45 protein-coding genes (2 of these 45 cut by a window edge) are annotated in these 57,671 nt (G+C 43.4%); 15 read left to right on the forward strand and 30 right to left on the reverse strand.

What is annotated here, in order from left to right:
* The 17 genes from M3196_RS17950 to M3196_RS18030 all read right to left on the reverse strand — a co-directional run.
* Positions 1 to 1,897 carry the 5' portion of an extracellular solute-binding protein gene (locus M3196_RS17950; RefSeq protein WP_251323717.1) on the reverse strand. The gene continues 1,049 nt to the left of window position 1, outside the view, so 1,897 of the gene's 2,946 nt are visible here — the first part of the coding sequence; the start codon lies at positions 1,895 to 1,897; its stop codon lies off the left edge, out of view.
* Between the two features lie 30 nt (positions 1,898 to 1,927).
* Positions 1,928 to 3,301 (reverse strand): ABC transporter substrate-binding protein, encoded by a 1,374-nt coding sequence (locus M3196_RS17955; RefSeq protein ID WP_251323718.1) that lies wholly within the window; start codon positions 3,299 to 3,301, stop codon positions 1,928 to 1,930.
* 24 nt (positions 3,302 to 3,325) lie between these two features.
* A complete protein-coding gene (locus tag M3196_RS17960; RefSeq protein ID WP_251323719.1) occupies positions 3,326 to 5,710 on the reverse strand; it encodes a beta-galactosidase in 2,385 nt (794 codons plus the stop codon).
* Positions 5,711 to 5,721: 11 nt separating this feature from the next.
* Positions 5,722 to 6,696, reverse strand: coding sequence for a LacI family DNA-binding transcriptional regulator (locus M3196_RS17965; RefSeq protein WP_251323720.1), 975 nt, complete (start codon positions 6,694 to 6,696; stop codon positions 5,722 to 5,724).
* 206 nt (positions 6,697 to 6,902) lie between these two features.
* Positions 6,903 to 7,805 carry a sugar phosphate isomerase/epimerase family protein gene (locus M3196_RS17970; protein ID WP_251323721.1) on the reverse strand — a complete coding sequence of 301 codons (903 nt, stop codon included), beginning with the start codon at positions 7,803 to 7,805 and terminating at the stop codon, positions 6,903 to 6,905.
* 4 nt (positions 7,806 to 7,809) lie between these two features.
* On the reverse strand, positions 7,810 to 8,976 hold the full coding sequence (locus M3196_RS17975) for an ROK family protein (protein WP_251323722.1): 1,167 nt from the start codon (positions 8,974 to 8,976) through the stop codon (positions 7,810 to 7,812).
* 26 nt (positions 8,977 to 9,002) lie between these two features.
* Positions 9,003 to 9,989, reverse strand: coding sequence for a hypothetical protein (locus M3196_RS17980; RefSeq protein ID WP_251323723.1), 987 nt, complete (start codon positions 9,987 to 9,989; stop codon positions 9,003 to 9,005).
* 191 nt (positions 9,990 to 10,180) lie between these two features.
* Positions 10,181 to 11,257: a Gfo/Idh/MocA family protein gene (locus M3196_RS17985; RefSeq protein ID WP_251323724.1), complete on the reverse strand. Its 1,077-nt coding sequence runs from the start codon at positions 11,255 to 11,257 to the stop codon at positions 10,181 to 10,183.
* Between the two features lie 86 nt (positions 11,258 to 11,343).
* Positions 11,344 to 12,099 (reverse strand): sugar phosphate isomerase/epimerase family protein, encoded by a 756-nt coding sequence (locus M3196_RS17990; protein ID WP_251323725.1) that lies wholly within the window; start codon positions 12,097 to 12,099, stop codon positions 11,344 to 11,346.
* A 17-nt stretch (positions 12,100 to 12,116) separates the two neighbouring features.
* Positions 12,117 to 13,175: a Gfo/Idh/MocA family protein gene (locus tag M3196_RS17995; RefSeq protein ID WP_251323726.1), complete on the reverse strand. Its 1,059-nt coding sequence runs from the start codon at positions 13,173 to 13,175 to the stop codon at positions 12,117 to 12,119.
* Positions 13,172 to 13,999: a sugar phosphate isomerase/epimerase family protein gene (locus M3196_RS18000; RefSeq protein WP_251323727.1), complete on the reverse strand. Its 828-nt coding sequence runs from the start codon at positions 13,997 to 13,999 to the stop codon at positions 13,172 to 13,174. The genes M3196_RS17995 and M3196_RS18000 overlap by 4 nt, the downstream gene beginning before the upstream one ends.
* Positions 14,000 to 14,205: 206 nt before the next feature.
* Complete coding sequence (locus M3196_RS18005) at positions 14,206 to 15,072, reverse strand: ROK family protein (RefSeq protein ID WP_276531431.1); 867 nt, start codon at positions 15,070 to 15,072, stop codon at positions 14,206 to 14,208.
* Between the two features lie 291 nt (positions 15,073 to 15,363).
* A complete protein-coding gene (locus M3196_RS18010) occupies positions 15,364 to 16,425 on the reverse strand; it encodes a BtaManbiosPhlase (RefSeq protein ID WP_251323728.1) in 1,062 nt (353 codons plus the stop codon).
* A gap of 13 nt (positions 16,426 to 16,438) precedes the next feature.
* The gene (locus M3196_RS18015; RefSeq protein WP_425311029.1) at positions 16,439 to 17,362 is read right to left on the reverse strand and encodes an MTP-1 family protein; all 924 of its coding nucleotides are present in this window, start codon (positions 17,360 to 17,362) and stop codon (positions 16,439 to 16,441) included.
* Between the two features lie 17 nt (positions 17,363 to 17,379).
* On the reverse strand, positions 17,380 to 18,207 hold the full coding sequence (locus M3196_RS18020) for a carbohydrate ABC transporter permease (protein ID WP_251323730.1): 828 nt from the start codon (positions 18,205 to 18,207) through the stop codon (positions 17,380 to 17,382).
* Positions 18,194 to 19,066 carry a carbohydrate ABC transporter permease gene (locus M3196_RS18025; RefSeq protein ID WP_251323731.1) on the reverse strand — a complete coding sequence of 291 codons (873 nt, stop codon included), beginning with the start codon at positions 19,064 to 19,066 and terminating at the stop codon, positions 18,194 to 18,196. Before M3196_RS18025 ends, M3196_RS18020 begins: the two co-directional genes overlap by 14 nt.
* Complete coding sequence (locus M3196_RS18030) at positions 19,063 to 20,382, reverse strand: ABC transporter substrate-binding protein (RefSeq protein ID WP_251323732.1); 1,320 nt, start codon at positions 20,380 to 20,382, stop codon at positions 19,063 to 19,065. The genes M3196_RS18025 and M3196_RS18030 overlap by 4 nt, the downstream gene beginning before the upstream one ends.
* 343 nt (positions 20,383 to 20,725) lie before the next feature.
* Here M3196_RS18030 and M3196_RS18035 point away from each other — a divergent pair, with 343 nt between their 5' ends.
* Positions 20,726 to 21,739 carry a substrate-binding domain-containing protein gene (locus tag M3196_RS18035; RefSeq protein WP_251323733.1) on the forward strand — a complete coding sequence of 338 codons (1,014 nt, stop codon included), beginning with the start codon at positions 20,726 to 20,728 and terminating at the stop codon, positions 21,737 to 21,739.
* A gap of 275 nt (positions 21,740 to 22,014) precedes the next feature.
* A complete protein-coding gene (locus tag M3196_RS18040; RefSeq protein ID WP_251323734.1) occupies positions 22,015 to 22,983 on the forward strand; it encodes a nuclease-related domain-containing protein in 969 nt (322 codons plus the stop codon).
* Between the two features lie 205 nt (positions 22,984 to 23,188).
* Here the strand turns inward: M3196_RS18040 and manA are convergent, their stop codons facing one another.
* On the reverse strand, positions 23,189 to 24,148 hold the full coding sequence (gene manA, locus M3196_RS18045) for a mannose-6-phosphate isomerase, class I (RefSeq protein WP_251323735.1): 960 nt from the start codon (positions 24,146 to 24,148) through the stop codon (positions 23,189 to 23,191).
* Positions 24,149 to 24,403: 255 nt separating this feature from the next.
* Between manA and M3196_RS18050 the strand changes: the two genes are divergently transcribed.
* From M3196_RS18050 to M3196_RS18070, 5 genes are all read left to right on the forward strand, one after another.
* Positions 24,404 to 25,156 carry a Cof-type HAD-IIB family hydrolase gene (locus M3196_RS18050; protein WP_251323736.1) on the forward strand — a complete coding sequence of 251 codons (753 nt, stop codon included), beginning with the start codon at positions 24,404 to 24,406 and terminating at the stop codon, positions 25,154 to 25,156.
* Between the two features lie 407 nt (positions 25,157 to 25,563).
* Positions 25,564 to 26,268 (forward strand): 5-oxoprolinase subunit PxpB, encoded by a 705-nt coding sequence (gene pxpB / locus M3196_RS18055; RefSeq protein ID WP_251323737.1) that lies wholly within the window; start codon positions 25,564 to 25,566, stop codon positions 26,266 to 26,268.
* Entirely contained in the window at positions 26,261 to 27,274 is a 1,014-nt protein-coding gene (locus M3196_RS18060; protein ID WP_276531432.1) for a biotin-dependent carboxyltransferase family protein, read from the forward strand. The genes pxpB and M3196_RS18060 overlap by 8 nt, the downstream gene beginning before the upstream one ends.
* Positions 27,275 to 27,289: 15 nt before the next feature.
* Positions 27,290 to 28,480 carry an NRAMP family divalent metal transporter gene (locus M3196_RS18065; RefSeq protein WP_251323738.1) on the forward strand — a complete coding sequence of 397 codons (1,191 nt, stop codon included), beginning with the start codon at positions 27,290 to 27,292 and terminating at the stop codon, positions 28,478 to 28,480.
* A gap of 18 nt (positions 28,481 to 28,498) precedes the next feature.
* Positions 28,499 to 29,290 (forward strand): putative hydro-lyase, encoded by a 792-nt coding sequence (locus tag M3196_RS18070; RefSeq protein WP_251323739.1) that lies wholly within the window; start codon positions 28,499 to 28,501, stop codon positions 29,288 to 29,290.
* A 233-nt stretch (positions 29,291 to 29,523) separates the two neighbouring features.
* Here the strand turns inward: M3196_RS18070 and M3196_RS18075 are convergent, their stop codons facing one another.
* From M3196_RS18075 to M3196_RS18085, 3 genes are all read right to left on the reverse strand, one after another.
* Positions 29,524 to 30,327, reverse strand: coding sequence for a YihY/virulence factor BrkB family protein (locus tag M3196_RS18075; protein WP_251323740.1), 804 nt, complete (start codon positions 30,325 to 30,327; stop codon positions 29,524 to 29,526).
* Positions 30,328 to 30,513: 186 nt separating this feature from the next.
* A complete protein-coding gene (gene ltrA, locus M3196_RS18080) occupies positions 30,514 to 31,770 on the reverse strand; it encodes a group II intron reverse transcriptase/maturase (RefSeq protein WP_251323741.1) in 1,257 nt (418 codons plus the stop codon).
* Positions 31,771 to 32,364: 594 nt separating this feature from the next.
* Entirely contained in the window at positions 32,365 to 34,491 is a 2,127-nt protein-coding gene (locus M3196_RS18085) for an immune inhibitor A domain-containing protein (RefSeq protein WP_251323742.1), read from the reverse strand.
* 436 nt (positions 34,492 to 34,927) lie between these two features.
* Here M3196_RS18085 and M3196_RS18090 point away from each other — a divergent pair, with 436 nt between their 5' ends.
* Positions 34,928 to 36,355: a DHA2 family efflux MFS transporter permease subunit gene (locus M3196_RS18090; RefSeq protein WP_251323743.1), complete on the forward strand. Its 1,428-nt coding sequence runs from the start codon at positions 34,928 to 34,930 to the stop codon at positions 36,353 to 36,355.
* A gap of 78 nt (positions 36,356 to 36,433) precedes the next feature.
* Here M3196_RS18090 and M3196_RS18095 read toward each other — a convergent pair whose 3' ends face one another.
* The 5 genes from M3196_RS18095 to M3196_RS18115 form a co-directional block, all read right to left on the reverse strand.
* Positions 36,434 to 37,807, reverse strand: coding sequence for a GntP family permease (locus tag M3196_RS18095; protein WP_251323744.1), 1,374 nt, complete (start codon positions 37,805 to 37,807; stop codon positions 36,434 to 36,436).
* A 93-nt stretch (positions 37,808 to 37,900) separates the two neighbouring features.
* Positions 37,901 to 38,920: a 4-hydroxythreonine-4-phosphate dehydrogenase PdxA gene (gene pdxA, locus M3196_RS18100; RefSeq protein ID WP_251323745.1), complete on the reverse strand. Its 1,020-nt coding sequence runs from the start codon at positions 38,918 to 38,920 to the stop codon at positions 37,901 to 37,903.
* A gap of 275 nt (positions 38,921 to 39,195) precedes the next feature.
* Positions 39,196 to 40,503 carry a four-carbon acid sugar kinase family protein gene (locus M3196_RS18105; RefSeq protein ID WP_251323746.1) on the reverse strand — a complete coding sequence of 436 codons (1,308 nt, stop codon included), beginning with the start codon at positions 40,501 to 40,503 and terminating at the stop codon, positions 39,196 to 39,198.
* Positions 40,500 to 41,273: a DeoR/GlpR family DNA-binding transcription regulator gene (locus M3196_RS18110; protein WP_251323747.1), complete on the reverse strand. Its 774-nt coding sequence runs from the start codon at positions 41,271 to 41,273 to the stop codon at positions 40,500 to 40,502. The genes M3196_RS18105 and M3196_RS18110 overlap by 4 nt, the downstream gene beginning before the upstream one ends.
* 323 nt (positions 41,274 to 41,596) lie before the next feature.
* Entirely contained in the window at positions 41,597 to 42,364 is a 768-nt protein-coding gene (locus M3196_RS18115; RefSeq protein ID WP_251323748.1) for a LamB/YcsF family protein, read from the reverse strand.
* A gap of 107 nt (positions 42,365 to 42,471) precedes the next feature.
* Between M3196_RS18115 and M3196_RS18120 the strand changes: the two genes are divergently transcribed.
* A complete protein-coding gene (locus M3196_RS18120) occupies positions 42,472 to 42,672 on the forward strand; it encodes a hypothetical protein (protein WP_251323749.1) in 201 nt (66 codons plus the stop codon).
* Between the two features lie 167 nt (positions 42,673 to 42,839).
* On the opposite strand, the gene M3196_RS18125 is transcribed toward M3196_RS18120, so the two are convergent.
* From M3196_RS18125 to M3196_RS18140, 4 genes are all read right to left on the reverse strand, one after another.
* On the reverse strand, positions 42,840 to 43,982 hold the full coding sequence (locus tag M3196_RS18125; RefSeq protein WP_251323750.1) for a glycerate kinase: 1,143 nt from the start codon (positions 43,980 to 43,982) through the stop codon (positions 42,840 to 42,842).
* A 208-nt stretch (positions 43,983 to 44,190) separates the two neighbouring features.
* Positions 44,191 to 45,864, reverse strand: coding sequence for an alpha-amylase family glycosyl hydrolase (locus M3196_RS18130; protein ID WP_251323751.1), 1,674 nt, complete (start codon positions 45,862 to 45,864; stop codon positions 44,191 to 44,193).
* Entirely contained in the window at positions 45,865 to 48,525 is a 2,661-nt protein-coding gene (locus M3196_RS18135) for a glycoside hydrolase family 38 C-terminal domain-containing protein (RefSeq protein WP_251323752.1), read from the reverse strand.
* Positions 48,526 to 48,888: 363 nt separating this feature from the next.
* Positions 48,889 to 50,850 (reverse strand): fructose-specific PTS transporter subunit EIIC, encoded by a 1,962-nt coding sequence (locus tag M3196_RS18140; protein ID WP_251323753.1) that lies wholly within the window; start codon positions 50,848 to 50,850, stop codon positions 48,889 to 48,891.
* A gap of 166 nt (positions 50,851 to 51,016) precedes the next feature.
* Here M3196_RS18140 and M3196_RS18145 point away from each other — a divergent pair, with 166 nt between their 5' ends.
* The 6 genes from M3196_RS18145 to M3196_RS18170 form a co-directional block, all read left to right on the forward strand.
* The gene (locus M3196_RS18145) at positions 51,017 to 51,763 is read left to right on the forward strand and encodes a MurR/RpiR family transcriptional regulator (protein WP_251323754.1); all 747 of its coding nucleotides are present in this window, start codon (positions 51,017 to 51,019) and stop codon (positions 51,761 to 51,763) included.
* 321 nt (positions 51,764 to 52,084) lie between these two features.
* Positions 52,085 to 52,810 carry a CDP-diacylglycerol--serine O-phosphatidyltransferase gene (pssA, locus tag M3196_RS18150; RefSeq protein ID WP_251323755.1) on the forward strand — a complete coding sequence of 242 codons (726 nt, stop codon included), beginning with the start codon at positions 52,085 to 52,087 and terminating at the stop codon, positions 52,808 to 52,810.
* Positions 52,811 to 52,937: 127 nt separating this feature from the next.
* Positions 52,938 to 54,149 (forward strand): M20 metallopeptidase family protein, encoded by a 1,212-nt coding sequence (locus M3196_RS18155; protein WP_251323756.1) that lies wholly within the window; start codon positions 52,938 to 52,940, stop codon positions 54,147 to 54,149.
* 168 nt (positions 54,150 to 54,317) lie between these two features.
* Positions 54,318 to 55,733: a sensor histidine kinase gene (locus M3196_RS18160; RefSeq protein WP_251323757.1), complete on the forward strand. Its 1,416-nt coding sequence runs from the start codon at positions 54,318 to 54,320 to the stop codon at positions 55,731 to 55,733.
* A complete protein-coding gene (locus tag M3196_RS18165) occupies positions 55,730 to 56,308 on the forward strand; it encodes an ANTAR domain-containing response regulator (protein WP_251323758.1) in 579 nt (192 codons plus the stop codon). The genes M3196_RS18160 and M3196_RS18165 overlap by 4 nt, the downstream gene beginning before the upstream one ends.
* A gap of 128 nt (positions 56,309 to 56,436) precedes the next feature.
* Positions 56,437 to 57,671: the 5' portion of an NAD-dependent succinate-semialdehyde dehydrogenase gene (locus tag M3196_RS18170; RefSeq protein WP_251323759.1), read on the forward strand. Its footprint extends 229 nt past the window's final position; only the first 1,235 of its 1,464 coding nucleotides appear in the window; its start codon is at positions 56,437 to 56,439; the stop codon falls past the right edge of the window.

The following is a 57,671-nucleotide window of genomic DNA, read 5'->3' on the forward strand; positions in this document are numbered from 1 at the left end:
GCAAATCAACAGCTGCACCGCGAATGGATAGTTCATAAGGAAGCCATGAACTTATTCCGAGTGCAATATCCGGCTGTTTATTGGACGCGTTTGCCAAGATCAGCTTCTGTTCTTCCGGCATGATCGAGAACTTCACTTTAATACCCGTTTCAGGCGTAAAATTCTGATCCGATAAATTTTGTAAAAGCTCTACATATTGCCGCGGTCTGTTCACCCAGACTTCTAGCGTTTCTTCATCCGCTTCCTTCACCGAATAGTTTTCCGAGAAGAAGGATAAGAAGAATCGTTTGATCGAATCGATTAATTTCTCCCAGAATCCTGCTTCAGCATCAGGCAGTTCCTTTTCGCCGCCGTGCACATAAAAACGGTCTACGGTGAGCGGCTGTTCTGGCAATGTGACAAGCAGGTTCCCGAGCATCTGAGCTGCGGATGATGAGCCTTCAGACAGTTCGGTCAGCCTGCCCGGAATCTCATCTGGCTCTTTGCTTAAATTACGCAGCTTCTGAACAGCCATCTTAAGGGAGACCATATCTTTTGAAGCATTTTCAGAACCATCCAGACTTTTTAGATAGTCAAGCTCACGGTCAAGTTCTTCAGCCCAACCTGCTAGCTGTTTATCGATGCCTGGAATGAACTCGCTGATCTTCCAGTTTCGGGATCGGTCAGTTTGGTTGCCTGTCAGCTTTCGGATCTCAAGCGTAAGTTCTTCCATCTCCCTCATGACTTGGTTTGTCGTATGGATGACGGGTTCTACCGGTGAAGCGTCTGCTTCTAAACCGATCTCGTGCTCGCCTTTTGTTAAATAGAATAAATAGGCTTTGCCCTCTTTGTTTTCCAGTGTGACGTTCGCCATTTCTTTTTTAAAATCGAAGGTAATGGGGGCTACTTCAGAAAATGGAACCTCGCCATCGATCAGCAGCTTGCGGAATACAGGACCGCCCGTTTCTTTGTTCTGCAGGACCTTGAACGTAAGCTTGTAGTAGCCTTCTTTTTTCACGTTTACTTTCCAGTTCACCGCTTGTCCGCTCGTCGTCCAGGAATCACCGCCAAGCGTGTTCAAGAGCAAGTTCTTTGGATTGCTTGGTATCGCTGATGAATCGTTGGCTGCAAACGGTCTTATGTAGGAGCTGTTTTTCGTATAGTTCTTTTCCGCTTCACGTGTAAGCAATGCATCGACTTGCTTCTGGTTTTTGTTTTCGTTCAAGTACTCTTCATAGGTTGGCAGTTTGTGAGGAGAAGAAACGTACACGTTTCCAAGCAGCATCTCGCCACTAAGATTCGCCAGTTTGATCGTATTCTTTCCTTTTTTTAGCTCATACTTCAACGGCTTGGATTGAAGCTGGCTCGCATCTTCAGCCGTCAGCCTGTCCCATTTCGGTACACGCTTTTGCTTTGGAATCATGTCATTGCCAAAACGGTCTTTTTCAAATTTGTCTTTCGCATTTTTCCAGTTAGCCGGAAAGACGATCCTTCTGCTTTCGTAGAAAGGATACTCCCCGTTCACCTGGATTGCGCCCTCTATTGGAACAACCTCGCTGCTTAACGGATAATAATCAAATGAAAGTTCGTACAACCCAGCTTCTTCTACGTTAATCTCATAGGAAACGGATTTTTGGTTATGCCAATAGAAAACACGATCATCATACCCTTTGCTTTCAGGCACAGGCAGCAGGTCTTTTTCGTTTACGTTCAAAAATGTTGAAGGAGGTACGGACGCCTCAAAATCTGAAGCGTCCGTCAATCCTTCTTTCTCCCAAGTTTCCAGGACGGTATGATAGTTTTCCTCCACGACTTGCTCGGCAGGTTTATCATTACTGTTAGTCTCAGCAGATGTAAAACCATGTGGAAAGATGAAGAACAGCATAATAACCGACCAAACGAATCTCTTAAACTTCATACTATCAACCTCCCCTTAACTTCAGGCTTTCTACTTTTTACTTAAAGCCTCATTTGCTTCCTTGCTTTTTTGGTCTGCTAATTGATCAAGCTGTTTTGCATAGTCTTCTATTTTTAAGTTGCCTTTAATGATATTGTCCATCAGCAACGCTACTTTTGCGTTTGCTTCTTCTCCCGCCTTAACGCCTGTCGGAGCTTCCCATCTTGCGTCAACATAGCCCGGAACTGTTTTTACCGGTTCAACGATCGCTTTGTCAAGACTGTCATAAGCTGTTTTGATCCCAGGCACTTCACTCATTGCAAAATACTCGTCCAAAATTTCTTGATCAGCGTTAACTGGCAAAGTGTTCATCGGCTTTCCTTCTTTATCAGAGATCGCCATACGCTTCATCAAACCGTCTTTTCCAAATGACATCCATTTAGAGAAAAGATAGGCTTCTTCTGGGTGCTTGCTCGTTTTTGAGATACCAACAAAATCGTTCGTTACCCCAGTTCTTCCGCCAGGGAGTCCGATAAAGTCCCACTCAAAGCTTGCTTTTTCTACCAGATGAGCGGTTGACCAAGTTCCATCCCACTTCAGAGCTACTCCGCCATTCATCCATGCTTCTTCAGGATTCTCACCTTTAAAGTTCGCTTTTTGCTCGTCGGTTAACGATTCATAGGCATAGCTGTTTGTTGTAAGTTCTTTTGCCAGATTTACACCTGAAATGAATTCTTTGCTATCTAGAGAATATTGACCGTCTTGCAGGGTGTACCAGCCCATGTCGGGGTTTTCAGCAGCGGGATACCAATCAGGAATAGAGTTTGCATGATTAAGACCAGCAATCCCTTTGTTTACATTCGATACTTCTTTTACAGCCTTCGTAAATTCTTCTACTGTAAAGCCAAACTCTGGATAATCCAGGTTCGCTGCATTGAATAGATCCTTGTTCACAAGATAACCCAAGAAGTGCTGTGCGTAAGGAACCGCATACACTTTATCTTTGTAAGTCGCAGATTGGCGAACGGCTTCTGGAATGTTGGCGAAGTCTTTATCCTTCTCCGTCATTTTTGTAATATCCATCAGCCAATCGTTTGATAGAGCAAGCGGAACTTGCGGAAGTGCGAACACATCTGGCATCTTCCCCGCACTCGCTGCTGCAGATAATGTTCCGTTCCAGTCCGTTGTACTGACCGACTCATCAATTTTCACTTTAATGTTTGGATGTTCTTTTTCGAACGCTTTAATCATGAGACGCTCAAGGTTTTGTTCTTTTTCCGTACCTAATGTCCAGCTTGCAAACGTAATGGTCACATCTTCTTTCTTTTCTTCATTGGTGCTTGTACTCGCCTTTTCATCAGAACTGCAAGCAGCTATCGAGAAAACTAATGCTAAGATTGCCAATAGTGAGAAAACTTTTTTCATACGTATCACTCCCATTTCATAGATTTATAGTTTTGATGCATGAACGGCCACAGGGTTAAAATGAATGATTTCCGTTTCAAGTCTTGACTGAACCAGAACTTTAAACTGATTCTCAGCTGTTTTTTGGACCTTAACGCTTTCACTTTCAGCAGGGATCCATTGTGAAGAGTTGAAAACGAATTCTTCTTCAGGCTGCGTAAGTTTAATAGAAAGCTGAAGCTTGTCCCCTTCTTGCTCCACGTTAAATATTTCTCCTGTTCCATATGCGATGGAAAGGTCTTTTCTTAGCGGAACATCGATCGGAAGCATGAGACCTGCTCTTTGCGGGATGACCAATTCTTTGCCGCCAAACAGCTGCTCCCCTTTGTAGTGAATTGTCGTTTTCTTTTTGTATTCATCAAAGTTTTGAATAAACACAAAGCTGCCGGTTTCTGGATGAGTTCGGACGGTTATATCAAGCTCCTCTTCCAGTTGGAATCTGCTCTTGATCCTTGCCCTTTCCGCAAGGTGCACAATCGTATCGTTCTGATAGTTAAAGTTGTGATCCATGCCGATGCCAAACATGAGAAGCTTTCCTTTTCCAAGCTGTTTTTCAAAGGCGATCACGTTTCTGTCTTCATCCTCGGTAAGGGCAAATGCGCCATCTTTTATTTCATAGTGCTCCTGGTTGATGACGGGCACATTGTCCATGTCGCCGATCTGGGCGAAACCATGGCGTTTATGCCCTTTAACCGCAACGCCAATATAATCTTTTAACACGGTGCAAGGTACGTTTTTCATCGTTTTTACCGGAATGGTCGGGAACATGATCAGCTTTCCGCCATTTTCGAGATATGAAACGAGCTTTTGTTGGATTCTCTCATCCATCCACTCTGTCGTGAACATCCAGAGCGTCTGCAGTTTTTCAGGATCAAGCTCTTCATCATTCAATAGATTCACAGCGTCATAGATGATGTTGTTCACTCGTAACGCTTTTGCCAACCCGTTATACAGATAAGCATCACGTTCATGCTGAATTTGATCGGTCATGCTCTTCGTATGCTCATCATGAAACTCTGTCATGTAATAATCCGGATAAAAGGCAAAGTGAGTGTCGATTTCAGGCTTCGTCTCAAGAAGCGGTTGTTCATACACTTGAAGCATCTTCCCGATATGCTGGATGACACTATAATGAGGTGCCTTTTTACCTTCAACGGTTAAAGCGGCCTGCCAGTCATGGCGCTTTCCGAACAAACCGATATTTTCATAGTTTTCTCCGGCAGCGAACATGTAATAGTTAACTCCGTTCATCCCGTCGGCGACACATAATCTTGTCGTCAGATCGAACGTTGGCGGCTGGAGCCTTGGTTTATCGTGAATGCTTCCGCCCTGGAACTCAGCTGAGAACAAAGGCTGTTCGTTCCACTGGATGGCCCGTGTAAAAGCATTTGCGAGCACGATATCCGTATAGTTGTCGTACTCAATATTGCCGATATAATAATCACCGGCCATGAGGACATTTTCGATTTTCGCGGTCTCCAATAATTGTGAGATGCCGATCGGGTACATCGTACCTCGCTTCGTCAGGTCGATCGTATGGAACCCGTGGATGTTCACCACAAACGGTACGTCGATCCCTTTTTCCTCCGCAGACTGTTTTAGATGTTCGATGAATCTTCGGTAGTGCTCCCGTAAAAACAGGCCAAACTCATTTCGGAGCGCATGTGCGTAGATGGCTTCTGGCTTTTTGATCAAGATTTGCGAGAAGCGGTCGATTTCCCCGTAAGGAACGCGGAACGACTCTTCAAACTCCTGCTTTGTATACTTGTTTTTCAGATGTTCCGTAAACTCGTTTAACGTGGACTCGTTGTAATCCGGCTGATTCGTCACCCAGTGGAACATGCCCACTTCATTATCTAGCTGAAAAAGGATAACGGACCCGCCGTTTGTAACGAGGAACGGCTTAATCACTGAGCAAACATTCGTATACCAGTTCTCAAGTTTTTCTAAAAATACAGGATGGCTGTAGCTGACTACCCTTGTCGGATGAGTCTTTCCTGTGTTCGTCTTGGCAACAGCTTCCGGATAGGTATCGATGAACCAAGTCGGTACACCATGGTCAACAATTTCAGCCATAACGTAAGGACCTGGACGGACAAGACAGTACATCCCTTCTTCCTTAACCAGTTGAAGAAACGTTTCTAGATCTCTCTCAGGACGCGTTTCACCTGTCAAATCTGTTGAACCTTCTTCGTATTCATGAAAGATCCATGGTACATACGTGCTGATCATGTTGGCTCCCGCTTCCTTCACTTGGTGGATCCGCGTTCGCCAATCCTGCTTAGGAACCCGGAAGTAGTGGAGCTCACCACCGAACAGCAGCACTTCTTTGCCGTTCACGATCACTTTTTCATTTTTTATCTGAATCATAAATCACCTCTTCACCCGGAAGTCCGGCTCATTAGTTCCACTGACACGCTTTCATCAATGTCACATTCGTAATCAGGATCCATCATTTTAAACAAGGCATGTGCAGCGGTTTTGCCCCACTCTTTTCTCGGTACTTTTATCGTAGTTAGCGGCGGATTAAAGTATTGAGATACATAAATATCATCAAATCCAATGATCGCGATATCTTCAGGTACTTTAAGACCCGTTCCTTGAATGGCTCTGATCGCTCCCATCGCCATCTCATCATTGGCACAGACAATCGCTGATGGGAGGTCTTGGCCATGCTCATCTATGTATTGGCGCATCGCAGCAAATCCGCTTTGTTCGGTAAAATCAGCACGGAGTAGGTCTTGGTCTGAAAGGCGGATGTCATGCTTTTGAATCTCCTTTTTAAAACCTTTTAAGCGAGACTCGCCGTCATAAGATTCTACTGATCCTGTCATGTAACCGATCCTTTTGTGACCTTTTTTCAGAAGATGGTTCACCGCCATCGCTGATCCTTGCTCGTTTGGAAGAAGAACAGGTTTGATAAAAGTGGACTCCAATTCCCGGTCCAATACAATGCATGGAAGTTTTTCATCTGCAACTGATTTTAGGAATGAATCCTTCATATGGTAGTTAAGGATGATTGCTCCATCGACATATCTTTCTACCAGGAGCCGGTGCTTGTCATCAGACGCATAGACCATCAGCTCGTATCCGTTTTGAATAACCACGTCCTGAATACCTTCCATCATGTCGGTAAAAAAGGGGCCGGTAAATCCACTCAGAAACAAACCGATAATATTTGTTTTCTGCTCCTTCAGATTTTTGGCCAGACCGTTGGGGCGATAACCGATCTCCTTTGCAGCAGCGAGAACCTTCTGTTTCGTAACATCTGTGATCAAAGTGCTTCCATTAATGGAATAAGATGCCGTTGAAAGGCTGACACCAGCACGTTTCGCAACATCTTTTAATGTGACCAACTACCACCCTCCTCCGTCTGTAGAAACGTTTCAAAAAACAAGTAAAAAAATAGACTTACATCCTTTTTGAAACGTTTCAACTGAAAGGAAAAAAATAAAAACCTTTACAATGAATTGAAACGTTTCAATGGCAATATTATAATTTATATTGTAAACGGTTACAATAGTACTTTTTGAATATTTTGAAATATTATGAGATAATTTGTCTATATTTCTCTTATTTTCACTTGTGGTTCAGCAGAGAACCCTGGAATCTTTTCAAGATACTGTTTTGAGATAACTATTCCTTGCTTTGTTTTTGACAGATCTCCTCCCCAAACAGGATCTTCGTGTTCTACACTCATTGCACCCGTGTATCCCACTTCAGTCAGTTCAGAAATAAATTTCGTCCAGTTTAGGTCTCCCAAGCCGGGTAAACGGTATCTCCACCAGCTGAAATCTGATAAAACCCCCGCCCTCTTAAGTTGTTCATGATTGATTTCAGTATCTTTTGCATGAACATGAAAAATTTTGTGGCCGAATTCTTTAATGGGAAGATACGGGTCGATGAACTGCCAGAGGAGGTGAGAGGGATCATAAGCTAGACCAATATTTGGTGAATCCAGTCTTTCAAATAACTTCCTCCATAGATCTGGTGATATGGCGATATTCCCCATGAGCGGACAGTTCTCAAAGGCAATCTTAACGTTCTTTTCTTCAGCTAGTTTGATAACATCATGGAACAATGAAACGACCTTTTCCAAACTGTATTCAGGTTTTGACCGGATTGCATCATAGCCATCGTAATGATCACCTTTTGCGGATTCTGATATTCCAGTGGAAGTCACTACGACTGGAATACCGAGTTCACCCGCCATCCTCACACGGTTAAAGAGTTCATTTTTATGAAGAGCAGCCAGTTCTTCGTCTTCACTTAAAAAGTTTCTGCAATACGTTAACGCTGCGATTTCTATCTTTCTTTCTGAAACCACTTTTTCTAATGAATGAAATGGTACATTAGGTCCTACTTCTAAAGCTTGAAACGCATGATTAACCGACCAATCTACAATATCTTCTATGTCATTCATACCGTGATGAACCAATGAATTTGTTAAAAAACCGAGCTTCATATCCTCACCTTTTTTCTGTTAGATTTGCATGGAATATGGCATAAAGCAATGCTAAACTCGCAGCCCCGATCACACCGACCTGTTCTCCCATAGAAGAAGCCTCGATCTCAACTTGTCGTTTTTTATCAAGAAAAGAAAGCTCTCGGACCTCATTTCTGATTTCAGAGAGCAAGGGCAGTTCTGAATCAGCAAGCTTGCCTCCTACCATAATCTTATTTACATGGAGCATATTGATGAAAGAAGTAAGAACCGTTGCGATTTGTTTTCCTGCATCTCTTGCCCCTTTTAGCATGTTTTCGTTGCCATGCTTGCATCCCGTTATAAAATCATCGATAGAACTTACATTAAATTCTTTTTCAATCGCAGCTTCGGATGCATACCGTTCCAAACAGCCACGGCTTCCGCACCAGCAAGGAGTTCCATCTGGCTGGTAGATCATATGACCTAGTTCGCCCGCACCTGTCAGATCACTTCGAAACAGCTGGTCTCTCAAATACATGCCTGAACCGATTCCTTGTCCGAGATAAACACATAGGAAATCCGTTTCATTCTTGCAAGATCCAAATAGCTTTTCAGCAAGCGCCATCCCTCGAACATGATGATCAAGATAAACAGGAATATGGAAGCGGGAAGAAATAGCCGATACGAGATCAACGTTCTCCCACCCCATATGTTCTGCTTCTAAAATCCGGCCGTTATCAAAATCAACAAGTCCGACTGACCCTACTCCGATGCAGGATACCGGAACTTTTGAAGTCGACAGAAAGCCTTCAAGCTCTTTTATTAATACATCTAAAAAATCGTTCTGATCGATTTTTTCAGGAATGGGAAAACGATGAAACTGCAGCACCTTCCCCTTTAAAGTCATGATGCCGAATTCAACACGGTCACTGCGGATATGAACACCCGCAATACGCTTGGACTCTTCATTTAAATCAAGGACGATGGTTTTGCGCCCTGCCCTCTTTTCCCCGCCTTCCATACTGCCAATCTCTACAACGAGTTCTTCAGCCATCAATTCCCCGATTATGTTCGTGATGGTGGCTGGTGTCAGCTTGGTAAAAGCAGCGATCTCCTGACGGGAAGGCTTTTCCAGCCTAAGAATCGACTGCAGTACGAGTGAGCGGTTTAACTGTTTCGTTCGTAACGTATTTTGACCGATGAATGACATTCTTTTCCTGACTCCTTATTTACGTGCTAGATTTTTACTTTACATAGACGCAGTTCATGCGCACCGTCTTCTCTTGTATATTCATAATAGTACCATATAGAGCCTTCATGAATGATCGCATCTACGTAACGGACTGCTTTACCTGATGCCGTTTCGAGTACTGGGCCATCAACGTTGATCTTCGCGAATGTTCTTAGATCGAACGAAACAGCCAGTGCCATTTTTTCTTCATAATTCTGTTCTACGCCGACACTTCCATCCCATAGGACCGTGTATCCGTGCTGGGTTGGAATGATCGTAGTGAGGCGTGATTGATACTGGTCCCATCCTGAATCACTAACCGGGATCACCGTATCCACCCAATCAAAATGGATTCCGTCTTCACTGATCGCAAGACCTGTTGGTGCAACTGCAAGGCCCGTATTATGGACATCGCCTGTTTGGTGCATCTCTTCTTTAACAGCGGAATCCAGTCCTTTTGCATATACAAAATACATGTAATACTTGTTTTCATGCTTAACGATATAAGGATCTTTTACCCCTTCAACGCCAGGACGGTCGCTTGCAGTCAATACCTTCTTGCGGTTTTCAACCTGGAAGGATGATGGCGTCTCTGCTTCGACGACATCGATCCGCCAGCGGTTATCAGCAGGATCGACATAACTGATGTAAAGACGGTATAGTTCATCGCTAACTTTTACGAGTGCAGAACGTTCAATCGAACTGGAGTTTAATTCGCGTTTATGGACACTCCAAACATCAGTAAAGTTTTCTCCGTCTTTGCTGCTCGCAATTCTAACTTCAAATCCGCGCTCATCTTCACCGTGTCCGCGAGGGTTGCGAAGACGGTAATACAGATAAAACGTCTCATCTTTGTCATCATATAAAACAGTTGGTGCCCCTGCCCAATATCCTGTTTCGTTTCCAAGAGGTGATATGACTGTTTTTCCTTCTTCAGGGTTGAAAAGCGGTGCCAGATTTACGATTGTGTCCTGTGTTTTTGTTTGTTCCATTATAAAATCCTCCTTTATTATTTCAGTTTTACGGTACGTGTTCTTATATTTATTACACGTTCGCTCAGACTCATTGAGGTTTCGCTCAAAAATGCCGAGTTACGCTCAAACTACCTTTAGTTTCGCTCAAAATATCCCTTTTTCGCTCAAATTACCTACATGGCAACAAAGTTTACGCGAAAACAGCCTTTTTATTCGATCTCTGAAACAGAGACTCTTCTTCCTTCTTGGCTGGATAATACTGCCGCATCGATCACTCTTGCACTTTCAGCTGCATAAGCAAACGACAATTCATGAGGTTTGTTGTTTTTTACCGCTTCATAAAACTCTTGATATTGTTTGCCGCGGGCAAGTCCTTTGAATTTATGCCTCTCCTCGATCTCAAGTTCTTCCCGTTCACCCGACCAAGAACCGTCAGCATTCTTTTTTCTTAAAAAAATCCGGCCGTGCTGATCCATAGAAACAGCTGATTTCGTCCCCACAATTTCAAGGCCGTCACCATCCTGCGGCAGAAGCCGGGAATTGTTCAGCGTAATCATTGCTCCGTTTTCTAACCGAGCGATCACAACGGCCAGATCATCGTTCGTAACAGGGGCAGCAGATGATCCTTCTGACTGGCGCGCTTGGATGAATGTCGCAAGTTCAGCCTGTACGCTCTTAATTTCTCCGCAAGTTTTATGCAGAAAAAAATGAATGAGATCTACTTGATGAATGCCAAAATCTGCAACTGCTCCAGCGCCTGACGTTTCTTTTTTCATACGCCATTCCATTCCGACGTTCGGGTTTCCGATCCTTCCCCCGCCAAGCTTATGACGGTAAGAAAAGATGTCTCCAAGTTCCCCGGATGAGATGACCTCTTTGATCAGCTGAGCATATGGATGGTACCGGTATTGCATGCCCATGTAGTTGACGACACCTGCAGACGCTGCTTCTTCGGCCAGTTTTTTCGATTCATAAAAGTTGACTGAAAGAGGCTTCTCACATAGAACAGGCAGCTTTCTTTTGAATGCTTCTCTTGCGATTGTTCCGTGGGATAAGTTATCTGTACAGATTACAACAGCATCTACTTTGTCCAATAGTTCTTCAAGGCTTGAAGAAATTAACGATGAAGCAAGATTGTGCTGCTGGATCCATTGTCGGGCGTTGTCCGGTACGATATCGTAAACAGCAGTTAGTTCCCATTCGGGATTCGCCTGAATACCATGCAAATGATCACTCGCAACACCGATCGTTCTCCCGGTTCCAACAATTCCTATTCGTAAGCTCATTTTCGTGCACCTCCTAAGTAAGATCATTAAAAAATAATTAATTAATTCATTAAATTTATTAATTCAACTATAATGATACCACTTGGTTATCTCCCTATCAACCTTTGAATATAGTTGTAACTTGTTTGTAAACTATCGAACGGGTCTCCCGGACATTCATCCTGCTCCACGACGTACCATTCGATCCCGGATTTCTCTCCCCACTCTATGATCGGCTTGAAGTCGATTGTCCCTATACCAAGCGCTGCGTATGTCTCCTGTTCATCATTCGTCATGTCTTTCAAGTGGATAATGGGCATCCGGTTTTTATATGGGCGGATAAACGCCAGCGGATCCTTTCCAGCCTTTTTAATCCAATACACATCGATCTCTGCCAGAATTTTATTTTCTTTTTCTTTTGGATCCAGTATATATTCAAGTGCCGTCTGGCCGTTGATCATTGTGTTCAGTTCAAAATCATGGTTATGATAGCTAACACGGATATCCGGATGCTTTTCCGCTATGCTGTTAAGCAACTGTTTAACATGCTGATAGCTTTCGACGGTCCGCATCTCTTCAGAAAGGTAAGGAAAAACGATATCTTTCGTTTCGTAAAGCTGTGTTTCTTTTAATACGTTCTCAAGATCGTTTTCCATTCTGCCGATTGGTACGTGCATCCCGGCTGCTTGTAGATGTAACTCTTTTAATGTATGTGCCACTTCGGCAGGGTCATATTTTGGAGGCAGCGCTGATATTTGAACACCACTCCATCCCATCTTCTTGAGGTCTTTTAGTACGCTAAAGAGATCCTGTTCAATTTCATGACGTAGTGTATAAAGCTGTACGGCAAACTTTTCTATCATTCTTACACTCTCCTTTTTTATTGTGCTGCTTTCACTGTTTTCAATGGCAGTTTAACTTCTTTTCCGGTCCTTGCAGATTCATAGATGGCTAAAATGATTTCGAGTGGCTTCAATCCTTCCTCACCGTTGACCAGAGGCTCCCTTCCTTCTCGGATGGCGTTCATCATGTCCTCGATCTGCAGACGATGGGCATAACCAAAAACCGTTGTCGGGTCTGGTGTATCGAAATCGTTTGCCGCTAAGTTGGTGGATCGGCCTTCCTGTTCAGCGGACTTTAAAAATAAATGCGTCAGCCGGTCATGCTCGATAACGGCAGAGCCAGCGGTTCCAAAGATCTCAAGCCGTGAGGAGAGGCCCGGATACGCACTTGTTGTTCCGACGATCGTCCCGAGTGCACCGCTCTTAAATTTGACGGTTGCCACCGCAACGTCTTCCACTTCGATGCGTTCATGAGCGAGTGTCGCCGTATGCGCAAAAACGCTTTCGACCGGACCGACTAAGTATTGAAGCAGATCGATCGTATGAATAGACTGGTTCATTAACGCACCGCCCCCGTCCATCGCCCATGTACCGCGCCATGCCCCGCTGTCATAATAACCTTGCGTTCTGTACCAATTCACTGAACATTCTCCAAGCACCATATGACCAAACTGGCCGTCCTCTATCGCACGTTTTACTTTTACCGTTGACGCATCAAACCGGTGCTGTGAAATAACTGCGAGCTTTACCCCAGCTTCCCTGCAAGTTTCGATCATGGCTGTTGCTTTTTCATAAGTCACATCGATCGGTTTTTCAGCGATCACATGCTTGCCATGGCGAGCAGCTTCAATCGCAATGTTTGCCCGAAGGCCGCTTGGCGTCAAGATGTTTACGATATCGATATCTTCTCGTTTCAGAAGATCCAGATAGTCCGAATACCAATCAACGCCGTAAGCTTGGCCAACACTTTTTGCGCAATCTTCCACTACATCCGCAACAGCAACCAGTTTGGCTCCTTTAATGTTGTTGATTTCTTCTGCGTGCGTACGGCTGATCACACCGCAGCCAATAATGCCGAATCGAAATTCCGTTGTCATGATGAAACCTCCTTATTTATTTTTGCTAAAATGCGGTTTAAGTCTTTTGCCGCGTGTTGAAAAAGCTGTTTCTGGCTGTAGCCTGAAAATTCATCTTCTGCGGCCAGATGATGTTCGATCGATAAAAATCCTGAATAGTTATCTTCGGTTAATTTTGTTAAAAGGTCTTGGATCTCTCCGTCCCCCAGCCCGGGAGGAAGCACTTTTCCGTCTGAAAAACGGGCATCCTTTATATGCACATATTCGATGTACGGCTTGAGTAGAGGATACGCCTCTGTATAAGGCTTCACGCCGCATTGCACGAAGTTTGCCATATCAAAAACGGCTCGAAAGTATGGAGAAGAAATTGCTGTTATGAGATCCAAACAACATTCCGGGCTGTCACCATAGATACCCTTTTCGTTTTCATGAAGCAGGATAACATCATTTTCTTCTGCTTTTTTCACCATCGCCTTCGTCCGGTTGATTACTTCCTCCCTGTGTGTGAAGTGATCATCATTTTTCGGGATAAAAAACGAAAAAACCCGGATGTAAGCGGTATCAAAATTCTTAGCAAGCATGATGACTTTATCAAGGTCTTTCAGCTGTGTTGAGAAATCATCCAGGATGCTTATCTTTCCGATAGGTGACCCAATGGCGGATACGCGAAACCCTCTCTTGTCGAGTTCTTTCTTGATATGTGTGATTTCCTGTTCGGTTAGTTCGATTATATTTTTTCCCCAAACACTTCTGAGTTCAATGTGTCTGATTCCTTCAGACTCCAAAACATTGAGCTGTTCTGTAAGATCTGGTGATATCTCATCGCCAAATCCTGTTAATTTCATCAAATATCCCCTCCTTTTTTAGTGGCAGGTTTGGTGATGAAACGTTTCGATTTTAGGTAAAAAAAGATTACAGAAGATTTGATTAATTAATTTATTGAATTATTTATCATTATAGTTTCAATTTAAGAAGAGCACAACATAAGATTCATAGGTAAATAGTGCGTTTTTAAATAAAAAACTGACCCTTAATCGAGTCAGCTTGTCTGTTATAGTCTTTTCGCCAGCGCTAATGCCCCGCACAATCCGGCATTGTCACCAAGTTCAGGCGGAACGATATAGTCATCTATATTTACTAAAAGGTTTTCATGCTGGATATAACCGTTTAAAAAATTCACCACGTTTTCAATAATGATCGGAAACAGCTGTTTTTGCTGCATGACGCCACCGCCGAGGATCATCTTTTTAGGTGAGAGTACCAGGGTATAGTTAACTAGTGCTTGTGCGAGGTAATAAGCTTCTAGCTCCCACACTTGCTGGTTCGCTGACAACACAACTCCTTTTTGACCCCAGCGGTTTTCGATTGCTGGGCCTGAAGCCATTCCTTCGAGACAATCTCCATGAAACGGACAATTTCCTTTATACGTGTCGTCTTCATGACGTCGAACGAGAATGTGTCCCATCTCTGGATGAAGCATCCCGTGAAGAACCTTTCCTTCCGAAACGGCACCAACTCCGATGCCCGTTCCAACCGTCATGTAGATGCAGCTGTCGAGACCTTTTGCGGCTCCCCATTCCAGTTCCCCGAGAGCCGCCGCATTAACATCTGTATCAAAAGCCATCGGCACATCAAGTTGTTTTTTCAGTTCGCCTAGCAGATTAACATTTTTCCAATGCTTTTTCGGTGTGCTCGTGATAAATCCGTACGTGGAGCTTTCCTGGTTAAGATCGATTGGTCCAAATGAGCCCACGCCAAGTGCCTCAATCTGCTTATCTTTAAAATAATCTGTCACGAGTTGCAGCGTTTCTTCCGGTATTGTCGTTGGAAAGCTGATCTTCTCTATGATATCTCCGTTTTCGTTACCTATTCCGCATACAAATTTTGTACCGCCTGCTTCAATTGCACCTAAAATCATGGTAACCGCTCCTTTCGTTAGCTAGATTTTAACATGAAAATGGGAGTGTGTACTCTTTTGAATGACGTTTATTGGCGTTTCACGGTACGTGTTCTTTTATCTGTTACACGTTCGCGCAGGATGAAGTGAGTTTCGCCCAGTGAACCCTCTGTTTCGCTCAAAAACCTCTTCGTTTGGCTCAAAGAGTACGTGTTTTCGCTCAGACTGCCTCATGTTTCGCTCAATAGCGACTTTCAAGGTCTAAATTCAAATAAAAAGAAGCCAAAACCTCAAGTTTTGGCATTCATCTTCTTATAAATACGTCAACGAGTCCAAAATCTCCTGTAAACTCAGTTCTGCACATGCCATTGAAGTATCGGCTACGCCGTAATACATCTTAACGACGTCATCTTCAACAAGCACACCGCATGAGAACACAACATTTCCGAAGAACCCATCTACTTCATAATCTGCTTTTGGTTCTAGGATCGGCGTTTCCGAACGAGCGATCACTTTTGCCGGATTCTCCAAATCTAGCAATACCGCCCCCATGCAATAACGGTCTTCCTTTGATGCGCCGTGGTAGAGCTCGAGCCAGCCTTTTTCCGTCTTGATCGGAACCGCACCGCCACCGATTCTGCCGTTGTCCCACATACCATCACGCAATCCGATCAGGTGCTTATGATTGCCCCAGTGCAAGAGATTCGTAGATTCCGCGATCCATATTTCCGGAGCACCTGTACTTTTCGGAACCGGCCGGTGCAATGCATAATAAAAGCCGTTAATTTTTTCAGGAAAAATTAATACGTCCTTGTTCTCCGGGCAAAAAATCATTCCGTGGTGCTCCACTTCAACAAAATCCTTAGTAGAAACGAGTGACTCGCCGACACCAGCCGGAGATACGGCGCTGTAATAAATGTAGTACGTATCACCGATCTGGGTAACGCGAGGGTCCTCGATTCCGAACGTTTCAAGTTCATTTGATGGATAGATGAATGGCTTATCCTCAATCGTAAAGTTGCGTCCATCCGTGCTGCGAGCGAGTCGAATGTAGGAAAGCGAAGTTAAATATGAAAAGCTTTTACCGTTTTTCTTTTCGCAAATAACACGCGGATCTGCGAAATCGTATCGTTCGTCATCTAAATCAAACGAGTGGATCTCCAGTTCTCCCGTTTCAACATTATAAACCGGTGCTTTTACAACATTTGAGTCTTCACTAATCGGACGTTCAGCCACGCGCAAAAGCATGATGACTTCATCCTTATATTTAGCGATTCCAGCGTTAAAGGCTCCGATTACTTCAAAATCGTCACGGTGCGGTTTTACGTCACGAGGCGTAACGAGCGGGTTTTCTTCATATCGATACACATTCATGCTGCATGTCCCCTTATTTTTCAAATTGGTTAAACGGATCTTGAATCAAGATTCTGTGTGCTTCGGCGTCACTAATACCTGCATAAAATTCTGCTGTTCCGTCTTCTTTTCGAACGAGCCCGCCGCTAAACACCACATCTACTAAATCAGGTCGTTTAGATGCACCCGCTAAAAAATCGTCACGAATAGCAATAAGCTGAATTTCTGTATGTTCACCTGTTTCAGGATTCAATGAAAACACCATCGGATAGTAATGACGATTTCCTTCTTCATCAAAACTCGCGATGTGACCAAGTACACCGATGTGTCCGTTGTTCAGGATATGGAGCTCGTTTGCACCGCCCCATTCTCCTTCAGCAAACTGTCCTTCTAATAGCGGTGCCTCTTCAATCACATCAAGTGTTAATTCTTCTAATGAAGAAATCCGCGCGAATCCAATCTTTCCACGCCCGCCCTTTTCTCCTTGAGGACGAGTCAGAACAGCAACGCTTCCATCTTTTAATTCTGCGAGACGAAGATCTTTCATCCCGTCAGGCCCTTTAAATAACAGTTTTAAATTTTCAATACTAGAACCTTTGTAAAAAACTGTACGCCAGCCAAGTGCACCTTCATTTGTCGGATGGGGAAAAATCTCCACTCCTCCAAGCAACAGCTCACCACCAATCCTAGTTACGAACGGATCTTGCAGTTCAAAAATTGGTGCTCCTTCTCTCGGTGTCCAAACGCCATCACGGTTCACGAAAAAGTAAACTTCTGAATGCTCGGTGTCACGTGCTTCTACACGTCCTGCGATAATCAGCTCTCCTTCATCTTCAAAGGGAGCTGTAATGTTGTACACATCTCGGTCACTAACACCGGTAAACGTTAATTTTTCCGGGTTCACCGGCTGATCTTTCTCCAAATATATTTCCACTAATTCTGCACAAGTTTTTGTCATGATCATTCTCCTTCAACCTATTTAAGCGTAAACTGCATGCCTTCTTTAAATTGTTTCGAAAAGAACAGGAACAAGATGATGATCGGAACCGTTAATAAGACGGATGCTGCGTACATCGGACCCGGGTATCCGCCGTATGGTCCGAACATTTGAGATAGCAGGACATTCAGCGTCAGCATGCTATCACTTCTGACCACAATCATATCCCACAATAATTCCGTCCATCTTTCCATGAATAAGAATAGGAAAACAACGGTTGTAATCGACTTTGACATCGGCAGTACGATTTTATATAAAATTTGAAAGTTAGAAGCTCCGTCCAGTTTAGCGGCTTCAATAAACGTGTCCGGAATCGCCCGGAAAAAGTTCGTGTACATGAAAACTGCCCACAGACTCATCGCTTTTGGCAGGATCATCGCCGTGTATGTGTCATATAGCCCTGCGTTTTGGATGATCAAAAACGTTGGGATCAGCAAGATGATCGCCGGGAAAAACATTTGGAACAATACTGCGTTATTGATGAAGTCCCGTCCTCTAAAGTTCATTTTTGCAAGGGCAAAAGCGACCATTGCACCCGTTACCATCATGAGTGCGGTCGAAGCTGTTGAAACTATGACGCTGTTAAAGAAAGCTTTCAGCCACGGTCTTGCGATTCCCGCTTCTCCACCTGAGAAGAGCCATTCATAAGAACGCAGTGTTAATTCAGTCGGAACAACCTTTTTATCAACTTGCGTCCAGTCGGCAAATGAGTTCATAACCATATAGAGGTATGGAAAAACCATAACGATAAGCAATGCAAAAGCGATTAAATAACGGAAAGTTAATCCTTTTTTAGACCCAACCATTACGTTTCCCCCACATCTCTAGTAATTTTCTAATGATTAAAATGGAAGCGAACGTTACAACTGATGCGATGATCGCAACCGCTGACGCGTAGCCTGCACTCAAGTTCGTAAACGCTTGTTTAAAAATTTCCATCTGCCATGTGTTTGTAGCGTAGTTTGGTCCACCGCCTGTCAGCTGGTAAACCTCTGTGAAAATCCCGAATGACACACCGATTGATAGGATCAATACGGTAAACAACGCTGGATACAACAGCGGCAAAGTTATTTTCCAAAAGCGTTGTGACGGTGTTACTCCGTCGATGGCAGCCGCTTCATAAACATCTTTATTGATGCTTTCAAATCCCGCTGTCAGAATAAGTGCGTAATATCCGGTGAACTTCCAGGCGATAATCGCCGCAACCACGAGCAATGCAGATAACGGTGTGCTCAACCAGTCAATTTCGATTCCGAAATTTCGTAAAAACACGTTGAAAGCACTGTTATGTGACAGCAATCCTTTTACGATTAAAGATGAAACAACTCCTGATGCTAGATAAGGTAAAAAGAAACCAATCAAAAACAATCCTTTAAATTTCGGCAGCCCGTGAATAACAAGTGCAACAGCAAGTGACGAAACAATTACCATTGGTACGAAGGCTGCCATGAACTTAAACGTTACGAAGAATGCAGCTTGCACTCCAGGGTGCTTAACCGCTTCTATAAAATTATCAAAGCCTTTAAAGTAGTAGACTGGCGAGATCAGATTCCAGTCCGTAAATGAGAGGTACATCGACCAGATCAGCGGTACGGCGAAGAAAATAATCGCATATAAAAGGTAAGGACTGGCGAATAGCCAGCCCGTCCCGTTTGTTTTCTTCATTTCTTAAGTTCCTCCTTTATGGCCTTCTTCATTTCGTTCCAGCCTTTTTCAGGATCAACTTCTCCCTTCACGATAGGGTTCACAGCATAACGGCCAATATGTGTCTGAAGCTCGTTATATTTTGCGTTATCAATCGAAGGTATTGCGTTCGGAACAGCTTCCGCATATGGCTTCAGCTCTGGATTTTTATCAAAGAATGCTTTGAACGATTCATTTGTTGAAAGATCATCACGAGCAGGTGGCAATTTAGTCGTTTCAAGCCACTTCAAATCGTATTCAGGATTCGAATAAACAAAATTCATAAACTCCATCGCCGCTTTCCGCTCGTCTTCGGTTGCAGAAGCATAGATAACGATTCCTTTTGTATCAGCGAACGTATTGATGTTCTCTTGCTTAGCATCATCTGGAACAGGAGGTAGTGATAACCCAAAGTTTTCGTTGTATTTCATCTCAGGGAACTTTTCTTCCCAATAGCTGAACGTCCATGGACCAAGATCAGTAAAGATACCAAGACCATTTTCAAAAGGATCTGTAGACTGCTTGGTTAAAATCCCATCTTCTTTTCTTAAGTCATCCATAAATTGAAGAGCATTGATTCCCGCTTCGTCTTCGGCTACAAACTTCTTACCTTCAATAAAATTGTTTCCACCGGACGCCGCATCATAAAGCATGAAAAAGTCAAACCATCTATGATGTGCTGTTGGATCTGCAAGTGCAGGTTTAGCCCAAACATACTTTTCAGGGTATTTCGCTTTTAGCTTTTTCGCAGCATCAAGAACTTCACTATAAGTAGCCGGCATTTTATCCACGCCAACTTCTTTTAAAATATCGATTCTCCAGCCGAATAACATCGGGTTTGAGTAAATGGGCATTACATATTGATTGTCATCTGAGAACTTCCATGTTTTAATCGTGTCTGTCATGTTACGATTTTCCAGCAGCTTATCCCAGCCTTCGATTTCGTTGAGCGGAACAAGCGCTTTGCTTTCAGCGAGCTGAGCCGCGAACCCACGGTTGATGTTTTCAGACATCGTCGGAGCACTCTTACCTGCGATCGCAGATTGGATGCTCGCTTCTGAAGTTGGACTTTCTTTCATCGGACTTACTTTAACGTTAATTTTTGGATTTTCTTTTTCAAATTCTTTCGCCATCTCTTTCCAATACACTTGCTGAGTCGGGTTTGGAGCCGCCCAGAATTCGATTGTTGTTTCTCCGTTAGCGGACTTTCCGCCGCCGTTTCCAGTTGAGCAGCCTGCAAGCGCGGACGCTGCAATCGTTGCGGTAAGGAAAAGAGATGCTGCCTTTTTCATTTTCATCAGAATATCCCCCTTGTTAATAGTCTTTCCGAGCTATGGTGTACTACCCAAAATGACAGCGCTATCATTCTGAGTTAAAAAATTTACTTCCCTAAACATTACAATGTAAATATTGTAATTACTTAAATGCGTTTTGTAACCTTATGTAATGTGATTATCACATGTATACGTAATGTTGTCAAATGATTTTGCTGACAACTTGAATTTAATTTAAGCCTTCATTTTACAGCGTTAAATGATCATTTTAAATTAATTAATAGAATTTATTTACTTAATCTACCTTTTCGTATATATTTAATTTGTAACGTGACAAAATTCTTTTTTTGGAAGGTTTGTTTATATTATGGCGAAAAAAGTGTCCATGCAAGACATTGCGGATCGATTAAGCATTTCAAAAAACTCCGTGTCTCAGGCTCTCTCTGGTAAGCCAGGTGTGAGTCCTGCCACTCGTAAAAAAATAGAAGAAACAGCTAAAGAATTAGGGTATCAATACAAGACGATCCCAGCGAAAACAGATAACGGTGGAACTGGAAACATCGGACTCATTGCATCCGATCTCGCTTTTTCATTGCAAAGCTTTTTTGGAAAGATCTATTTAAGTGTGGAAAAAGAAGCAACAAACAGAGGGCTTAATGTACTTATTCAATCGGTAAGCAACGAGGCGAAAGAGAATCTCACTCTTCCATCGTTTATTGAAAACAAACAAGTCGATGGCGTCCTTATCTTGTCACATATCAGTACGGAATATATGAATAAGGTCATCGCAACGGGGATTCCAACGGTAACGATCGACCACCATCATCCGCTCATTCAAGCAGATGCGATTCTAACAAATAACCGATTCGCTGCCTATACTGCAGTTAAACACCTGATTGATCTTGGACATGAAAAAATTGCATTCGTTGGAGATACCCGTTTTTCACCGAGTTATCATGAGCGGCTTGAGGGTTATTTGCTCGCTTTTCAAGAGCATGAGCTGCAAGTTGATGATGAAATGATTTTTTCTTCTGTTGAGGAAAGTGAAATCGTGGTTCGTAATCTGGTGGATTCATTGGAGAAACAACCCACAGCCTGGTTTTGCGTAAATGACGGACTCGGATTTTTTGTTCAGTCTTCTCTTCAGCAGAAAGGGTTACGCGTGCCTGACGATGTATCTGTCTGCAGTTTTGATAACGGCCAGCTTTCCAGGTTAGCCAATCCGAAGATTACGACGATGGATATTGACCTAGAGCTGTACGGCAGAAAAGCGATCGAACAGCTCGTCTGGCGAATGGAAAACACTGAGGAACCAATCACAGAGCTGCTTCTCCCGGCAAATCTACTAAAACGTGAGTCAACTTCTAAAGTTAATAAATAAAATGGAGCCCCTTGGTTGCAAGGGGCTTTCGTTATACATGTTGTTGGTTTTACGGTACGTGTTCTTTTATCTGTTACATGTTCGCGCAAAAATAGCTCGCTACGCTCCGAATTATCGATCTTCGCTCAGAAATCCCTGTTTTTCGCTCAAACCACCTCTAGGTTCGCTCAAATTCATCGAGTTACGCTCAAGGTTATCTTTAAAACAATGAAACTAAGATCTGATGAAGGACTCGGTTGCCATAAAAGAGAATTTTTATCATAAGGAGTGATGTTATGATTGTAAAAGAAGCAGCAGAATCTATTAAAATTAAAAAATTGAGACTCTTACATAAGCGTTTTTCCCCTGACCATCCTGCAGAGAAGGAAATAGAAGGTGAACTTATAAGAAGCATTGCAGGTTATAAAGGTGAAAAATCCCTCGATTTCCATTTAGATTTGCTCCCAAAAGAGGAAACTCACATTTTTCACGATCTCCGTCTCCCGTATGGCTCCGGTCATTTCCAAATCGATATCCTTCTCTTAACACCATCATTTTTTCTCATTATCGAAGTGAAACATATTTCAGGCACTCTAATATTTGACCAAGAATTTCACCAGCTAATCCGTACATATAAAGATATCGAAGAAGTGTTTCCGGACCCAATCTCACAGCTTTACCGACAAACTCATTTGTTCAAAGAATGGTTGAAACTCCATAAGTTCCCCATGATTCCAATTGAATCAATTGTGATAATCAGCAACCCCAACTCCAAAATTATGGCCATACCTGAAAATACGAATATCTCTAAATCTGTAACACATAGTACTAACCTTCTAGCCAGATTTCACACCTATCAAAAGCATTATCAAAAAGAAATAATTACTAAAAAAGACATCAAAAAATTATCCCGGCTTTTGCTTAAACATCATAATCAAACCGATCAAGATCTCTTTAAAAAATTTAATATATCGGCGGCTGACTTGATTAAAGGTGTAGCCTGTCCAAAATGTTTTAAAATTCCTATGATTAGAGCAAGAAGGAAGTGGTTTTGTCCAAATTGTGGTCATTATTGCAGGCAAGCGCATTTGGAAGCGTTAAGGGAATACGCATTATTAATTAGCCCAATAATGCCAATTCATGATTGCTGCGACTTCCTTCAGATTTCCTCCCGCCATCTCGCAAAACATCTATTGAATGATTTAAATATTTCAGCCACGAAAATAGGGAAGTACAAAGTTTTCCACTTGAATGAGTTAGATTAGTATTTTACGGTACGTGTTCTTTAGTCTGTTACACGTTTGCTCAAAAAAAGCTCGCTACGCTCAGAATTACCGATCTTCGCTCAGAATCCCTGTTTTACGCTCAAACCACCTCTAATTTCGCTCAAATTCATCGACTTACGCTCAAGTCGTTCAGTTACACACAAAAAAACAACCGAAACCTATCATTCCGGTTGCTCCTTTTCTATTAAATCGTCGGGTGTGACACAATAAACTTCGCGTTACCGCTCATTTCAAAGTTTTTCACTGTCGATGGCACGATAAAGTGGTCGCCTTTTTTAAATGCGGAAGAAGATTGATCACCAATCTTCAACTCTCCTTCTCCCTCCAGCACACTTACTAACAGATACGAAGGATTATCAACATCGGCAACAGAACCTTCTAAGTTCCAGTGGTACACCGTAAAGTAATTCTCTTTGATCAGCTTCTCGATTTTCACATCGTCCTTTGCTGATAAAACCGGCTCAAAATCAGCATCTTGATGCGGAATCATCGTTACTTCAATTGATTTTTCGATGTGGAGCTCGCGCGTGTTACCAGCATCGTCACGGCGGTCGTAGTCATACACGCGGTATGTAATGTCAGAACTCTGCTGTGTTTCAAGAATCATCGTCCCCGCACCGATCGCGTGGATCGTCCCGTTTGGCACATAGACGAAATCGCCTGGATTGATCGAGACTTTACGTAGAAGCTCATTCCAGCGATTATCTACGACCATTTCTTCAAATTGAAGCTTCGATTCGGCATGATGCCCATAAACCAACTCAGCTCCTGGCTCACAATCGATCACGTACCAGCATTCCGTTTTACCGAACGCCTCACCTTCTACCTCACGAGCATAGGAATCATCCGGATGCACCTGCACCGAAAGATCCGTCTTCGCATCTAAAATTTTTACCAATAAAGGAAAGTCTTCTCCCTCTTGGCCAGCAAAAAGTTCGCGATGCTCGTCCCACACGTGATCAAGTGTCTTGCCTTTTAAAGGTCCGTTCACCACTTCACTGGGTCCGTTCGAATGAGCGGAGATTCCCCAGCACTCGCCCGTTGTTTCAGTTGGAATATCATAGCCGAACTCATCACGAAGCTTTGTTCCGCCCCAGATCCGGTCTTTAAATACAGGTTTTAGGAAAATTGGTTCATTGTACATGGTGTCACACTCCTACATGGCATTTTACCCTTCATTTTAAACGTTTGTTTAATAATTAACCACTCTATCCTAGAAAATATAATTGGTAGTTTCCGTTCAGAAAGGCACTCCATATGAAGGAAGAGATGATATTGTACCCTTTTCTTACATAAATTAGATTAGACTTGTTATGATTGTTTTTAGATAAATGCACGCTGTTGAACACGAGGATCAATCACTAAAGGAAGTTGAATTCTTAGAAAGGGTGAGATCATTATGACATACGACGTAAGACTGATCGCTTTGGACATGGACGGGACACTCTTGAATCATGAAGGCAAGGTATCCATTGAGAATCAAAGGGCCATTAAACATGCTAAAGAAAAAGGCATTCATGTCGTCTTAAGTACAGGCCGTCACCTTTATACGTGCCGGGATATTGCGGATACCCTTGGACGTTCTTCTTACTTGATAACCGTGAATGGCGGAGAAATCTATGACCATGAACACAATCTGGTAGACAGTACGATGCTCAATCATGATTTGGTAGATGCCCTTTGGAATTTGAAGGTCAAATACAATCTAAATTTCAGATCCTCCACAACACTAGGGTTATTTAACACAGAGCAGCCATTCGATAAACAGATTCGGGACTATAATTGGCTGAAGTTCGGGTTTGAAATCCCCGATTATGAAGTCCGACAGGTGGTTTTGGATGAATTAGTAAAGAATGATCTACTTGAGGTCACAAATTCAAGTTTAACGAATATCGAGATTAATCCAGCAGGTGTGAATAAAGCTGCGGCCTTGCTCAAAGTGTGCAAGTGGTTAGAACTATCGATGGACCAAGTAATGGCCGTTGGTGACAGCCTGAATGATCTGGCGATGATCCGTGAGGCGGGGATTGGCGTTGCCATGGGGAATGCACAAGATATCGTGAAAAAAGAAGCGAATTGGGTAACCGGAAATCATACCGATCATGGGGTAGCAGAAGCCATCGACCGAGTCCTCTCTTATGAAAAAAAGTAAAAGAATGAAAGAGACTGCCATAAAAATGAGGCAGTCTCTTTTCGTTTATTGGGATAGTTCTATCGTTTCCTTTTTCAGGTCCTTCCGACTTTGTCTGTAAAAGAATAGTTCATAAAGGATCGGTATTAAAACCAGCGTCAAAAGGGAAAAACATCCTTATTTTACCTTCGTTTACTATTGATTGGATTTGTACCAGGTCCTGTATTCATTTAAGACTTGAGACGTATAGTTTTGAAGAGAGGAAAAGAAGGGAAATATCATTTAAACATGTTTGTGACTAGAAATAATTACTATCGGGAATCAATTGATTAGTAGGTTTGATTTTAATGCGTTTTCCTTTATACTAGACTTTTATAAATATACAAATATTCTGATAAATTTTACATAAAAAGACAGGGGAGTAAATGATGGAGTTTAAATTGCAGCCATTAGGTGACAACAGTGTAATCATTGAACTCGGCGAAGATATCAGCCGTGATATACAGCAAAAAGTAAATAAAGTCTCCTCCTTTCTTGATGAGAATTCGTTTGACTGGGTGATCGAGTATGTACCTGGTTTCACCACGGTCGCCGTTTTTTATGATCCTTTAAAAATTAAAACTAAAAAGCTTCCATATGAACAAGTATGTGAAGAATTGAGTGCGCACTTAGAAAAACTTGATGTTGAACAAAGTGCAGAACCACGCATTATTAAAATTCCGGTTTGCTATGGCGGAGAGTTCGGACCTGACTTGGAAGAAGTGGCGGAAAGAAACGGTCTGACAACAAAAGAAGTGATCGACATTCATACAAATGGTGAGTATATCGTTTACATGATCGGGTTCGCGCCTGGATTCCCTTATATCGGAGGGATGAGTGAAAAAATTGCTGCGCCTAGACGGAAGAATCCTCGTTTGAAAATTCCGGCAGGATCGGTTGGTATAGCAGGTAAACAAACAGGCGTATACCCGATCGAAACGCCTGGTGGATGGCAGTTGATTGGTAAAACACCGCGTAAACTTTTTCTCCCAGAAGGTGAAACACCAAGTCTATTGCAAGCAGGAGATCAGATAAAATTCGAGCCGATCTCTGAAGAAGAGTTTCAAAAATGGGAGGAGATCGAGAATGATTAGGATTACGAAACCCGGCCTCCTTACAAGTGTTCAGGATTTGGGCCGCTACGGATACCAAAAATACGGCGTTATCGCGAGCGGCGTGATGGACGCGACAGCCCACCGGATAGCAAATCTTTTAGTTGGCAATGATGAGAATGAAGCTACACTGGAACTGACTTTACTGGGACCTGACATGGAATTTTCAGAAGACACGCTGATCTCGATCTGCGGAGGAAACCTCTCCCCTTCTGTTGACGGGAAGCCTGTGAAGCTATGGCGCTCTGTTTTGGTGAAAGCTGGCAGCAAGCTCAAATTCGGAGGCTGCAAAACAGGCTGCCGTGCTTACTTAGCCGTTGCAGGTGGCTTTGATCTGCCTGAAGTCATGGACAGCAAATCAACTTACATACGTGCAGGAATCGGCGGTTTTAACGGAAAACCGCTGCAAGCAGATGATGAACTTTCAATCGGAAAGCCTAGTGAACTATCCACTCAAATAACGAAGGTTCTTGCTGTCGAATTAGATGGGCAGAAGTTTGCGGAAATGCAGTGGACAATTGCATCGGAATTTACGTCGACACCCGCTTCCAAACCGAAAGTACGAGTCATGAAAGGCAGACAATATGACTGGTTTACCCAAGAAAGCCAGATGAAGCTTTTTACCGAATCGTTTGAAGTAACGTCGCAGTCTGATCGGATGGGTTACCGCTTGAAAGGTCCAGAACTTTTACTCGAAAAAGAGCAGGAAATGCTTTCAGAAGCCGTGAACTTTGGAACCATTCAGGTGCCGTCTGAAGGAAACCCGATCGTGCTTCTCGCCGATCGTCAAACGACTGGCGGTTATCCGAAAATCGGACAGATTGCTACAGTCGACCTGCAGATCATGGCTCAGCTGAAACCGGGTGACAAAGTACAGTTCACCGAGGTGTCACACGAAGTTGCGCAACAGCTCTACTTAGATCGAGAAAAGCAAATCCACCAGTTGAAACAAGGAATCTCATTAAAAATAAAACAAGAATCGAAGTAATAAAGGAGGAAGAGTATGAAGAAAGAATCGAAAGCTAGTATTCTGCTTGGCGCCGCGTTTTTGATGGCCACGTCAGCCATCGGACCCGGATTTTTAACACAAACGACGCATTTCACGTCCATTCTCGCCGCAAGTTTTGGTTTTGTTATTCTAACATCCATCATTATTGATATTGGCGCGCAGATGAACGTGTGGCGGATTATCGCGGTTTCTGAAAAAAGAGCTCAGGATATCGCAAACGACGTCCTCCCTGGATTAGGATTTTTCTTGGCAGCTTTGATCGTTATGGGTGGCTTAGCCTTTAACATCGGAAACATCGCAGGAGCTGGACTAGGCGTCAACGTCTTGTTTGGCGTTTCTCCTAAGATGGGTGCAATACTCAGTGGAATTATTGCCATTTTAGTTTTCCTTGTCCGTGAAGCCGGAAAAGCGATGGACCGATTTACGCAAGTGGCTGGATTTGTCATGATCGCACTAACGGTTTACGTGATGTTCACTGCTCAGCCGCCGGTTGGAGAAGCTGTTGTAAAAACGTTCGTACCCGACACGATTGATGTTCTTGCCATCGTAACGCTTGTTGGAGGAACAGTCGGCGGATACATCACGTTTGCAGGAGCTCACCGTTTACTTGATGCAGGAATCAAAGGGAAAGAGAATTTAGGAGAAGTTACGAGAAGTTCAGTTTCAGCTATTGGGATCGCATCCATTATGCGTATCTTCTTGTTCTTGGCTGCACTTGGCGTTGTCGCACAAGGCTTGACGCTAGATCCAGCTAATCCTCCCGCTTCTGTGTTTCAATTAGCTGCCGGAAACGTCGGCTACAAGATTTTCGGTGTCGTGATGTGGGCTGCTGCTATCACGTCTGTTGTTGGTGCTGCTTACACGTCTGTTTCGTTTATTCGGACGTTTAACGCAACACTTGAAAAATATCACAAATGGATCATCATCGGATTTATCGCTGTTTCAACACTTGTTTTCGCAGTAATCGGACAGCCTGTTAAGATTCTAATTCTAGTAGGATCATTGAATGGATTGATTTTACCTATTTCACTAGGTGTGATGCTGATCGCAGCTTACAGACCTAAAATCGTGGGAGATTATAAACACCCAATGTGGATGACCATTTTTGGTGTGCTAATCGTCGTGATCATGGCGATCATGAGCGTTTATTCGCTGTACACAGGACTGCCTAAGTTATTTGCATAGAAAAGAGGGGGAACTTTCATGAATGCACTAGACAGAATGAATCCTGCGGAAGCTCGTGAAATGATCAGACGCGGTGATTGGGTGAAGCCTACAAGCGGACTCGCAAACGGGTTTACGCAGGCGAACTTAGTCGTATTGCCGAAAGAGCTGGCTTTTGAATTCCTTCTGTTCTGCCAGCGAAATCCAAGACCTTGCCCAGTGCTAGATGTGACGGAGCCAGGTTCAGCTGTTCCTGCGCTTGTCGCTCCAGATTCCGATCTGCGAGTGGATATTCCGAAATACCGCGTTTACCGGCGGGGCGAGCTAGTTGAGGAAAAAACAGATATCACTGACCTTTGGGATGATGGAATGGTTGGCTTTTTGCTCGGCTGCAGTTTCACGTTTGAGCACGCGCTGATGAATAATGGAATTTCAGTTCGTCATATTGAGCGCGGGTGCAACGTGCCGATGTTCAAAACAAACATCGAGTGTGTGGGAGCCGGCCGGTTTGAAGGCCCGATGGTCGTAAGCATGCGTCCGATTCCGGAAAAAGATGTGGTGAGGGCTGTTCAGGTCACAAGCCGCTTCCCTTCTGTTCACGGTGCACCTGTTCATATCGGGAATCCTGAGAGCATCGGAATTTATAATTTGTACCAGCCTGATTTCGGTGATCCCGTTCAGATTCATGAAGGGGAAGTTCCCGTGTTCTGGGCATGCGGCGTAACTCCTCAAGCAGTGGCCATGCATGTAAAGCCAGAGATGATGATCACCCACTCGCCAGGGCATATGTTCATTACCGATGTGCGGGATGAGAAATTTGGAGTTTTATAATTTATATGATGAAAAAGTGCCTCTTTTGCGGAGGCACTTTAATGTTTGAGCGAAAAGGGAGGCATCTAGAGCGTAACTAGCGGGGTTTGAGCGAAACTCAAATTAGTTAGAGCGTAGGTGAGGAATTCTGAGCGTTACAAGCGTTTTTTGAGCGAACGTGTAATAAATAAAAGAAGACGTACCGCAAAAATCCTTAAGAACACGTAAACCCCTTTACGAGTAATGGACTACTACTAGTCATGCGGATAAACCACCGTATTCAGCAGTCCACCGAGTATGATGATCATCGCAGACAGATAAAACCACAGCATCAGTACAATGAGACTTGCCACTTGGCCGTAAAGTGCTGAATAATTGCTGCCGCTGACGTAAGAAGCAAAACCCATCGATACGAGCTGCCAGCCGATTGTGGCAAAGAAAGCTCCCGGAATTACTTTTCTAAATCCAAGCTTAATACTAGGTGCAAATGAGTAAAGCACAATAAAAAAAGCTAGCAGAAAGGCAGTACCTATTCCCCACTGCACAATGATCCATAACTTCTGAAACTCTAATATCGAAAAAATCCCTTTCAAATACACACTAAGTAATTTTTCAGAAAGAGGAACAATTACAGAAAACAGGACCGCGATCATAAACCCGATCGTTAACATTAAGCTTTCTGCTATTTGTTTTACTTTGTGTTCATCATTTCGCACCTCATACGCGTCATTTAAAATACGTTTCATGCATTGAAAGCCCATGGAAGACAGCCATAACGTGACGACCAAGCTTAGCGAAAGGAGGTTTCCTTCTTGCCTCCTGACCGTATAAGACAACGTTTTTTCAATCAGGGCGTAAGTTGTATCGGGGGCATAAGGCTGGATCAGTTCTAATATGTTATTTTCATTTAGAGGCAGATACGTCATCAATGAATAGATCACTAACAAAAATGGGAAAACCGACATTAAAAAATAATAAGCCATCTGAGCAGATAGATCGTAAACCCTCATCATAAAAAAGCGGTCGCTTAATTGATTTAGGATTTCAGTGATATTCATGATGCAGCACCTCTTATCTAAGCCAGTCCGTAAAACTAACTATTCTAGAATACGCAAGGAGCTGTCCATTTAGGTCACTTTTTTATAAAGATGATTTTCTTCAGCCTAATTGAGATAGGGGGAGGCGCCTAGCCTCCACATCCCCTCACACCACCGTACGTACGGTTCCGTATACGGCGGTTCTTGTTACGTCTGACGCAGAAAATCATATCTAGCGGTTAAACTCTTTAGCCCTCGGGAAAGCCAGTAAGCTTTCCCGAGGGTTTTGTGTAGGATTGGGCTTTTGGCAATTCGCCAATATCCTTTTCTCGAGTTTCCCCATTCATAAGCTTTATCTTTACGCACTCCTAAGCTGTTCAGATTTCTGACCCTAGTCCTCGGGTTCTTCCATTCTTTCCAGCATATCATCCGAAGTCTTCGACTTAGCCATTTCTCGAGTCCAGCTATGATAGTACGTGTCTGGGCGAGCGAATAATAGCTCATCCAACCTACCAGATATTTGTTTAACTCTCTGATTCTATGCTCCATAGCTATCGACCATCTTCTACTCGTCAGTTCTCGAACTTTCTTCTTGAACCGTTTGATTGAAGATGGCGATATTCGGACTTTAGGTTCTTTGTGATGAGTGAAACTGAATCCAAGGAACTTCCTCTTCCACGGGCGGTCAACGGCACTTTTGGCACGATTAACCTTCAGTTTCAGTTTCTTTTCAATAAATAACGTAATGGCGTTCATAACCCGTTCGCCTGCTCTTCTTGATTTCACATAGATATTACAGTCATCCGCATACCTTACAAAGCGGTGACCTCTACGTTCAAGTTCTTTATCCAATTCGTCTAGCACGATATTTGATAGAAGAGGACTGAGGGGACCACCTTGAGGTGTTCCTTCGACGTTCATCGTCGTCAGCCCGTTCTCCATAATTCCTGCTTGTAAATATCTTCGGATAAGTTTGATAAGAGAAACGTCTGTTATAGTTCGCGCCAATGTTGTCATCAGTCGGTCGTGGTTGACCTTGTCGAAGAACTTCTCTAAATCAATGTCTACAACCCAGCGATATCCTTCACGGATGTAAGATTGAGCTAGTTTGACCGCATCATGTGCACGTTTTCCTGGTCGGAATCCGAAGCTGCACGATGAGAATGTCGGGTCGTAAATTGGAGTTAAAGCTTGGGTAATCGCTTGTTGGATGAAACGATCGGTCACGGTCGGGATACCTAGTTTCCTCACTCCACCGTCTGGTTTCGGGATTTCGACTCGACGTACGGGAGAAGGAATATAGGTGCCTGACAAAAGAGAACTCTTTAGGTCGTTCCAGTTTTCCACCATATGCGCTCGTAGGTTTTGTACAGGCATTTGGTCAACACCGTGGCTACCTTTATTCTTTTCAACACGTTTAAGTGCACGCAGTGTGTTCTCGCGTGACACGATTCGTTCCATCATAAGATATTCCTCCTGCGTGAATGGTCTTCCTGTTTGCGTCATCTTCATTCTCCACCCTCTTGAAGTCCCCGACGGGACTCACCGTCTCCTCCTCCAAGCAGGTATTTCTTTTCTGTTTCATCAAATGAGATGTACGTGCAGGTTCCATTCTTCCTAACAAGTTCAGCCCTTCCTTCGCGGAATGCGAAGTACTATGGCTTCTGCTGACTTCCTGTCGTTCAACACCGTTTCACAACGGTGCTTACCATGAGTGCATGGCGTACCGACAGGCTCTCCCCGGGTAAGGGTACAGACTTTCCTTCCATGTCCCCACTTCATTTACTCTGTGACACCTTTGGCAGTATGGACTTTGACTTGATATGCAGTCTCATCCAATGTCACCTAGCCTCGTATGAAGTTCGTGTTCCTTGGGGCGGAAGTTTGCCGCCGACTTCCTTCAGCTATGCGAGTCGCCCCACACCGCCTTGTCTTAAGCTACTGCTACTACTGCCTTCGCAGTTCGGGACTTGCACCCTATAGCCTGCACCCATGCCGGGCACACATAATAAAAGAGGTCTACCATGATAATGGCGACCTCTTTTTAGTTTGACTTGCTTATTTTTTCTTCTTTTGTTTTTTTAATTCTACCTCATACGTAAAATCAACTGAATTTTTGTCATCTGCTGGAGCAGCGTATGATGTAATCATATAGTTGTTACCGTTTTGGAATAGTTGTTTTAAATTCAACGCATCTTCTTCTGTAACATTAAATGGATCGATCGTTACAACTTTATAATTTGTCTTCGCACCTTTTTTGTTTCCAACTTCTCTTTCGTTAATAAATGTTACTGTGTACTCAACATACTTCTTCATAAGCTCGTTCATAGACATGAAAGCATCTGTAGATTCACCATCATTAGTAAATCCAATTTCAGGAATAGCGATATTGTCAATGAACCAACCAGAGTCATTGTAGCCCCAGTCTGTTAAGTAACGGAAGGAGATTAGAACTTTTTGACCAGCGTATTCACTAAGATCAAAAGTTTCTTGTTTCCAATCTTCATAATGTCCTGTAAATCCAGGTAGATTTTCTTTAATTTTCGGATACCCTTCTTCAACTACATCACTTCGTGTATTTTCATTTGCTAAGCTCTTCCAAGTCTCTCCGTTATCTGTCGAAACTTGGACTGCACCAAAATCCCATTGTTCTTCGATGTCAATGAAGTTATCAAATTTCAAGGTCGCAGAATCTACGGCGGAAAGGTCAGCTTCAAAAATCAGTGCGTTATCTGCTTCATCTCCTGCGTTACCCCAAAGTACATTATTATCGGAATCCACAGGATCTTTAACAGATTTCCATGGAACCGGTAAGAAATCAACTCCATCAAATGTGATGTTACGAATCTTATCTTGGAAATCTAGTTTTTTGAAGTCACCGCCCCAAGCTGGAACGCCTTCTTTTTCATATGTTTTAGCAGATTCATAGTCAACAGTCTTACCGCGTTTTGTTCCGTCATTGTCTACTGCAAGATCACGAAGATCGATAGAATCAAAGTTATATTTCCCACCGCCAACAGCATCTGAATCTAATGCAAGGGCTGTAATAAAGTTTTGATAAACTTCCGTAAATGTTTCTTTATAACCATGTTTTTGAAGTGTTTGATTTATTCCATCAATTCCAACGACATCACTCGTAGCTAAATCACGAATAAATTCTTGTCCAAACTTGTCATTCATATAAAGAGTAAATAAATAAACTTGTCCATAATCCGCAATTGTTTCTGGTCCAGTTTCCGCACGTACGTGCTCATCCCAGTTAACAAGCGAGTTCTCTGGATGGTCCAAATAGAAGTTAATGGAACGGTCATCGTGTCCATATCCTCCAAGGTACTCAGAGAATGTAGACATACCTTCGTTAATCCACGTTTCCTCTGCACCATCGTTGTCAGCATGGATCAAGTGCTGTAATTCATGAATTGTTGTTCCAAAGAAAGTACTTTCAAGTCTCGTTTCCCAGCTGTTCGTATCGATTGTAATAATGTTACGGTCGATATAATTTTCTAGTGTCTGCCAGAAGAAACCAGCTACAAAGAATGGATAAGACGGATCTTCATAGTTGTCATCTTTAATGTTATCAACTAGCATGATTACCTTGTCACTGCCTTCATAGTATCCAGCAGGCACGTAACTGCCAGCTAATGGTGATTTTGATCCATCATGAACATCAGGTGTTCCAAAGAACGCCGTTGCCTTCGGATAGATGTTGCTGTCGAATTCATCACGAAGCTTGTCCACTTGTTCTTGTGTTACAACATGGGCTGGACGAGAATCTCCTTCTGGGAATGCAAGATCATTCGCAACCCAGATTTCTACGTTTTCACCGACACTGCGAAGAGTAAATTGCTTAAATGCTAAGCCACGGTCTAAAAAAAACTTTGTCCCGCCGTCATATGTAAACGAACTTTCTGCCGCTTCATTTGCATCTGACTCTGTCTCATTAAAGTTGATATTCTTAGCTTGTTCAGCAATCGATGTTTCTGCTTGTTTCAAATAGGACTCATTTTCGGATAGCTTATTCAAGTAACCATCAATATCTACACGATCCCCATAGCGTTCTACATCCCACTTCGGTGCACTTTTCGTAGATTCAGCTGATACAGATGCTGGAGATCCAACAGTTGGGCTGAACAATGATAATGCTAGTGCACTTGTTGACAAAACTGCTAAAAACTTTTTTTTCATTTCCCTATCCCCCTAAAAATGTTTTTACTACAAAAATATCTTAACATACACAAAATTCTGACAAAAGAGGGAAGTTCTAGTTGTTTTTGGCACTTTCGACATTTCAAAGCAATAGATACAATGTATTAGTAATAAAGAATTATTGATTCGACAAAAATAACATTATATCCGCATTATCAATGTCGATAAATTAGTTCTAAAGTCTCGCTCCGGACTAATGTGTGATTCTTCTTTATTCTCTTTAGTTTAAATTTTGCCAAGACATTTTGTTGAAATTGTTGGCTAAATACATGAAAGGTCAGCTGATCTTCATTCATTTTTTTCACCCACGTTCATAACTCGCGTATTAACCAAGGCAATTTAATGTGAATCAGAAAAGAAATTGTGTAAGCTGTACACATCATAAATTACTTTTTAGACAGGGATGAGATGTGAGATGCAAGCAACACAAACTTATAAACAGTCAACGATTGTAACACTGCTTCTTGCTGGTACGTTTATTGCAATCTTAAACCAAACGCTGATGATCACGGCGATACCGCCTATTATGGAAGAGATGAATATAACAGCGAACAGCGCACAATGGCTGACGACCGTTTTTATGCTCGTTAACGGCATCATGATTCCAGTCAGTGCATTTTTATTAGAGCGATTTACCACAAGGCAACTGTTTCTCTCAGCTATGGGTATATTTGCTTTTGGTACACTTGTTGCCGGGCTGGCTCCAAATTTTGAAATGCTCCTCCTCGGACGGGTAATCCAGTCAAGTGGAGCTGGTGTTATGCTACCTCTTATGCAAACTGTATTTCTCATGATTTTTCCGGTGAACAAGCGCGGATCTGCGATGGGATTAGTCGGGCTCGTGATTTCTTTTGCACCAGCCATTGGTCCAGCTTTGTCAGGCTGGATAACCTCTCATTATTCGTGGAGGCTGCTGTTCTTTATAATTCTGCCGATTGCAATCATCGATATAATCATCGCTTTTTTTGCCTTGAAAAATGTAACGGAGACGGTAAAAACGAGGGTTGATATTTTATCCATCATCCTGTCTTCGTTTGGTTTTGGCGGATTGCTTTATGGATTTACATGCGCAGGGAACTTAGGGTGGACAGATTCAGGTACTCTTCTATGGCTTGGAATTGGCGTCGTGGCACTCTTACTGTTTATCACAAGACAACTCCGGTTAAAGCATCCAATGCTCGAGTTTCGTGTGTTTGCAAACTCTATCTTTCCGCTCACGGTTATCATTGGGATGATCACATTTATGGGTCTGATTGGAGCTGAGACGATTATTCCGCTATTCATGCAAAACATGAGGGACTTCACAGCATTTGAGGCAGGTTTAGCTCTTTTACCGGGAGCATTGCTCACAGGACTTTTATCACCCATTACAGGCAGACTCTTCGACAAATTTGGGGCAAGATGGCTTGCTTTTACAGGCTTAACGATTATTACAGGCTCATCCTTTGCATTGTCAACACTCAGCCCATCTACATCATTTACGTTTATTACGGTCATGTATAGTGTCCGTATGCTGGGATTAGGGATGGTAATGATGCCGGTAGCGACCGCAGGATTGAACCGTCTGCCAAAGCGATTGATTCCACATGGGGCAGCGATGGACAATACAATGAAAATGATTGCTGCTTCAGTAGGTACAGCGATTTTAGTCACCGTCATGACAACCGCTGCTGGTAATGCAGCTGCAAACCCGGATATCTCCTACCCTGATATGTACGGAGCAAATATGGCTTTCATCGTAGTTTCTGTTTTATCCTTAATAGGGCTCATTATTTCTTTTTTTATTAAAAATGAAAAGGCTGAAGAGGATCAAGTGGAAGGCAGCAAACAACAATCACTTTGAAGCAAAATAATTAAGTATATAAAAAAGATGCTCAAAATAAAACTAGAGCATCTTTTTCTTCTTTATTTAAATGTTTGTTTAAAAAATCATATTTGCAACGAGAAGTGAGATCAATCCTACAAACCAACAGATCGTTGTTGGTACAGACCATACCATAATCTGTTCTTTTACATCTTTTATCCCTAGCATCCGATTGACCACCCAGAAAAGGCTATCGTTAAAATAAGAGAATACCATGGATCCCATCGCTGCAGCTTGAGCGGCTAATGCCATGTTCACATCAAGCTGTGAAAGGATCGGTGCTGAAATAGACGCCGCCGTGATCATCGCAACGGTTCCGCTACCTTGGACTAGACGGACGATCGTCGCCACAAAGAATGGGATTAAAATCGCTGGCAATGCAAGGTCTGCAATACTTTCAGCAATATAGTTTCCAGCTCCGCTCTCACGAAGTACGTTCCCAAGCGCTCCACCTGCACCAGTTACAAGAAGGATAATCCCAGCTGTTTGGATACCTTCTTCCATTCTATCAAGAGATTCAGAACGGCTTAAGTTGCCCGCAAGGAAGTAGATAGCAGCGATTAAGCCAATGCTGACAGCAATAATCGGTTTACCAAGGAAAATCAAAATGCCGTAGAAACCAGTTGTTAATTCGAGTGCAGTTAACGTTGTATTTAAAAAGATTAAAAGAATAGGCAGAACGATTGGCAAGAGTGAGCGGCCAAGGGATGGAAGGTCCTTTTCTCTTGCACTTGCTAGCTCAATGAATTCTTGATAAGCTGCTTGTTTTTTTGGACGTGTGAAACCTAACTCAGAGTCGTCTGGTACTTGATAGATTCTTTTTCCTAACCATTTTGCGTAAAGTACACCTGCTATCATAGTCGGTATTGCAAACATAAGACCAAGTGCAATCATAAGACCGATATCTACTCCAAAAATACCTGCTACACCTAGCGGGCCAGGAGTTGGCGGTACTAAGGAGTGTGTGATCACAAGACCTACTGCTAATGCAACACCTAGTGAGATAACGGATTTTCCTGTCTTTTTAGAAAGAGCTTTTACAAGTGGATTTAAGATAACAAATGCTGAATCTACAAAGATTGGAATGGAAACGACATATCCCGCAATCGCCATCGCCCATTCTTCTTTTTTCTTTCCTACCGTTTTGATTAATGAATAAGCCAATGTTTCTGCAGCTCCAGATACTTCAAGGATTCGTCCGATCATAACCCCTAGACCGATCACGATACCAATGGATGCCAACGTGCTTCCGAAACCTGCTGAAATGGTGTCTGCCACTTTACCAGGTTCCATTCCACCTACCAATCCTGCGATGGAAGCGGCAATAATTAAAGCTAAAAATGCATGTACCTTTGTTTTTAATACAAGAAATATTAATGCAATAACACCAAGAACTAAACCAGCTACCATTTGTGCTCCTGAAACTTCCATGTTTATACCCCCCTATAATGTAAGCGCTTTTATTTGTTTCAAATGATAGAGAAGGGCTCTTCACCCTTCACTATCATTTTCATTCAATCCTTCTTATAAGCTGTTCGCCGTGAATTTCGGTGCATATTGAGCTGCAAGTTTAATACATTCTTCCATGCTTATGCTTTCAGCGATATTTTTCCCTGCAATATCAAAGGCTGTTCCATGGTCTACAGAAGTTCTTAAGAAAGGCAAACCGTTTGTGATCGAAATCGTTCTATGAAAATCTGTCATCTTCGCTGCGATATGCCCTTGATCATGGTATAGAGATAGTACAGCGTCATATTTTCCATTTAAAGCTTGGAAGAATACGGAGTCAGCCGGAACAGGACCAACTGCATCGATGCCGTCTGCAATAGCCATTTCAATACCTGGCTTAATCTGTTCTACTTCTTCCCAACCGAACAGACCACCTTCTCCGCTATGCGGGTTCAATCCAGCAACTGCCCATCTTCTGTTTTCAACGCCAAGGCGAGCAAGTGCTTTGTCACAGCGAATCAAGTAATCGTGTACGCGTTCTTTTGTCATCGCAGCAATAGCATCTTTCAATGATAAGTGGCGCGTTAAGAAGAAAATTCTCATGCCTTTTACTTCAAACATCGTTAACGGATCGTTTGAACCTGCTAATGCTTCAAGCATTTCCGTATGTCCGATATAAGGAACATTTGCTGCTTTAAGTGATTCTTTGTTGATTGGTGTTGTAGCAAGTGCTTTTACTTCCCCAGACTTTGCAAGCTCTACTGCTTTTTTGATGTATTCAAAAGCGCCTTGCCCGCCTTGAGCAGAAACTTCACCATATTGAAGCTGGTCCATATCAATATTGTTTAAATTGATCACATCAACTGTTCCTAGCTCATACTTTCCTTCTGCTGGTGAGCTTACTTCATTAATCTTAAGGTCTGCCCCAACAATCGTGATCGCTTTTTCTAGTACAGCTGTATCCCCAATTACTAATGGTTTACAAACATCATAAATCTCTTTTTTAGCAAGAGATTTCATTGTGATTTCTGGTCCGATACCTGCAGGGTCACCCATTGGAATGGCAATAATCGCTCTTTCGTTTGCTGTTGTCATGTTAAGTTCCTCCTTGGAATGTATCTTTTTAAATTTAGTGCTTTTTTAAAAAAATGTTGCTATTAGCTCTTTGTTGTAAAGCCACTTCATTGATAAGTTGGTTGGAGCGGAAGGTGCGAGACTCCTGCGGGATTAGCGGGACAGGTGAGACCCTTGCAGGCTTGAAGAGCCTAAGGGGCTCACCGCACGCCCCGCGGAAAGCGAGCATCCTGGAGCGGAAATCAACTGCTTCCAATAAGCGACAAAGTACTATCAGCCAAAAATTTTTGTAAAACTTAATTCACTTGTTTTGTAGACGTTTGATTGGCTAACAGATGCTTTATGATGGTGTGGATCGCTTTTTTGTCTCCAACCATGCCGCCCTTTGTAGCTAGCGGAATGCCATCAAAATATCCACCGATGAACTCGCCATAAGCGACGAGCGGCAGCACCTCGTCTTTTAGTTTGATTCCTTCTGCTCTTCCTACCGAGCAAAGGGAAGCTGTAACATCGCCGCCACTTGAGAAGCATCCGCCGATTTCGTAAGAGGTTGATTGAATGACGATACGTGTAATTTTACCTAACCCGTCAGCGATTCGTTTCGCTAACTGATCTTGACTTACGCCTTGCTCATCAGCTAATCGTTTAAGATCTAAACGCTTGGCTGATGGTGAATTGGTCGTGATAATCAAAATGTCCTGCTGACTGATTTGTTCTAAAGCTTGCTTTACGACACGATCAACTTCTTTTTCCCAGCTGTCTGAAATACTTGCCAGCTTACCTGCATCCACATAAACTGGAGTAGCATTTGTTTTATCGATCAGGTAATTCAGTTGTTGTGCGCTTAACGATGTCACACTGCCAACAGTTACAATGATCTTCTTACTTAATGTGTGCTGACTCGTGTACGCTTTTGAGTAATAAGCGGTGAGTGGTCCCGGATCGACGGGTACTAGCTGATAGTCATCGATTAATGCCATCGCATGTGCTATATCTTCAATCTCTTCATCTGTCACCGCATCTAAAACAAGGATACGGTTCCCTTCTTGGATCTGTCTCTTCAAGTCTTGTAAGATGATCTCTTTTCCTTGAAGAACGGTTTCAAGGCCGAGATGAGCAACACGATGTTCACTTTGTTTTCTAATAATAGAAGGGACATAAGATTCAGTCAGTGGTGTTACCGGGTCCTTTGCAACATCTGTCGCCTGAACAGGTACACCATTTACTAAAAGATATCCGCCAGATGTGATACGGCTTGAATCAGGAAACGATGCTACTACAACAGCTATTGATTTTTCGCCTAGTTCATTTAGAACCGTATCAATTTCAATGCCGATATTTCCTCTTACCGTGCTGTCGATTCGCTTGCATATCACATCAGCACCCCAGTTTTTCAGGTTTTCAAGGGATTTTTTAATGCGCATTTCTGCAACATCTTTTCTGGAATATCGGCTGTCTGTGTCAATACAGACCGCGTTATAGCTGCCAGAGACAGGAGGCTGATCGTAATAAACCATAGTTGCTGCCTCAAATCCTTGTTTTACGAGTTTGACTCCGGTTGCGTTAGCACCTGTTAAATCATCCGCAATGACGCCGACTTTCATGATTGCTCACCACCTTCAACGATTACAACATCCATATATTCATTTAATTTTTCTTCCGTTTCTGGGGTAATGTTATGGTCTGTGATCACCCCAGAAATCTGATTAAGATCACATACTTTTGTAAGTGACTTCTGATCAAACTTGCTTGAATCTGCTACCAGCCATGTTTTTTCTGACGCTTCAATCATGAGCTGTTTTATGGAAGCCTTTTCAAATGTAGGTGCCGTAACACCTGCTTTAAAATCAATCGCATGGGCTCCTAGGAAAAATACATCCACATGAATGTTCTTCAGCATTTGTTCCGTTAGTGATCCAAATAATGAACCTACGTTATTTTGAAGCTCACCGCCTGTAACGATGACCTTCACATCCGTATCAATCAGTTCTGCTGCAATCCTTATGTCATTTGTAACAACCGTTATGGTCTTTTTACCTTTAAGCAGTTTTGCAATTTCTAATGTTGTTGTTCCCGAATCTAATAGGATCGTTGAGTGATCTTGAATAAAGTCAATCGCTTTTTTGGCGATCAATTTCTTTTGGTCATTGAACTTACCTTCTTTGGAACGGAATGAAGATTCTACAACCAATGGTTTGCTTAAGATCGCACCGCCATGCGTCCGAATGATCTTCTCGTTTTCTTCTAGGTAAGCAAGATCACGCCGGATCGTCATCGCTGATACATTCAATTGGCTGACAAGATCCTCTATTTCTATTTTTCCATTTGCACTTAATTGTTTAAGAATTTCATCTCTGCGTTCTTTAGGCATCATTTTCATCACCTTTGTTAATTTCAAACACTTTATATTCTATATATTGTTCTAAACAAACATAAATGTCAACACTTTTGTTTAAAACGAACATTTTTTTATCGTTATTAGTGTACCGGCTGGGGTATTTTTAGCTAAATGAGGAATTAAATCCACAAAAAATGGCCATGAATCCAAAAGTTTAAGTGGTCAATCCACAAGTTTTAGCCTCCAATCCAAAAGTTTTTGTACTTTATCCACGAGATGTCATTTTCAGACTAATTTCGACACGCATCCTACAATAAAAAAAGCCGGCTCATTTCTCATGAGTCAGCTTTTCGTCTTCATTAAATACTGTCTCCAATTTTCCGAACTTGAATGCCTGACTCCTCAAGCGTCTGGCGGATCTTTTTGGCAAACGATAACGCATGCGCTCCATCTCCATGAATACAGACGGTATCAGCTTTAATGTCAACATCCACATCCTGCTGGGTCAGCACTTTCCCCTCTTTTACCATGCGAATCACTTGTGCCACTGCTTCATCGTCATCCTCTATCATGCAGTTCGGCAGCTTGCGGGAGGTCAGCGTGCAATCCTGTTGATACGTTCTGTCAGCAAAAACTTCTGATGCCGTGCGCAGACCTGCCTTCTCTCCTGCTTTCACGAGCTCGCTTCCGGCAAGTCCAAAAAGAATAAGATCTGGATTCACCTTATAGACGGCTTCCGCAATCGCTTCAGACAATTCGCGATTCACCGCGGCCATGTTATAAAGCGCGCCATGTGGCTTCACGTGCTGAATCGTTCCGCCTTCTGCTGTAACGAACGCCCATAACGAACCCATCTGATAAACCACCATCTCATACGCTTCTCGCGGTGAAATATCAATATTGCGGCGGCCGAATCCGGCTAGGTCAGGCAAGCCGGGGTGAACACCGATTCCAACCCCATGCTCTAGCGCCAGTTTTACCGTTTTTCTCATTGTGGCCGGATCGCCTGCGTGAAATCCGCAGGCAATGTTTGCTGATGTGACATACCTCAAAATTTCTTCGTCTGACCCAAGTTTGTAAGCACCAAAACTCTCACCCATATCGCAGTTAATATCAATGACACTCATGCAAAGGACCTCCTTGATTTTAAACACATGTTTAATTTACCCCAACTGTACGACAAGATTTAACTGTTGTAAAATGATTAGTAAAACAAAAAGGAGGTGAAAATAAAGTGGAAAAAATATTAAATGAGATTTTGTTAAAGTTGGACAATCTTGATAGAGGACAGAATGCTTTAGAAACCGGTCAGAACCAGATTGTTGCAAGACTAGCTACGTTAGAAACAGATGTAAAAGAGATTCGTGACGTTGTAACTCGTATCGAAGTTAGCCAAAACGAAGACGTGATTGCATTATTAAAAACCTTTCAATAAAAATATCGATGCAAAAACGGAAGCATTAAACAAAAGATTATTTCACGTAGAATCGAGAATGGAAGCCTCTAAGTAAATCCCCGACCATCGCACTTCAGGAATCACTTCAAAAATTCTCAAATCCTATTTAAAAATGAGGAAAGCCCCTTGAGAGCAAGGGGCTACATTTATTTAAGCTTTACTTTCAACAACCGCGCGATATTTTCCGACGTTTTCTCAACATTCACAGATCCGTTCGCCAGTGCTTCTTCCAGTGTAACCACACCGTTTACGACACTAAAAACTCCATCGATGCCATGTTCGAACACCGCTTCATAATCAGGGCCGATGCTGCCTGCGATCGCAATGACTGGAATATCTGCTGCAACCGATTTTGCCCGTTTCGCAACACCAACCGGAGCTTTACCATGAACGGTCTGTGAATCGATTCTGCCTTCACCTGTTATCACGAGAGAAGCATCACGAACCGCCTCCTCGAATCCGATGACATCTAGCACGAGATCAATTCCGCTTTGCAGTTTTCCATCCAAGAATGCCACAACACCAGCGCCGAGTCCACCTGCAGCCCCTGCTCCTGGCAGTTCATCCACTGGTATGAAAAGTACCCGCTCAACAACTTCAGCATACCTTTTTAAACTCTTATCTAATATACCGACCATCTCAGGGGTCGCACCTTTTTGCGGACCAAAGACAGCAGATGCGCCAAGCGGTCCAGTCAACGGATTCGTCACATCACACGCTACATCCACTTTTACCGATTTCAAGCGAGGATCCATCTCAGATACGTCAATCGTAAGCAGTTCGCTTAACGCTTCCCCGCCAGGACGAAGCTCTTCACCATTTACATCCAAAAACTTCACGCCAAGAGCTGAAGCCATCCCTGCTCCACCGTCGTTCGTCGCAGAACCGCCAAGTCCGAGTACGATGCGTTCTACTTTTTTATCCAGTGCATCTAAAATTAATTCGCCCGTTCCTCGAGTCGTTGTCACCAAAGGATTTCGGGATTCCCTCGGAACAAGGTGCAAACCGGAAGCGGCAGCCATCTCGATCACTGCCGTCTTTCCGTCACCAGTAATACCATAAAACGCATCCACTTTATCACCAAGCGGACCAGTCGCCTGGACTTCAACAATCCGGCCATCCGTCACATCTACCACTGATTGAACCGTTCCTTCTCCTCCATCGCCAACAGGAACGCGCACATATTCTACTTCCCCAAACACTTTCCGAAATCCAGCTTCGACCGCTGCACAAACTTCTGCAGCGGTCATACTTTCTTTAAAGGAATCGGGAGCGATGACAATCTTCATTGCATCCACCTTCTTTTATTTTTTGATCTTTACTAAATGATTGTTGCTTATGCAAGGATTTTTGTATTCATCTCCATAGTCAAGGAGTGCAAGGTGCGAGACTCCTGAGGGCGCAAAGTGCCAGGAGGTTCACCGCCCGCCCCTCGGAAAGCGAGCAACCTGGAGCGGAAATCAACTACTTTCAAAAACAACAATGATTTAACTTCTTTTATTTTTTTATCCACATGAACTGATACGGCGCGAGCTCCACAGTTTTTCCCACTGCTTCATTACTCCATAATTCTTGTCCGCCAAAAGGTAGATCAACATCAACTGTTTCATTTGCTGCGTTTACCACAAATAGAACAGTATCGCCTGTTTCTTCATTTCTTCTTACCAGTGCAAATACCTGCTCACCAAGCTCTAAAATCAATTGGGCTGCAAACGGTGAAAACGCAGTTTCCTCTTGGCGGGTACGAATTAACTTTTTCATTCCAGTAAACACTTTTTGTCTGCGCGTTGAAGTTTCCAGCTGCGCAACTAAATCTTCGTAATCAAACTTTTCACGGTTGATTCGTCGGTTGATACCTGACGCCTCTAAGCCATCATAGTCATTGGAAGAACCAAGGAGTGAGTGATAATAAACGGCAGGAACTCCCATAACCGAGAACAATACAGAATGAGCCGCTAGCATCTTCTGCACTTGCGCGTCCTCACTCAAGTCTTCATCCTTGTTAATAAGCGCGTCCATGTAATTGATGTTCAGCTCATAAGGAGACTCCGTTCCGTCCGGATTGCTCTTGTATGAAACGCGGCCGCCGTTCTTCAGCACTTTTTCAGCCAAAGCCGAACGCTCTTCTTCTGTTAAAATTCCTTCTGTAGGACGCATGCCGATCCCGTCATGGCTTGCTAAAAAGTTAAAGTACGTTGCAGCGTCCGAAACTTTTTCGATCGTTTTCGCCCACTCCGTTAACTTGCTTGCATCATGCGTCGTTAACGTATGCAGCACAAGCGGCGGCAGTGAAAACTGATACACCATGTGTGCCTCGTTCTCACCATTCCCAAAATAGCTGATGTTTTCCTTATGCGGAACGTTCGTCTCTGTGATTAGCTGTGTGTTTAATTTCAATTCTCTTAAAATCTCGCGCCACAACTGGATGATTGCATGCGTCTGCGGCAAGTGGATACACGTCGTTCCTGACTCTTTCCACATGAAGCCGATCGCGTCCAAGCGAATGCTTGTCCCGCCGCGATTCGCATACTCCAATAAAATATCTGTCATTTCTAAGAGCGCCGGAAAATGCTTAAAGTTCACATCCACCTGATCTTCAGAGAACGTTGTCCAAGCCGTTTTTCCGCCTTCATACTCATGAAAAAGCGGCGACGTACGCGGACGAACTACTTGTGTTGTGTCAAATCCTTCTTCGCGTGGAATGAAGTAGTTCTCATACTCCGGTTCACCCTTTAGGTAGCCTTGAAACCACTTACTTGATTTGGACATATGATTCGCCACAAAATCAAACATGAGGCGGTAATCGCCGGAAAAACGCTCAATATCAGACCAATCACCCAGGTCAGGATGAATCTCACGGTAATCCACTACCGAAAAGCCGTCATCAGACGTGTACGGAAACATCGGCAGCAAGTGAACATCCGTGATCTCATTTTTTGCGTATTCATTAATGAATTTGTTCAGCGTTTTTAACGTCGGCTGACTTTCTTCTTTAATGATGTCGCCGTACGTGATGAGATACACGTTTTTCTCAGAAAGTGGAGCTGTTTCGCTCCACTCTTTCTTTTTCCACGCTTCAACAAGATTTAACATCTCACTTTTATATTCAGGTGAAAAATCCTCACCATAGATCGTTTTTAGCAAACTCTCAACTTTTTCTGGAAAACTCATTTACGCATTCTCCTTCATAACCAGTTTCAGTGTGACGTAGCCTTTAGATCGGATTACCACTTCGTCCTTCACGTCGATCACGCTTTTTTCATTCAATTTCGTTTGCGCTACTGATTGAATGTGTTCGCTTGATAACACAACCGTCTGTTCTTCTTCACTCGGGTTAAACAAACGCAAAATAACGGAATTGTCATCGTGTGCTTTTTTCAACGTACTCAAGAAAACATCTCCTGTTGATTCAAACAAACTGAAGCTAGCTGGCAGAATATCAACCGGATACGGAATCTCAAAACGATCAAGTCGCTCTTCAAATGTGTTCAGCGTTTGCTTTTGATAGCTTAAAGAATGACCGCGATATTGGTCCACAAATTTAAACAACTGTTTAACATCATGACCTTTTCCGACATGAATCGCATACTCAAACGTCATCTTTTCCTGTATTTGAGCATCTGGTGTATACACGACCTTGTTGTTGATTCCGGATGCTCGTCCTGGTCTCCACGCCAAGTTATCACGGCCGAGCAACCCAACACTACGGAACAATGTCAGAGCCATCTCGCCTGTTTCCTTGATCAGCTCGTATTCCTTGATTCCTTTTGTTATAACAGCGGCAGTCAGTTCGCCATTCGTCGCACCAGCCAAGTTTTCGAGTGGATAGATCGGTACTGGGGCTTCAGCAAACTTCTGTTCACGCCATGTTTCCATATACGGATTAATTGTTGGTCGCTGAATCAAGCTAAAGCCTTGATCACCAAAGGAATAGTCCGGTGATGGAATCGATGTTTGAAGCAGTACTCGAACGCGGTGATCTTTTACATCGTTCTCGATGTCATGTGTTACTCGGATGAACTCTTCCCCTTTTTGAAGCTCAAAACGCGTTACGATCGCAAGTCCTTTTTGAACATCCCCAGATTTTCTGTCTTCCAAGTTGGCCGGAACGTTCAACACATGCACAACTTCCATGAACTCAGTCCCCGCACTTGCTTCAACGAATACAGACATCACTTTTTTCGAGTAGATCGCCGAATCTCCCTCTAATGGTGAGAAGTCATACGAGTCACCTGCGTCTGCCACATTTTCAAATCTCATAAAATCAGAAATTGTTTGGTCCGTTGATTTTACTTCAAGACTTAATACACCATTTTCCTCAAAAATTCGGAAATAGTCATTCTCGATTAAACGGCTGTTTAAAAACTTTTGTGATAGAACGTCATTATCTCCGCTTTCAACGACTTCGAATGTTTCGTAGCCCATCGCCGGTAAGTTTACATCGCGAAGCAGCACTTCGTTTCGGTAATAGCCAGGCGCTTCCACTTCCTTCTCGCCTTCAGCCGTAACGACGATCGTCTTACCGCCAGAGATGTACTCTTGGTTCAGAACATCCAGCGACACTTTGTTGCCATCTAAGTTTTGAACATTAAACTCTTTTTCCTTTGTAAAAAGAACAACTTTCTGCGATCCTTCAAAAGCTTTTGGCAGCAGGTGGAACACAACAAAGATAGAATCCTTGCCTAACTTACGGCTCACCGCCTCTGTCATCTGCTTTTTTAATAGATTTAAGCAGCCATCAGCCATTCGGATCACTTTTGTTAAGCGATTGACGATCTCCTGGTTCGTGTCATCCGAGTTGCATCCGCCGATGCTGTCATGCGCGTGCACGTCAAATAGCATCTTCCACATCTCATCAAGCCATTTTTGAGGATACTTAAACCCGATCGTGCTCGCCAAACTTGCCAATGGCTCGAGCTCATAGATCACTTTTTCTTCTGCCATATCGTTCAGCTTTTTGATGTCATAGCGCTGAGAACGAATCGTGTTATGGATTCTAGATTTTTGTGTCGCGATCAACTCCCCTTCGATCACGTTATCAAATTGGCCGTTTTCCCACGTATCTTTCATGAACGTTTCAAAATCTGAAAGCACATACTCGTGTTTCATATCGATTTCGTTTAATTTCTTCACCGTTTCAGGGAAATGTTCACGAACAAGCACCTGATCTCCGCCCGCTGGCAGCAGCAAGTTATCTGTATTAGCGTTCATGTCAGCGATTTTTTCTAAAATCGGCAGTAAACGCTCTTCCATATATTCAGAGTGAGCTGATAAAAACTTACCAGGGCCGTAGCCGAAGTAGATATTGTTCGCCTTCACGCTCTCCCCATCTGGTGATTTCCACGTGAAATTCAGATCACCATTTAGCTGATTTGTATAAATCCCGCGCTGCAGCACGCTATAGTCGATATTAAATTCTTTAAACATCGACGGAAGATACGTATTTTGACCAAAAATATCAGGGAGGTAACCAACATTCATGGAATGCCCCATTTTTTCAGCGATTCGCGTGCCATACATCAAGTTGCGTATCAATGACTCACGGTTTACAAGAAGCGAATCGGCCTGTGTATACCATGGCCCGACGAAAATACGCTTGTCTGCGATCAAACGAGCCAAACGCTCTTTCTCTTCAGGACGGATCTTTAAATACTCATCGATGATCGAGCTTTGCGCATCAAATACATAGCCTGTATATTCCGGATCGTTTTCCATCACGTCCATCAAACGGTCCATGTTTTCAACGAGTAATAGGTTTGAATCTTCTATTGTAAAGTACCATTCGCGATCCCAATGGGAATGCGGTACGACGTAAACTTTTTTCTGTTTCATGCTGGTTCCCTCCCAAGTTGCTCCACTCTTTTTCTCCACTTTTAACAGAAAGAGGGGTCATCTTTTTGAAAGATGCGCCCCTTTTCTTTGTTGCTTTTGAAAGTAGTTGATCTCCGTTCCAGGTGCTCGCTTTCCCCGGGGCGGGCGGTAAGCCTCCTTGGCGCTTTGCACCATTAGGAGTCTCACCTTCAAGGAAGAATATGTGCTCCTGCGTCTGCCAGAAAATCCGGCCGACGCGGGCTTCCTCGTCGCATGCCTTGCGAGAAGTATTCTCAAAGTCGCTGGGACGCAGGAGTCTCGCACCTTGCACTCCAATCAACTATTCAATGATGAACTACCAAAAACTTTAGAAAACACTATTTTTTAAGCTTGTCTATCTTTTTTCTTTAAAATCGCAAAACGGATGAAGATGTTTGCGAATGCGATGAATCCTGCACCTACTACTAGTCCAACAAGGTAAGCCCATAGATTTTCAACGAGCGGCCAGCCCCAGATTGCCGGAAGCGGCAGCCATTGAACCGCACCTAAAAGAACCGCTGTACTTGCGCCAAGGATGGCACCGATAATGTTGATCGGAATCGTGATCAACGGGTTGCGAAGCATGAACGGAATCGCACCCTCAGAGATTGCAAGGAATCCAAGCAATAAGGATGTGTTACCCGCAATACGAAGGTCAGCCGGGAATACACGGCGGCCTACTACATATTTGTCGATTATAACAGCTAGTCCAAGTCCGATCGGCGGAATAACAATCGCGAGTACACGAGCTGTTAACGGATACACTTCGTCAGCCGCAAGACCAATCGCAATCGCACCGGCCGCTTTGTTGATCGGTCCGCCTAAGTCAAAAGCAGTTGCAGACGCGATGATCGATGCCAACACGACATCTCCTGTACCTTGCGCTGCTTCGATCCAGTTACGAAGTACAACATTGAGCCCGCCAAACACCGGGTCAACAATATAAAAGTTTAAGAAGAAGATTGATAAAACTGAGATTGCTGGGATGATAAACATCGGTTTCATCGCAGCCAAGTTCCTACTTAACTGAATTTTTTGGTTCAAGAAACGAGCGATATAACCTGCTGCCAAACCAAGGATCAATGCACCTAAGAAACCAGACGGAATACCTTCCGGGTTGTTCCAGAACGTGTAATGAAGTCCGCCGGCAAAAGCTCCTCCGATAAATCCGGCTACAAGACCCACACGGTCAGCCAGTGAATACGCAACGAACGCCGCGAATATCGGATACATAAATTTAAAGATCAATCCGCCAAACTTGTCCAAGTGATGCAAGATAACGAATAGTTCATTTGAATGAGTTGCGTATTTCGGATCACCAAGTTCGTTTACGAGTCCAAAAGGCATTGCCCCAAGCTTCGCGATCCCCATCATGAGACCGCCTGCTACGATAACCGGAATCATGTATGAAATCCCTGTCATTACAGCTTGGACCATGTCCTTAAAGAACCCGCCGCCATTTGATGACGTTGTTGATGACTCTTCTGCGTCTCCTTGTTCAACCACTCCATCTGGATTGTCGAGCGCTTTTTGAATCAATTCTTTACCTCTTCTTAGTGGTTCCGCAACACGTGTTGCCACGTATGCTTTCCCTGCAAAACGTTCTTTTCGTTTCGGAGCGATATCTGTTGCGAAAATAACGGCATCTGCGTTTTTGATCACGTCAGCTGTTAGTTCATCTTCAATACCATTTGCCCCTTGTTTCTCAACAAGTACTTTAACACCAAGTTCGCGGCCCGCTTTTTCTAAAGCTTCAGCCGACATATACGTATGCGCGATACCTGTTGCACAAGCTGTAATCGCAACAAGTGTCTTCGTAAATTCTTTTTCAATTGGTGATTCTGTTTTTTCCTCGACATCCAGTCTGTTTAAAAAATCCTCAGTTGTTTCTGCAGCCATCAAGCCCTCCAAGTATCCGTCTCGCATTAAGTTTGTGCTCAATGTAGACAATACTTTTAAGTGGGTTGTACCTGCTTCACTTTCCGGGATCGCGATCAGGAACACGAGCTGAACTTTGTTGTTCGGGTCGATGCTTTCCCAATCTGCGAGTGGCGTTTTGAGGCGCGCCACCGCAAAAACAGCTTTTTTTACCGTAGAAGACTTACCATGCGGAATCGCAAGACCTTTTTCCATTCCTGTAGGAGATTGCTCCTCACGTTTTAAAACCGCTTCCAAAAAAGCGTCTTCTGATTCTATATAACCTTGCTTTTTAATGTTAGAAATTAGCTGCCGAATGATTTGCTCTTTGTTTTGAGCATCAACATCGAACATCACTAAATTCGGATGGGTCATGTTTCTAAGTTCCATGACGTTCACTCCAATCTTTCTATAGTATGAAAGCACTTTCAAATGTCTATACCTAAGTTTTAACACAAAAGTAAGCGTTGTCTTTGTACAGACTCTGTATATTTGTACAGAATGAAAAATGGGCTATACTAAGGGAAAGAAATGTGCGGAAAAGAGGAAGTCACTCATGGGGAAAGTCATAGATCAGTTCGGAAGCCACCTGGCCGATCTCACACCAACCGAAAAACAAGTACTTTACTATATTGATGGGAATTTGGATGAAGCGAAAAAACATTCATTAACCGGGATCGCAAAGGTAAATAACGTGAGCACCACAACCATTGTACGGATGTCACACAAACTCGGATTAGACGGTTTTTCCGAGCTGAAGTATATATTGAAGACGATCGAAAACCAGCAATCATTATTGGATGATCATCCGGTCGACCGATATAAAGAAGAGTTCGTTTCCGCATTTGAGACGATCCAGACGGCTGAACTAGAAAAATTGAGCGAGAAGATGGTGAACGCAAAACGTGTCATCGTCGTGGGAGTCGGCTTGTCCAAGATGATGGCTGAGTATTTTAGTAAACTTTTGATGCAGACGAACAAGCAAACTCACTATACTTACGAGTCACACATGATCGATCTGCTGCCAAATATGGTTGAGCCAAATGATCTGGTGTTCTTCATCTCATCGAGCGGCGAGACAAAAACATTGGTGCAGGCTGCGGAAAAATTGTCGTATAAAGTTGTTGATACGGCTGCGATTACGAACGCATCGGACTCGACTCTCGGTAAAATGGTGAAAACCAATTTAAGCATGACTGTTGACCGTGTGAAGTTTGCGGGATATGACATCACGGCGAGATCCACGTTGATGCTGCTGATTGATCTGCTTTTTGAGAGTTATTTAAAGAAGAGTGTGAAATAGGGACTTGCTCATTGAGTGAGTCCCTTCATTATTTGTGTTTACGGTACGTGTTCTTTTACCTGTTACACGTTCGCTCAAAGTGACCTGAGTTTCGCTCAAACTAAGCTTTCGTTCGCTCAAAATACCCCGCGTTTCGCTCAAACCACCCATACTTACGCTCACAAACAGCCGAGTTTCGCTCAACAACTATAATTCTACCTACCCATATCCCTTTTTTCTTCCCCAAAACTCTGTTAAGATTGTCATTTAACTAAAAAAGATTAACGTTTTGGCAGTAAATGGTCTATCATAGATATAGAGTACTTTTTAAGGACGTGTACAATGAAAAAACATATTCCGAATTTATTAACTCTAGGAAACTTATTCTGTGGTTTTCTTTCCATCGGTTATGCTACCCATGGCGATTTCCGAAATGCAGCAATACTTATATTTATCGCGATGATGCTGGATGCTGTCGATGGAAGAGCAGCAAGAATATTAGGCGTTTCAGGCACTCTTGGCAAGGAATTGGATTCCCTGGCAGACGTCGTTTCATTTGGTGTAGCTCCTGCATTTATAGCAGCAAACTCCTATTTTGCAGGTTTAGGTATGTGGGGTTACGTTCTTGCCGGTTTGTTTCCATTATTCGGTGCCTACCGACTTGCGCGCTTTAATATCACCGACTCGGAAGAATCCATGAAATACTTCAAAGGCATTCCGATCCCGCCGGCTGGTGGAATCATCGTCTTTTTAGTCTTTTTTGTAAAAATGATTCCGTTATGGGTATTCGTTCTGATCTTTTACGGAGTGGCGCTCATGATGGTCAGTACGATAAAAATTCCAAGTTTAAAAGACATACCGCTGCCAAGATACGGCACCATCATCACACTGTTTTTATTCTATATGTTTTATTTAGTTGCCAAGAACCAATTCGAAAGCGTTCCAATCTTCTTTTATGTCGCTTTAATCACCTATTTCTTATTCATTGGCATGAGGTTTATTAAAGTAAAAGAGATCAAAATCATAAGAAGAAAACGGAAACCTCGTAACAAGAGAAGACGCTTCTAACAAATTGACGAATTTCCAATCATCCTATACATTTATGAAAAAGTAAATACCATCAGCAAAGGAGCTTTCCATCACTATATTTCGGGTATAGGACTGGGGCTCCTTTTTTGTTCAGGAGGGATAAAACGTGTCTTTTTTACAATTAGCAGAATCCATCAAGCACCGAATCGTGGAATATCGTCGTCACCTGCACCAATATCCAGAGCTGAGTTTTTCCGAATACAAAACCGCTGAATTTGTTGCAAACATCTTAGAAGAAAACAATATCGAGGTGTTAAGAAACGTTGCAGAAACCGGTGTGGTGGGACTCATTAAAGGAGATTCACCTGGTAGAACCATTGCCTTACGAGCGGATATGGATGCCCTTCCGATCCAAGAACATACTGACCTACGCTTCAGCTCAAATAACCCAGGTGTCATGCATGCCTGCGGACATGATTTTCACACGTCTATTTTGCTTGGAGCCGCAATTCTTCTCAATCAAAACCGTCACCTGATCAACGGAAACATCAAGCTCATCTTCCAGCCCGGTGAGGAAAAATTGACCGGTGCTAAAAAAATGATTGAAAAAGGTGTGATGCGAAATCCTGATGTGGATGCGATCGTTGCGCTGCATTGCTGGCCTGACCTGCCTGCTGGAACCATCGGAATTCGAAAAGGGCCGATTACGGCAGCGGCTGATTTTCTCGACATCACGATCCACGGTAAAGCTGGTCACGCCGCACATCCTCATAAGTGCGTGGACCCGATCGTTATCGCAGGCCAAGTCGTTTCAACACTCCAAACCATCATTTCACGTGAGGTCGCTCCGACTGAACCAGCCGTCCTCACCATCGGAAAAATCAGCGGCGGGACAGCACCAAACGTCATTCCGTCAACGGTTCATCTGTCTGGCATGATCCGAACCGTGAACCCTGACCTGCAAAAAAGAATGCCTGAGATCATTAATCGCGTTGTGACGAAAACTGCAGAGAGTATGAACGGAGAAGCTGAGGTAACATACACAATGGCCACTCCTCCGCTGATCAGCGACGAATCAATGGTCGCACTCATCGATCATGTCGTTTCCGAAACGCTCGGACATGACCACTTAGTCTATCTCGAAAATCCATCTCTAGGATCTGAAGATTTTTCGTTTTACGCAGAACAAGTGCCTGGCGTTCTTTTCCGATTAGGCACACACAACGAAAAACCAGAATCAAAACTCTCACTCCATAACGCTGGTGTTATTTTTGACGAGAACGCACTAACAACAGGGGTTTCGGTCATGTGTGAAGCTGCCGTTCGTTTTTTAAGCAGTCAACCCGCATCCAAACAAGCTGCTACTGGAAAAGTTTGATTATTGACAGAATATTAACATTATTTTAGAATCAATCTATAAGTGAAAAGTACGTAAGCAAAGGGGCTATGTATGGAAATTCCTGCGGATTTAGCGGGGGTATTTGTGCCGCCCCTTTTTGTGTTTAATGAGTCAGCCTTCTTAAAGTAGTGAGAAAGGAGACAAACCATGCACCGTACCATTCAAGAACTTTGCATCGAATACACCACCTTAGCTCGTTCAGACATTGATATCATTATCGAAAAATCAAAGTCCCTTCAACTCACTGCCGATCTAACCCAAGCAAACCTTTTTATCGATTGTCCAGCAAAAGACGGCAAACACGCCATCGTCGTAGCTGAAGCAAAGCCTGCCCATGCTCCTTCTCTTTACTCAAAACCTGTTGTAGGAAAATATGCATATGCGTCCTTCGAGCCTGCCGTAGCTTTTACCCATAAAACAGGCAAGCCGATGAAACGAATGCGCGCCATCACCCAAGAAGCGAAATACGTCAAACAAAGTGTCGTACCTATCAAAAATGAAAACGGGGAAACGATCGGTTCACTCATCATGGAAGAAGACGTGAGCGAACAAGTAGATCATGAGAATAAAGTAAAAGCTCTATCTGAAACGAACGAACAGCTAAGTCAAACCTTGATCGGACTGACCGAGCAAGATTCGATCATCTCCAACATGATTCAGGAATCCCTTCTGCTCCTTCACCCTAAAGGCAGAATTCTGTATTACAACTCATGTGCAGGGTGTCTGATTAAAGAACTGGATGGAAAAGCGGAGATCCTTGATACATACATCCATGACAGGCTCCCTTTTATCACGGGAATCTATGATAATAGCGAAGGCATTCTGCAGCAGGAAGTGAACGTCGGAAATAAAGTGCTTGAAGTGAAACAGATCATCCTGGTGAATCAGCGCCAAATCACGGGAGTTCTCGTCGTGATCCGCGATCTTACGGAACTTCGGGAAAAAGAACGACAGCTCATGGTCAAGTCAGCCGTCATTCAGGAAATTCATCATCGTGTAAAAAACAACCTGCAAACGGTATCGAGTCTTCTGCGACTGCAGATGAAACGCGGCAGCGGTCCAGAAGGCATACAGCAAAGCTTAAACCGGATCTCCAGCATCGCGGCCGTTCATGAAGAACTTCTCGAAAGCTCCAAAATTGATGAAGTCGAGATCAAGCAGCTCATTGAACGAATCGGCCAGATGTCCATCCAAAGCCAGATGTGTGCAGACGCTGAAGTGAACATCGCGTTTCATGGCGAAGAGATGTACTTGAAATCTGATGTTGCCGTTTCCCTTGCTCTCACCATCAACGAACTCATCCAAAACTGTTTGAAGCATGCGTTTACACACCAGAATCAAGGAAACATCACCATTTATTTTTCAGATGTTCACGATCATTTCGAGGTCACGGTTGAGGACGATGGTGTCGGCTATACTTCCTCTACCCAATCATCGCTAGGACTCGATATTGTGAACACGATCGTATGTCACGACTTAGCAGGAACGTTCACCATCGAAAAAACAAAAAACGGTACAAAAGCGGTCATAACCTTTCCATTAAAAGAGGTGGAAGCAGTTTGAAACCTAAAATCATTGTGATCGAAGACGAAGCGATCTTACGAATGGACTTAAAAGAAATGCTAACAGACGCTGGCTATGACGTGATCGCGGAAGGTGATAACGGAGAAAAAGCGATCGAGCTTGCTTATCGGCTGCAGCCTGATTTAATGATCATGGACATTAAAATGCCAAAGATGGACGGATTAAAAGCAAGTAGGATCATCGCCAAACAAAACAAGACACCTATCTTGATGCTGACGGCTTTCAGTCAGAAAGAGTTTGTGGAAGATGCCAAAAAAGCGAATGTGCTCGGGTATCTTGTAAAACCCATCTCTGAGGCTAACTTGATTCCAGCCGTGGAAATCGCACTCTCTCAAGCTCAGCAGCGTGTGCAATATGAAGATGAACTTTTACAAAAAGATAAAAAAATGAATGCCCGAAAGCAGATCGAACGGGCAAAGGGCGTTCTCATGAAAGTAAAGAAACTGAACGAAAAAGCCGCCTATGAAAAGATGCGGAACTTCAGCATGAAGCAGCAAGTCTCGCTGGAACGCACAGCAAATGCCATTTTGAAAAAGTACGCGAATGATATATGACCAAGACATGTAAATAGAATCCCGGCAAAGACGCCTGAGAAATACATCCACCATGTATGTCCTTAGGCGTCTTTTGTCTTCTTCTACTCTACTATTCTCCAAAACTATCCTTACAGGAGGTAAGAAACATGGAAAAAACGACACTTAATTACCTATGGATCAATGGTGAGAAAGTCAGCACATCTGAGACGCTCGATGTTATTAATCCGGCGACTGGCGAAGTCATCGACCAAGTGCCTAACGGAGGTGAAAAAGAAACAAAGCTTGCGATCAACGCCGCCTATGAAGCTTTTAAACCGTGGAAGAAGTTCACACCCAAAAAACGAGAGTCGTACTTAGTAAAGTGGGCTGATAACTTGCTAGAGAACCGTGACGAACTGGCTGCTATATTAACCGAAGAACAAGGAAAACCATTAAGCGAATCGCGAGGTGAAATTGAAGGATGTGCAACGTTCATCAGATGGTACGCCGAGGAAGGAAAACGTGTTTACGGCGAAGTGATCACAGGCTCCAACGAAAACCAGCGGATCTCCGTGATCAAACAACCGGTTGGAGTATGCGGTTTGATCACACCATGGAACTTCCCTGGCGCGATGGTAGCACGGAAAACCGCTCCTGCTCTTGCAGCTGGCTGTACGGTCGTTGTGAAACCTGCGAGTGAAACGCCGAGAATTGCCATCGCGATCTTTGAACAGCTCATGAAGACTGGCATTCCAGCGGGGGTCGCGAATCTTGTAACCGGGAAAGCGTCTGTTATCGGTGAGACCCTATTTGAAGACAGACGCGTGAAAAAAATCTCGTTTACCGGTTCAACCGAAATCGGGAAACAGCTCATGAAGCGAGCAGCCGATCAAGTGAAGCGGATCTCGTTAGAACTGGGCGGAAATGCACCAGCGATCGTCTTCCCTGACGCGAACCTAGACCTCGCCGCTGAGAGAATCGTCGACAACAAGTTCGAAAACTGCGGACAGATGTGCAACGGCATAAACATCATTTATGCCCATGAAGAAATCAAGGAAAAGCTCACCGAAAAGATCGTAAATCTAGTAAAAGAGCTAAAAGTGGGCTCGGGGTCTGTCCCGGGGTCAGACCCCGTACAAATCGGCCCTTTAGTGAACGAAGCAGCACTCAAAAACGTTGAAGAACTGCTTCAAGACGCTAAAGCCAAAGGTGCAACCGTGTTAACTGGCGGTGAACGAACCGGAGACTCCAAAGGCTACTTCTTTAAGCCAACAGTACTCAGCGATGTCACACTCGATATGAAACTGACACAAGATGAAATTTTCGGTCCGATCGCACCTATCCTCTCTTTCCGCGATGAAAAGGAAGTCGTGGAATTTACAGAAAACAGCCCGTACGGATT

The organism is Fictibacillus nanhaiensis (assembly GCF_023715445.1).
Lineage (GTDB): Bacteria > Bacillota > Bacilli > Bacillales > Fictibacillaceae > Fictibacillus > Fictibacillus nanhaiensis_D.

What these genes read in the sequence shown, in the direction of transcription:
- M3196_RS18115 (WP_251323748.1), bottom strand. Translation starts at nt 42,364, where the DNA reads ATGAGTGTCATTGATATTAACTGCGATATGGGTGAGAGTTTTGGTGCT.
- M3196_RS18040 (WP_251323734.1), top strand. Translation starts at nt 22,015, where the DNA reads ATGATTGTAAAAGAAGCAGCAGAATCTATTAAAATTAAAAAATTGAGA.
- M3196_RS18125 (WP_251323750.1), bottom strand. Translation starts at nt 43,982, where the DNA reads ATGAAGATTGTCATCGCTCCCGATTCCTTTAAAGAAAGTATGACCGCT.
- M3196_RS17990 (WP_251323725.1), bottom strand. Translation starts at nt 12,099, where the DNA reads ATGATAGAAAAGTTTGCCGTACAGCTTTATACACTACGTCATGAAATT.
- M3196_RS18105 (WP_251323746.1), bottom strand. Translation starts at nt 40,503, where the DNA reads ATGAAAGTCGGCGTCATTGCGGATGATTTAACAGGTGCTAACGCAACC.
- M3196_RS18160 (WP_251323757.1), top strand. Translation starts at nt 54,318, where the DNA reads ATGCACCGTACCATTCAAGAACTTTGCATCGAATACACCACCTTAGCT.
- M3196_RS17995 (WP_251323726.1), bottom strand. Translation starts at nt 13,175, where the DNA reads ATGACAACGGAATTTCGATTCGGCATTATTGGCTGCGGTGTGATCAGC.
- M3196_RS18140 (WP_251323753.1), bottom strand. Translation starts at nt 50,850, where the DNA reads ATGGAACTTAGAAACATGACCCATCCGAATTTAGTGATGTTCGATGTT.
- M3196_RS18030 (WP_251323732.1), bottom strand. Translation starts at nt 20,382, where the DNA reads ATGAAAATGAAAAAGGCAGCATCTCTTTTCCTTACCGCAACGATTGCA.
- M3196_RS18135 (WP_251323752.1), bottom strand. Translation starts at nt 48,525, where the DNA reads ATGAAACAGAAAAAAGTTTACGTCGTACCGCATTCCCATTGGGATCGC.
- pssA (WP_251323755.1), top strand. Translation starts at nt 52,085, where the DNA reads ATGAAAAAACATATTCCGAATTTATTAACTCTAGGAAACTTATTCTGT.
- ltrA (WP_251323741.1), bottom strand. Translation starts at nt 31,770, where the DNA reads ATGATGGAACGAATCGTGTCACGCGAGAACACACTGCGTGCACTTAAA.
- M3196_RS17985 (WP_251323724.1), bottom strand. Translation starts at nt 11,257, where the DNA reads ATGAGCTTACGAATAGGAATTGTTGGAACCGGGAGAACGATCGGTGTT.
- M3196_RS18020 (WP_251323730.1), bottom strand. Translation starts at nt 18,207, where the DNA reads ATGGTTGGGTCTAAAAAAGGATTAACTTTCCGTTATTTAATCGCTTTT.
- M3196_RS18070 (WP_251323739.1), top strand. Translation starts at nt 28,499, where the DNA reads ATGAATGCACTAGACAGAATGAATCCTGCGGAAGCTCGTGAAATGATC.
- M3196_RS18060 (WP_276531432.1), top strand. Translation starts at nt 26,261, where the DNA reads ATGATTAGGATTACGAAACCCGGCCTCCTTACAAGTGTTCAGGATTTG.
- M3196_RS17975 (WP_251323722.1), bottom strand. Translation starts at nt 8,976, where the DNA reads ATGTCATTCATCGGTCAAAATACGTTACGAACGAAACAGTTAAACCGC.
- M3196_RS18130 (WP_251323751.1), bottom strand. Translation starts at nt 45,864, where the DNA reads ATGAGTTTTCCAGAAAAAGTTGAGAGTTTGCTAAAAACGATCTATGGT.
- M3196_RS18110 (WP_251323747.1), bottom strand. Translation starts at nt 41,273, where the DNA reads ATGATGCCTAAAGAACGCAGAGATGAAATTCTTAAACAATTAAGTGCA.
- M3196_RS18025 (WP_251323731.1), bottom strand. Translation starts at nt 19,066, where the DNA reads ATGAAGAAAACAAACGGGACGGGCTGGCTATTCGCCAGTCCTTACCTT.
- pxpB (WP_251323737.1), top strand. Translation starts at nt 25,564, where the DNA reads ATGGAGTTTAAATTGCAGCCATTAGGTGACAACAGTGTAATCATTGAA.
- M3196_RS17955 (WP_251323718.1), bottom strand. Translation starts at nt 3,301, where the DNA reads ATGAAAAAAGTTTTCTCACTATTGGCAATCTTAGCATTAGTTTTCTCG.
- M3196_RS18015 (WP_425311029.1), bottom strand. Translation starts at nt 17,362, where the DNA reads ATGACAAAAACTTGTGCAGAATTAGTGGAAATATATTTGGAGAAAGAT.
- M3196_RS17970 (WP_251323721.1), bottom strand. Translation starts at nt 7,805, where the DNA reads ATGAAGCTCGGTTTTTTAACAAATTCATTGGTTCATCACGGTATGAAT.
- M3196_RS18145 (WP_251323754.1), top strand. Translation starts at nt 51,017, where the DNA reads ATGGGGAAAGTCATAGATCAGTTCGGAAGCCACCTGGCCGATCTCACA.
- M3196_RS18075 (WP_251323740.1), bottom strand. Translation starts at nt 30,327, where the DNA reads ATGAATATCACTGAAATCCTAAATCAATTAAGCGACCGCTTTTTTATG.
- M3196_RS18095 (WP_251323744.1), bottom strand. Translation starts at nt 37,807, where the DNA reads ATGGAAGTTTCAGGAGCACAAATGGTAGCTGGTTTAGTTCTTGGTGTT.
- M3196_RS18065 (WP_251323738.1), top strand. Translation starts at nt 27,290, where the DNA reads ATGAAGAAAGAATCGAAAGCTAGTATTCTGCTTGGCGCCGCGTTTTTG.
- pdxA (WP_251323745.1), bottom strand. Translation starts at nt 38,920, where the DNA reads ATGACAACAGCAAACGAAAGAGCGATTATTGCCATTCCAATGGGTGAC.
- M3196_RS17980 (WP_251323723.1), bottom strand. Translation starts at nt 9,989, where the DNA reads ATGGAACAAACAAAAACACAGGACACAATCGTAAATCTGGCACCGCTT.
- M3196_RS18000 (WP_251323727.1), bottom strand. Translation starts at nt 13,999, where the DNA reads ATGAAATTAACAGGATTTGGCGATGAGATATCACCAGATCTTACAGAA.
- M3196_RS18050 (WP_251323736.1), top strand. Translation starts at nt 24,404, where the DNA reads ATGACATACGACGTAAGACTGATCGCTTTGGACATGGACGGGACACTC.
- M3196_RS18035 (WP_251323733.1), top strand. Translation starts at nt 20,726, where the DNA reads ATGGCGAAAAAAGTGTCCATGCAAGACATTGCGGATCGATTAAGCATT.
- M3196_RS18005 (WP_276531431.1), bottom strand. Translation starts at nt 15,072, where the DNA reads ATGATTTTAGGTGCAATTGAAGCAGGCGGTACAAAATTTGTATGCGGA.
- M3196_RS18085 (WP_251323742.1), bottom strand. Translation starts at nt 34,491, where the DNA reads ATGAAAAAAAAGTTTTTAGCAGTTTTGTCAACAAGTGCACTAGCATTA.
- M3196_RS18090 (WP_251323743.1), top strand. Translation starts at nt 34,928, where the DNA reads ATGCAAGCAACACAAACTTATAAACAGTCAACGATTGTAACACTGCTT.
- manA (WP_251323735.1), bottom strand. Translation starts at nt 24,148, where the DNA reads ATGTACAATGAACCAATTTTCCTAAAACCTGTATTTAAAGACCGGATC.
- M3196_RS17960 (WP_251323719.1), bottom strand. Translation starts at nt 5,710, where the DNA reads ATGATTCAGATAAAAAATGAAAAAGTGATCGTGAACGGCAAAGAAGTG.
- M3196_RS18010 (WP_251323728.1), bottom strand. Translation starts at nt 16,425, where the DNA reads ATGAATGTGTATCGATATGAAGAAAACCCGCTCGTTACGCCTCGTGAC.